At 52.5% G+C, this 56,693-nt stretch carries 56 protein-coding genes and 1 pseudogene (1 of these 57 running past the window's edge); 34 read left to right on the top strand and 23 right to left on the bottom strand.

Annotation, left to right across the window (positions count from 1 at the left end; all coding sequences use genetic code 11):
- Window positions 1-700 carry the 5' portion of an HTH-type transcriptional activator RhaS gene (gene rhaS, locus OGW44_RS00360; RefSeq protein ID WP_016157890.1) on the bottom strand. The gene continues 149 nt to the left of window position 1, outside the view, so the window shows 700 of its 849 coding nt (coding positions 1-700); the start codon lies at window positions 698-700; its stop codon lies off the left edge, out of view.
- A 300-nt stretch (window positions 701-1,000) separates the two neighbouring features.
- Between rhaS and rhaB the strand changes: the two genes are divergently transcribed.
- The 5 genes from rhaB to rhaM all read left to right on the top strand — a co-directional run bounded on the left by rhaB (window position 1,001) and on the right by rhaM (window position 6,283).
- Window positions 1,001-2,470: a rhamnulokinase gene (gene rhaB, locus OGW44_RS00355; protein WP_016155199.1), complete on the top strand. Its 1,470-nt coding sequence runs from the start codon at window positions 1,001-1,003 to the stop codon at window positions 2,468-2,470.
- Window positions 2,467-3,726, top strand: coding sequence for an L-rhamnose isomerase (rhaA, locus tag OGW44_RS00350; protein ID WP_019077926.1), 1,260 nt, complete (start codon window positions 2,467-2,469; stop codon window positions 3,724-3,726). Before rhaB ends, rhaA begins: the two co-directional genes overlap by 4 nt.
- 143 nt (window positions 3,727-3,869) lie before the next feature.
- On the top strand, window positions 3,870-4,697 hold the full coding sequence (rhaD, locus tag OGW44_RS00345; protein WP_103848125.1) for a rhamnulose-1-phosphate aldolase: 828 nt from the start codon (window positions 3,870-3,872) through the stop codon (window positions 4,695-4,697).
- Between the two features lie 126 nt (window positions 4,698-4,823).
- Entirely contained in the window at window positions 4,824-5,972 is a 1,149-nt protein-coding gene (fucO, locus tag OGW44_RS00340; RefSeq protein ID WP_016155196.1) for a lactaldehyde reductase, read from the top strand.
- The gene (rhaM, locus tag OGW44_RS00335; RefSeq protein WP_049269664.1) at window positions 5,969-6,283 is read left to right on the top strand and encodes an L-rhamnose mutarotase; all 315 of its coding nucleotides are present in this window, start codon (window positions 5,969-5,971) and stop codon (window positions 6,281-6,283) included. The genes fucO and rhaM overlap by 4 nt, the downstream gene beginning before the upstream one ends.
- Before the next feature lie 290 nt (window positions 6,284-6,573).
- Here the strand turns inward: rhaM and OGW44_RS00330 are convergent, their stop codons facing one another.
- Window positions 6,574-7,971: a carbohydrate porin gene (locus OGW44_RS00330; protein ID WP_185655071.1), complete on the bottom strand. Its 1,398-nt coding sequence runs from the start codon at window positions 7,969-7,971 to the stop codon at window positions 6,574-6,576.
- A 336-nt stretch (window positions 7,972-8,307) separates the two neighbouring features.
- Window positions 8,308-8,856 (bottom strand): helix-turn-helix domain-containing protein, encoded by a 549-nt coding sequence (locus OGW44_RS00325; protein WP_016155192.1) that lies wholly within the window; start codon window positions 8,854-8,856, stop codon window positions 8,308-8,310.
- 101 nt (window positions 8,857-8,957) lie between these two features.
- Here OGW44_RS00325 and OGW44_RS00320 point away from each other — a divergent pair, with 101 nt between their 5' ends.
- The 6 genes from OGW44_RS00320 (at window position 8,958) to OGW44_RS00295 (ending at window position 14,830) form a co-directional block, all read left to right on the top strand.
- Window positions 8,958-9,617: an AzlC family ABC transporter permease gene (locus tag OGW44_RS00320; protein ID WP_016155191.1), complete on the top strand. Its 660-nt coding sequence runs from the start codon at window positions 8,958-8,960 to the stop codon at window positions 9,615-9,617.
- The gene (locus tag OGW44_RS00315; RefSeq protein ID WP_016155190.1) at window positions 9,617-9,940 is read left to right on the top strand and encodes an AzlD domain-containing protein; all 324 of its coding nucleotides are present in this window, start codon (window positions 9,617-9,619) and stop codon (window positions 9,938-9,940) included. Before OGW44_RS00320 ends, OGW44_RS00315 begins: the two co-directional genes overlap by 1 nt.
- A 182-nt stretch (window positions 9,941-10,122) precedes the next feature.
- Window positions 10,123-10,569 carry a PTS fructose transporter subunit IIA gene (locus OGW44_RS00310; RefSeq protein ID WP_094761756.1) on the top strand — a complete coding sequence of 149 codons (447 nt, stop codon included), beginning with the start codon at window positions 10,123-10,125 and terminating at the stop codon, window positions 10,567-10,569.
- Window positions 10,570-10,579: 10 nt separating this feature from the next.
- On the top strand, window positions 10,580-12,025 hold the full coding sequence (locus OGW44_RS00305; protein ID WP_185655070.1) for a PTS fructose-like transporter subunit IIBC: 1,446 nt from the start codon (window positions 10,580-10,582) through the stop codon (window positions 12,023-12,025).
- Complete coding sequence (locus tag OGW44_RS00300) at window positions 12,015-13,085, top strand: aminopeptidase (protein ID WP_185655069.1); 1,071 nt, start codon at window positions 12,015-12,017, stop codon at window positions 13,083-13,085. The genes OGW44_RS00305 and OGW44_RS00300 overlap by 11 nt, the downstream gene beginning before the upstream one ends.
- Window positions 13,085-14,830 (top strand): putative frv operon regulatory protein, encoded by a 1,746-nt coding sequence (locus tag OGW44_RS00295; protein WP_185655068.1) that lies wholly within the window; start codon window positions 13,085-13,087, stop codon window positions 14,828-14,830. The genes OGW44_RS00300 and OGW44_RS00295 overlap by 1 nt, the downstream gene beginning before the upstream one ends.
- Before the next feature lie 56 nt (window positions 14,831-14,886).
- Here OGW44_RS00295 and OGW44_RS00290 read toward each other — a convergent pair whose 3' ends face one another.
- Window positions 14,887-15,099: a YdgH/BhsA/McbA family protein gene (locus tag OGW44_RS00290; protein WP_003825262.1), complete on the bottom strand. Its 213-nt coding sequence runs from the start codon at window positions 15,097-15,099 to the stop codon at window positions 14,887-14,889.
- 128 nt (window positions 15,100-15,227) lie between these two features.
- Entirely contained in the window at window positions 15,228-16,064 is an 837-nt protein-coding gene (fdhD, locus tag OGW44_RS00285; RefSeq protein ID WP_049269659.1) for a formate dehydrogenase accessory sulfurtransferase FdhD, read from the bottom strand.
- 194 nt (window positions 16,065-16,258) lie between these two features.
- Between fdhD and fdnG the strand changes: the two genes are divergently transcribed.
- The 4 genes from fdnG to fdhE are packed head-to-tail and all read left to right on the top strand — an operon-like array spanning window position 16,259 to window position 21,782.
- On the top strand, window positions 16,259-19,309 hold the full coding sequence (fdnG, locus tag OGW44_RS00280) for a formate dehydrogenase-N subunit alpha (RefSeq protein ID WP_088583081.1): 3,051 nt from the start codon (window positions 16,259-16,261) through the stop codon (window positions 19,307-19,309).
- Window positions 19,310-19,321: 12 nt separating this feature from the next.
- Window positions 19,322-20,224 (top strand): formate dehydrogenase O subunit beta, encoded by a 903-nt coding sequence (gene fdoH / locus OGW44_RS00275; RefSeq protein ID WP_003028691.1) that lies wholly within the window; start codon window positions 19,322-19,324, stop codon window positions 20,222-20,224.
- Window positions 20,221-20,856: a formate dehydrogenase cytochrome b556 subunit gene (fdoI, locus tag OGW44_RS00270; protein ID WP_185655067.1), complete on the top strand. Its 636-nt coding sequence runs from the start codon at window positions 20,221-20,223 to the stop codon at window positions 20,854-20,856. The genes fdoH and fdoI overlap by 4 nt, the downstream gene beginning before the upstream one ends.
- A complete protein-coding gene (fdhE, locus tag OGW44_RS00265; RefSeq protein ID WP_003028685.1) occupies window positions 20,853-21,782 on the top strand; it encodes a formate dehydrogenase accessory protein FdhE in 930 nt (309 codons plus the stop codon). Before fdoI ends, fdhE begins: the two co-directional genes overlap by 4 nt.
- Before the next feature lie 36 nt (window positions 21,783-21,818).
- Here fdhE and OGW44_RS00260 read toward each other — a convergent pair whose 3' ends face one another.
- Window positions 21,819-22,193 carry a type II toxin-antitoxin system VapC family toxin gene (locus OGW44_RS00260; protein WP_016155182.1) on the bottom strand — a complete coding sequence of 125 codons (375 nt, stop codon included), beginning with the start codon at window positions 22,191-22,193 and terminating at the stop codon, window positions 21,819-21,821.
- Complete coding sequence (locus tag OGW44_RS00255; protein WP_016155181.1) at window positions 22,193-22,435, bottom strand: ribbon-helix-helix domain-containing protein; 243 nt, start codon at window positions 22,433-22,435, stop codon at window positions 22,193-22,195. The genes OGW44_RS00260 and OGW44_RS00255 overlap by 1 nt, the downstream gene beginning before the upstream one ends.
- 205 nt (window positions 22,436-22,640) lie before the next feature.
- On the opposite strand from OGW44_RS00255, the gene OGW44_RS00250 reads away from it, so the two are divergent.
- The 3 genes from OGW44_RS00250 to OGW44_RS00240 all read left to right on the top strand — a co-directional run bounded on the left by OGW44_RS00250 (window position 22,641) and on the right by OGW44_RS00240 (window position 24,415).
- Window positions 22,641-23,570 carry an alpha/beta hydrolase gene (locus OGW44_RS00250; protein ID WP_185655066.1) on the top strand — a complete coding sequence of 310 codons (930 nt, stop codon included), beginning with the start codon at window positions 22,641-22,643 and terminating at the stop codon, window positions 23,568-23,570.
- A gap of 84 nt (window positions 23,571-23,654) precedes the next feature.
- Window positions 23,655-23,966: a type II toxin-antitoxin system HigB family toxin gene (locus tag OGW44_RS00245; protein ID WP_019077936.1), complete on the top strand. Its 312-nt coding sequence runs from the start codon at window positions 23,655-23,657 to the stop codon at window positions 23,964-23,966.
- On the top strand, window positions 23,963-24,415 hold the full coding sequence (locus OGW44_RS00240) for a helix-turn-helix domain-containing protein (RefSeq protein ID WP_104651900.1): 453 nt from the start codon (window positions 23,963-23,965) through the stop codon (window positions 24,413-24,415). The genes OGW44_RS00245 and OGW44_RS00240 overlap by 4 nt, the downstream gene beginning before the upstream one ends.
- Window positions 24,416-24,432: 17 nt before the next feature.
- Here OGW44_RS00240 and fabY read toward each other — a convergent pair whose 3' ends face one another.
- The 6 genes from fabY to OGW44_RS00210 all read right to left on the bottom strand — a co-directional run bounded on the left by fabY (window position 24,433) and on the right by OGW44_RS00210 (window position 29,156).
- Complete coding sequence (gene fabY, locus OGW44_RS00235) at window positions 24,433-25,374, bottom strand: fatty acid biosynthesis protein FabY (RefSeq protein WP_185655065.1); 942 nt, start codon at window positions 25,372-25,374, stop codon at window positions 24,433-24,435.
- A gap of 44 nt (window positions 25,375-25,418) precedes the next feature.
- Window positions 25,419-25,856 carry a D-aminoacyl-tRNA deacylase gene (dtd, locus tag OGW44_RS00230; protein WP_016157874.1) on the bottom strand — a complete coding sequence of 146 codons (438 nt, stop codon included), beginning with the start codon at window positions 25,854-25,856 and terminating at the stop codon, window positions 25,419-25,421.
- Entirely contained in the window at window positions 25,853-26,725 is an 873-nt protein-coding gene (locus OGW44_RS00225; protein ID WP_019077938.1) for a virulence factor BrkB family protein, read from the bottom strand. Before OGW44_RS00225 ends, dtd begins: the two co-directional genes overlap by 4 nt.
- Entirely contained in the window at window positions 26,719-27,318 is a 600-nt protein-coding gene (gene yihX, locus OGW44_RS00220; RefSeq protein ID WP_016155174.1) for a glucose-1-phosphatase, read from the bottom strand. Before yihX ends, OGW44_RS00225 begins: the two co-directional genes overlap by 7 nt.
- A 104-nt stretch (window positions 27,319-27,422) precedes the next feature.
- A complete protein-coding gene (locus tag OGW44_RS00215; RefSeq protein ID WP_016155173.1) occupies window positions 27,423-28,226 on the bottom strand; it encodes a DeoR/GlpR family DNA-binding transcription regulator in 804 nt (267 codons plus the stop codon).
- Between the two features lie 33 nt (window positions 28,227-28,259).
- Window positions 28,260-29,156, bottom strand: coding sequence for a sugar kinase (locus OGW44_RS00210; protein WP_019077939.1), 897 nt, complete (start codon window positions 29,154-29,156; stop codon window positions 28,260-28,262).
- A gap of 166 nt (window positions 29,157-29,322) precedes the next feature.
- Here OGW44_RS00210 and yihU point away from each other — a divergent pair, with 166 nt between their 5' ends.
- From yihU to ompL, 8 genes are all read left to right on the top strand, one after another.
- Window positions 29,323-30,213 carry a sulfolactaldehyde 3-reductase gene (gene yihU / locus OGW44_RS00205; RefSeq protein WP_019077940.1) on the top strand — a complete coding sequence of 297 codons (891 nt, stop codon included), beginning with the start codon at window positions 29,323-29,325 and terminating at the stop codon, window positions 30,211-30,213.
- Window positions 30,214-30,232: 19 nt separating this feature from the next.
- Window positions 30,233-31,108, top strand: a complete 876-nt coding sequence (yihT, locus tag OGW44_RS00200; protein ID WP_016155170.1) for a sulfofructosephosphate aldolase — start codon at window positions 30,233-30,235, stop codon at window positions 31,106-31,108.
- 12 nt (window positions 31,109-31,120) lie between these two features.
- A complete protein-coding gene (gene yihS, locus OGW44_RS00195) occupies window positions 31,121-32,362 on the top strand; it encodes a sulfoquinovose isomerase (RefSeq protein ID WP_185655064.1) in 1,242 nt (413 codons plus the stop codon).
- 18 nt (window positions 32,363-32,380) lie between these two features.
- A complete protein-coding gene (locus OGW44_RS00190; RefSeq protein WP_153647198.1) occupies window positions 32,381-33,256 on the top strand; it encodes an aldose-1-epimerase in 876 nt (291 codons plus the stop codon).
- 52 nt (window positions 33,257-33,308) lie between these two features.
- Window positions 33,309-35,345 carry an alpha-glucosidase gene (locus OGW44_RS00185; RefSeq protein ID WP_153647197.1) on the top strand — a complete coding sequence of 679 codons (2,037 nt, stop codon included), beginning with the start codon at window positions 33,309-33,311 and terminating at the stop codon, window positions 35,343-35,345.
- A gap of 45 nt (window positions 35,346-35,390) precedes the next feature.
- A complete protein-coding gene (locus tag OGW44_RS00180; RefSeq protein ID WP_016155166.1) occupies window positions 35,391-36,773 on the top strand; it encodes an MFS transporter in 1,383 nt (460 codons plus the stop codon).
- Between the two features lie 46 nt (window positions 36,774-36,819).
- Window positions 36,820-38,241, top strand: a complete 1,422-nt coding sequence (locus OGW44_RS00175; RefSeq protein WP_046275264.1) for an MFS transporter — start codon at window positions 36,820-36,822, stop codon at window positions 38,239-38,241.
- 66 nt (window positions 38,242-38,307) lie between these two features.
- Window positions 38,308-39,000, top strand: coding sequence for a porin OmpL (ompL, locus tag OGW44_RS00170; protein WP_153647196.1), 693 nt, complete (start codon window positions 38,308-38,310; stop codon window positions 38,998-39,000).
- Window positions 39,001-39,069: 69 nt separating this feature from the next.
- Here ompL and typA read toward each other — a convergent pair whose 3' ends face one another.
- Window positions 39,070-40,893, bottom strand: a complete 1,824-nt coding sequence (gene typA, locus OGW44_RS00165; protein WP_008786988.1) for a ribosome-dependent GTPase TypA — start codon at window positions 40,891-40,893, stop codon at window positions 39,070-39,072.
- A gap of 381 nt (window positions 40,894-41,274) precedes the next feature.
- Between typA and glnA the strand changes: the two genes are divergently transcribed.
- The 4 genes from glnA (at window position 41,275) to OGW44_RS00145 (ending at window position 45,581) form a co-directional block, all read left to right on the top strand.
- Window positions 41,275-42,684 carry a glutamate--ammonia ligase gene (glnA, locus tag OGW44_RS00160; protein WP_003028638.1) on the top strand — a complete coding sequence of 470 codons (1,410 nt, stop codon included), beginning with the start codon at window positions 41,275-41,277 and terminating at the stop codon, window positions 42,682-42,684.
- 203 nt (window positions 42,685-42,887) lie between these two features.
- Entirely contained in the window at window positions 42,888-43,937 is a 1,050-nt protein-coding gene (glnL, locus tag OGW44_RS00155; RefSeq protein WP_016155163.1) for a nitrogen regulation protein NR(II), read from the top strand.
- Window positions 43,938-43,948: 11 nt separating this feature from the next.
- Window positions 43,949-45,358: a nitrogen regulation protein NR(I) gene (glnG, locus tag OGW44_RS00150; protein WP_185655063.1), complete on the top strand. Its 1,410-nt coding sequence runs from the start codon at window positions 43,949-43,951 to the stop codon at window positions 45,356-45,358.
- Window positions 45,359-45,470: 112 nt separating this feature from the next.
- Window positions 45,471-45,581, top strand: coding sequence for a YshB family small membrane protein (locus OGW44_RS00145; protein ID WP_003028631.1), 111 nt, complete (start codon window positions 45,471-45,473; stop codon window positions 45,579-45,581).
- 87 nt (window positions 45,582-45,668) lie between these two features.
- On the opposite strand, the gene hemN is transcribed toward OGW44_RS00145, so the two are convergent.
- The 3 genes and pseudogenes from hemN to OGW44_RS00130 all read right to left on the bottom strand — a co-directional run bounded on the left by hemN (window position 45,669) and on the right by OGW44_RS00130 (window position 48,094).
- Entirely contained in the window at window positions 45,669-47,042 is a 1,374-nt protein-coding gene (gene hemN, locus OGW44_RS00140) for an oxygen-independent coproporphyrinogen III oxidase (protein WP_080861134.1), read from the bottom strand.
- A 188-nt stretch (window positions 47,043-47,230) separates the two neighbouring features.
- Window positions 47,231-47,740, bottom strand: a complete 510-nt coding sequence (gene yihI / locus OGW44_RS00135; RefSeq protein WP_249117601.1) for a Der GTPase-activating protein YihI — start codon at window positions 47,738-47,740, stop codon at window positions 47,231-47,233.
- Window positions 47,741-47,845: 105 nt separating this feature from the next.
- Window positions 47,846-48,094: pseudogene (locus tag OGW44_RS00130) on the bottom strand (hypothetical protein).
- Window positions 48,095-48,303: 209 nt separating this feature from the next.
- Between OGW44_RS00130 and yihA the strand changes: the two are divergent.
- Window positions 48,304-48,936: a ribosome biogenesis GTP-binding protein YihA/YsxC gene (gene yihA / locus OGW44_RS00125; protein WP_005121851.1), complete on the top strand. Its 633-nt coding sequence runs from the start codon at window positions 48,304-48,306 to the stop codon at window positions 48,934-48,936.
- A gap of 119 nt (window positions 48,937-49,055) precedes the next feature.
- Here yihA and spfP read toward each other — a convergent pair whose 3' ends face one another.
- From spfP to OGW44_RS00115, 3 genes are all read right to left on the bottom strand, one after another.
- A complete protein-coding gene (gene spfP / locus OGW44_RS25720; RefSeq protein WP_071892919.1) occupies window positions 49,056-49,103 on the bottom strand; it encodes a small protein SpfP in 48 nt (15 codons plus the stop codon).
- Between the two features lie 166 nt (window positions 49,104-49,269).
- Entirely contained in the window at window positions 49,270-52,056 is a 2,787-nt protein-coding gene (gene polA, locus OGW44_RS00120) for a DNA polymerase I (RefSeq protein WP_181546580.1), read from the bottom strand.
- A gap of 215 nt (window positions 52,057-52,271) precedes the next feature.
- The gene (locus OGW44_RS00115) at window positions 52,272-52,607 is read right to left on the bottom strand and encodes a hypothetical protein (RefSeq protein ID WP_260490301.1); all 336 of its coding nucleotides are present in this window, start codon (window positions 52,605-52,607) and stop codon (window positions 52,272-52,274) included.
- Between OGW44_RS00115 and yihG the strand changes: the two genes are divergently transcribed.
- Window positions 52,492-53,361: a 1-acylglycerol-3-phosphate O-acyltransferase, YihG family gene (gene yihG, locus OGW44_RS00110; RefSeq protein ID WP_260490299.1), complete on the top strand. Its 870-nt coding sequence runs from the start codon at window positions 52,492-52,494 to the stop codon at window positions 53,359-53,361. The genes OGW44_RS00115 and yihG overlap by 116 nt on opposite strands.
- 13 nt (window positions 53,362-53,374) lie before the next feature.
- On the opposite strand, the gene dsbA is transcribed toward yihG, so the two are convergent.
- The 3 genes from dsbA to OGW44_RS00095 form a co-directional block, all read right to left on the bottom strand.
- The gene (dsbA, locus tag OGW44_RS00105; protein ID WP_016155156.1) at window positions 53,375-53,998 is read right to left on the bottom strand and encodes a thiol:disulfide interchange protein DsbA; all 624 of its coding nucleotides are present in this window, start codon (window positions 53,996-53,998) and stop codon (window positions 53,375-53,377) included.
- A 16-nt stretch (window positions 53,999-54,014) separates the two neighbouring features.
- Complete coding sequence (locus tag OGW44_RS00100) at window positions 54,015-55,001, bottom strand: serine/threonine protein kinase (protein WP_016155155.1); 987 nt, start codon at window positions 54,999-55,001, stop codon at window positions 54,015-54,017.
- 76 nt (window positions 55,002-55,077) lie between these two features.
- Entirely contained in the window at window positions 55,078-55,347 is a 270-nt protein-coding gene (locus tag OGW44_RS00095) for a YihD family protein (protein ID WP_003028616.1), read from the bottom strand.
- A 69-nt stretch (window positions 55,348-55,416) separates the two neighbouring features.
- Here OGW44_RS00095 and mobA point away from each other — a divergent pair, with 69 nt between their 5' ends.
- Entirely contained in the window at window positions 55,417-56,001 is a 585-nt protein-coding gene (gene mobA / locus OGW44_RS00090; RefSeq protein WP_016157861.1) for a molybdenum cofactor guanylyltransferase MobA, read from the top strand.
- On the top strand, window positions 55,983-56,501 hold the full coding sequence (gene mobB / locus OGW44_RS00085) for a molybdopterin-guanine dinucleotide biosynthesis protein MobB (RefSeq protein ID WP_029139699.1): 519 nt from the start codon (window positions 55,983-55,985) through the stop codon (window positions 56,499-56,501). The genes mobA and mobB overlap by 19 nt, the downstream gene beginning before the upstream one ends.
- Window positions 56,502-56,693: the final 192 nt, after the last annotated feature.

Below are 56,693 nucleotides of genomic sequence, written 5' to 3'. Positions count from 1 at the left end.
GGCGGAGCAGATGTCTGGCTTTAATCAGTCGCAGACGGTTAAGGTAGCGCTGCGGCGTCAATCCTGTTTGCTGTTTAAGCTGGCGATGCAGAGTGCGTAAAGAGAGCGAAAACTTCTCGGCCAGCGCCTCCCAACACACCTCTTCGGCAAAGTTATCCTCCAGCCATGCCATCAAAAGGTTAAGCCGCGCATCGTTATCGGTCGCCGCTTCCATCAGGCTGCTTTTACGTAGCAGTACCAGCAACTGCATAAACAAGATCTCGCGATTTGCCGCCGTGGGCGTATCCATCTCCTCGCCGAGCGTCTCCATCTGCCCCACCAGGTGACGAACCTGCTGCAGTACGCCCTGGTTTACGCGCCAGTGGGAGGGATACTGCCCATTTTGTTCCTGAGGCAAAAGCTGATTCAGCCCGGCCAGAAATTGAAACGCATCCGGAGAGCGATACAACACATTGGTCAGACACAGATTGTCAGTATGTTCATATAAATGCCTGTCATGATCGCGGACGAAACACACCGTACCGCCGCTGATGGTGTAAGGCTGTCCGTTGAACACATGGATCCCCGTTCCATGTTCGACCACCACAATTTCATGAAAATCATGATGATGTTCAGGAAACGCGGGCTGAGGAAGCCGCGGTTCAATAGCCACAGGCGCTTTACCTGTCGGAAAAAAATCCACGCAATGCAGTACGGTCATGACGGCTCCCCCTGATTAACGAATATGGCTGAATAGTAATTAAGGGTTCCTACCCTCACCTTAATTTTTTGACGCCAAAGTGCGTAAACATGGTTAATTCTTCAAGAAATGGCGGGAAAGATCGGGAAATGCGGAAGGCGTCACATCCGCCAAAATCCGCGCTATTAGTGGAAACTGTGAACAACATCACGTTCACCTTTGCCATGTTGCCAGCCGCTAATTGGGGCTGTCACTGTCAAGAAGGTACGCTTTATTCGGGGTTCTTAGACTGAGTGCAATAAAACTCAGAAGGACCTCGCCATGACTTTTCGCCATTGTGTCGCTGTCGATCTCGGCGCATCCAGTGGGCGCGTAATGCTCGCACGTTACGACAGTAAACACCGCACCCTGACGCTGCGTGAAATCCACCGCTTCGTTAACTGTCTGCAAAAAACGGACGGTTTTGACACCTGGGACATCGACAGCCTGGAAAACGATATTCGCCTTGGCCTGAAAAAAGTCTGTGATGAAGGCATTCGGATAGACAGCATTGGCATTGATACCTGGGGCGTGGATTACGTATTGATCGATAACGCCGGCCAACGTGTTGGTCTGCCGGTCTCTTACCGTGACAGCCGCACGACCGGCATTATGTCACAGGCGATGGCGCAGCCAGGTAAAGGTGAAATCTACCGCCGTAGCGGCATTCAGTTTCTGCCGTTTAACACCTTGTATCAGCTACGTGCGCTGGTTGAACAGCAGCCAGAACTGCTTGCGCAGGTGGCACATGCTCTGCTGATCCCCGACTACTTCAGCTTTCGCCTGACCGGCAAATTGAACTGGGAATACACCAACGCCACCACCACCCAGTTAGTCAATATCAACACCGACGACTGGGATGACACGCTGCTGGCGTGGACCGGGGCAGACAAAGCCTGGTTTGGTCGCCCGACGCATCCGGGGAACGTCATTGGCCACTGGATTTGCCCGCAGAAAAACCAAATTCCGGTTGTGGCCGTCGCCAGTCACGACACCGCCAGCGCGGTCATCGCTTCACCGCTGGCCGATAAAAATAGTGCGTATCTCTCTTCCGGTACCTGGTCGCTGATGGGCTTTGAGAGCAGAACGCCGTATACCAACGATGCGGCGCTGGCGGCGAACATCACCAACGAAGGGGGCGCGGAAGGGCGCTACCGCGTCCTGAAAAACATCATGGGACTGTGGCTGCTCCAGCGCGTTTTAAAAGAGCGCCAGATTACCGACCTGCCAACGCTTATTGCCCAAACGCAAGCGCTGCCGGCCTGCCAATTCCTGATAAACCCGAACGACGATCGCTTTATCAACCCCGACGATATGAGCGCGGAAATTCAGGCGGCCTGCCGTGAATCGGGTCAACCCGTTCCCCAGCAAAACGCCGAACTGGCGCGCTGTATCTTCGACAGCCTGGCATTGCTATACGCTGACATTCTGCAAGAGCTGGCACAACTGCGTGGTGCAGCATTTAGCCAACTGCACATCGTTGGCGGCGGCTGCCAGAACGCCCTACTGAACCAGCTATGCGCGGATGCCTGCGGTATTCGCGTGATGTCCGGGCCGATTGAGGCCTCCACGCTCGGCAATATTGGCATCCAGTTGATGACGCTGGACGAGCTTAACAACGTCGATGATTTCCGTCAGGTGGTGCGTGCCAACTACGACCTGACCACCTTCATTCCAAATCCTGAAAGTGAAATTGCCCGCTACCAGGCGCAGTTTCCATCACTACGACAGACAAAGGAGCTTTGCGCATGACCACTCAACTTGAACAAGCCTGGGAACTGGCAAAACTGCGTTTCGCCGCGGTAGGCATTGATGTCGAGGCGGCCTTACGCCAGCTCGATCGTCTGCCGGTCTCCATGCACTGCTGGCAGGGCGATGATGTCGCCGGTTTCGAGAATCCGGAAGGCTCGCTCACAGGCGGTATTCAGGCCACCGGCAACTATCCGGGCAAAGCGCGTAACGCCACCGAACTGCGCGCCGATCTGGAGCAGGCGCTGAGCCTGATCCCAGGTCCAAAACGTCTGAATTTGCACGCGATCTATCTGGAGTCCGATACGCCGGTTGCCCGCGACCAAATCAAACCTGAACATTTTAAAAACTGGGTCGAGTGGGCGAAAGCAAACCAGTTAGGGCTGGATTTCAACCCCTCCTGCTTCTCTCACCCGCTGAGCGCCGACGGCTTCACGCTGGCCCACGCCGATGACACCATTCGCCAGTTTTGGATTGACCACTGCAAAGCCAGCCGTCGCGTCTCAGCGTATTTTGGCGAGCAGTTGGGTACGCCGTCGGTGATGAATATCTGGATCCCGGATGGCATGAAAGACATCACCGTTGACCGGTTAGCGCCGCGCCAACGTCTGCTTGAAGCACTGGATGAAGTGATCAGCGAAAAACTCGACCCGGCGCACCATATCGACGCCGTCGAGAGCAAGCTGTTTGGCATCGGCGCCGAAAGCTACACCGTGGGCTCCAACGAGTTCTATATGGGTTACGCCACCAGCCGTCAAACCGCGCTGTGCCTGGATGCGGGTCACTTCCATCCGACTGAAGTGATTTCCGACAAAATCTCCGCCGCCATGCTGTACGTACCGCGTCTGCTGCTGCACGTCAGCCGTCCGGTGCGCTGGGACAGCGATCACGTGGTGCTGCTGGATGACGAAACGCAGGCGATTGCCAGCGAGATCGTCCGCCACAACCTGTTTGACCGCGTACACATCGGCCTCGACTTCTTCGACGCCTCTATTAACCGCATCGCCGCGTGGGTTATCGGCACTCGCAATATGAAAAAAGCCCTGCTGCGCGCGCTGTTAGAACCGACCGAACAACTGCGTCAGCTTGAAGCCAGCGGCGACTACACCGCTCGTCTGGCCCTGCTGGAAGAGCAAAAATCGCTGCCGTGGCAGGCCGTCTGGGAGATGTATTGCCAGCGTCACGACACGCCAGCGGGAAGCCAGTGGCTGGACAGCGTGCGCGCCTATGAGAAAGAGATTTTGAGCAAACGTAGCTAACCGTGACACCAGGCTTACAGGCCGGATATGACGCCCCACGTCGCTATCCGGCAATGAATGAAACACGATTGCCGGATGGATCTTCACTTATCCGGCCTACGTAAGACCCGATAATAATCGGGCAATCAACAGGATCACCGAATATGCAAAACATGACTAATTCCTGGTTCGTCCAGGGGATGATCAAAGCCACTTCCGACGCGTGGCTGAAAGGCTGGGACGAACGTAACGGCGGCAACCTGACGCTGCGTCTGGATGAGGCTGACATTGCGCCATTTAGCGCCGATTTCCACGAAAAACCGCGCTATATCGCGCTAAGTCAGCCAATGCCTTTGCTGGCTAACACGCCGTTTATCGTCACCGGTTCCGGTAAATTTTTCCGTAACGTTCAGCTCGATCCCGCGGCAAATTTGGGCGTGGTGAAAGTAGACAGCGACGGCGCGGGCTACCACATCCTCTGGGGCCTGACCCACGAAGCGGTGCCAACCTCCGAGTTGCCGGCTCACTTCCTCTCCCATTGCGAGCGTATTAAAGCGACGAACGGCAAAGACCGCGTGATCATGCACTGCCATGCTACCAACCTGATCGCCCTGACCTACGTGCTGGAAAACAACACCCCGCTGATTACCCGCAAACTGTGGGAAGGCAGCACCGAGTGTCTGGTGGTGTTCCCGGATGGCGTCGGCATTCTGCCGTGGATGGTGCCGGGTACGGATGAAATCGGCCAGGCAACCGCCGCGGAAATGCAGAAACACTCGCTGGTACTGTGGCCGTTCCACGGCGTGTTCGGCAGCGGTCCCTCCCTCGACGAAGCATTTGGCTTGATAGATACCGCAGAAAAATCCGCCGAAGTTTTAGTCAAAATCTATTCGATGGGCGGTATGAAGCAGACCATCACACGTGAAGAGCTGGTAGCACTGGCTAAACGCTTTGGCGTGACTCCGCTGGCCAGCGCCGTAGAGCTGTACTGATACCTGCCAACTCAACGCCGGATGCGGCTTCGCTTTATCCGGCCTACATGACGATGCACGTTTCACCGTCGGCCCGATAAGCGTAATGCCATCGGGCACCAGGGATTTTTTTTAAGGAGAATAGTGATGAGCTTTATGTTGGCACTGCCAAAAATTAGCCTGCATGGCGCCGGCGCGATTGCCGATATGGTGAATCTCGTGGCGAATAAACAATGGGGCAAAGCACTGATCGTCACCGATGGTCAGCTGGTGAAGCTGGGCCTGCTGGATAGCCTGTTTGCCGCACTGGATGAACATCAAATGTCTTACCACCTGTTTGATGAGGTGTTCCCGAATCCGACAGAAGAGCTGGTACAGAAAGGTTTTACGGCATATCAGGGGGCAGAATGTGACTACATTATCGCCTTCGGCGGCGGCAGCCCGATCGATACCGCCAAAGCGGTGAAGATCCTGACCGCCAACCCTGGCCCTTCTACCGCTTACTCCGGCGTGGGCAAAGTGAAAAATGCGGGCGTGCCGCTGGTTGCCATCAATACCACTGCTGGTACAGCAGCAGAGATGACCAGCAACGCGGTCATTATCGACTCTGCCCGCAAGGTCAAAGAGGTGATCATCGACCCGAACATCATCCCGGATATCGCCGTGGATGACGCCAGCGTGATGCTGGAAATCCCAGCCTCCGTTACCGCCGCAACCGGCATGGACGCCCTGACTCACGCGGTGGAAGCCTATGTTTCCGTTGGCGCGCATCCGCTCACCGACGCCAACGCCCTGGAAGCAATTCGCCTGATCAACCTGTGGCTGCCGAAAGCGGTCGACGATGGTCATAACCTCGAGGCCCGTGAGCAAATGGCGTTTGGTCAGTATCTGGCGGGTATGGCATTCAACAGCGCAGGTCTGGGTCTGGTGCATGCGCTGGCACACCAGCCAGGCGCGACCCACAACCTGCCGCACGGCGTCTGCAATGCCATCCTGCTGCCGATCATCGAAAACTTTAACCGCCCGAACGCCGTGGCGCGTTTTGCCCGAGTGGCGCAGGCGATGGGAGTGGACACCCGCGGGATGAGCGACGAAGCGGCAAGCATGGAGGCCATCACCGCGATTCGTGCCCTGAGCAAGCGTGTAGGTATTCCGGCTGGTTTTAGTTCCCTTGGCGTGACGAAAGAGGATATTGAAGGCTGGCTGGATAAAGCGTTGGCCGATCCATGCGCGCCGTGTAACCCGCGCACTGCCAGCCGCGATGAGGTCCGCGAGCTGTATCTGGAGGCGTTATGATCCGCAAGGCCTTTGTGATGCAGGTGAATGCCGACGCGCACGTTGAGTATCAACGTCGGCACAATCCCATCTGGCCAGAACTGGAAGCGGTGCTGAAAGAGCACGGTGCCCATCACTACGCGATTTATCTCGATCAGGAACGCAACCTGCTGTTCGCCACCGTCGAGATTGAGTCAGAAGATCGCTGGAACGCCGTTGCCAGCACCGATGTTTGCCAGCGTTGGTGGAAGCATATGCGTGATGTAATGCCGGCAAACCCGGACAACAGCCCGGTCAGCGCTGAGCTAAAAGAAGTGTTTTATCTGCCTTAACCGCTCTGTTTCCTCCCCTGACGGGGGAGGAAACCTTTTTCTCCCGTCAGCAGCATTGCGTTCGTTTTGTCATCCACGCCTTTTCCTCACAACCCAGCACCTGCTCAGGCATACCGATGCTGAAAGTCTCCGGCGTCACCAAACTGGAAGACGGGACTGCATTTAACTACTCGTGTAGCTACAACCGCGCCGACAAGTTCAAAATCAAAAATAACTTGGTGGGAAAATAAAAGCCTGATGACCAGGCTCTAAGAAAAAGCGCCTGAATCCAGGCGCCTGAGAACGGAAAATCAGAAGAAGTATTTGAAGCGGAGACGCGCGCCGTAACGGTCGTCGTCGTCGGTATAATTCTCCGGATTGCTGTTATCGCTGTTAATCATCGAATAATAAGCGCCGAGATAAATATTAAAGTTCTGCATATCCATCACGTTCGGAATTAAATAAGACGCGTGAATGGTATGAATATCGTAAGTGCCCTCATTGTAGAACCAGTCATTATCATCGTGATCGATCAGACCGTTAAATTCGTCGATCTTGTTATGAGCATAGATATAGCCCAGTTCAAAGCGCTTCCACAGAGCGTTGGCCGCCGCCGTAAAATCTTTTTCGTTATCCGCATCGAGATAAGCGGTATTCAGGTTAAACACCAGGCCATTTTCCGGATCGGCTTTCAGACCGTTCCAGGTCATCGTCATACCGTAACCGTTACGATCGGACTGATCGACAAAGTTGCCCTGAGCATCGGTATATCCATAGGCGTTATTGATAACGTTCGATTCCATGGCCGCAGAAATCGTCAGCGCATCCACCGGTGTCCAGGCGACGACCGGGCGCAGATAAGCCACGTTTTTCTCCTGCGACATTTCACGACCATGATAGCGGCTATCCTGATAAAGCGAGGTACCATCTTCCAGCAGGGTATTTAACTCGAAATACCAGTTATCGAGCTGTTTGCTCATCAGGAAGCTGCCGCCGGAATCTGAACGGCCACGACCTTCTTTCATCATGTAGATATAGCCGCTACCGTCATCATACAAATCGTTGGCGGTATGCCCTGAATGCTCAACAAAGGTATCCTGATTCAGCGGGAACATATCGTAAGCTTCGAAACGACCGACTTTTACTTTCCAGTCATTTTCCTGACCGAAGAAGAAAGCGGCGTCATCAAGATTGACCGAACCCGTCATGTCAGCCAGCGGTTGCGCTGAAAAACCGGCGAAATAGCCGTTATCCAGCTTACGCATACCGTCAAAGCCCAGCAGGATACGTCCGTTCAGATCCCAGCGTTCATTGGTTGGGTCGCCCACATTCGAATTGGTTGCCGCCAGCACGCCTTTGTTGCTTTCCGCATCCATGTTGAATTCCACGTCGCCGTAGATTTTCAGATCGCCATAGCCGGAGAGCACCAGATTAGGGGTAGTGGCGTTCTTTTTGGTCTCTTGTGCGGGCGTAGTGCCGTTGACTGGCGTATTTCCCTGAGCAACTTTAATTTCCTGGATCTCTGCAGCCTGCTGTACCTGCAATTGCTGCACCTGATTTTCCGCTTTTGCCGCGCGGTTTTCCGCAGCTTCCAGCCGAGCCTCCAGTTGTTCGAGCCGCTGTTCCAGAGTCATTTTTTGCGTTTTAGCAAAGCCATTATTTGCCACTAATAATAGACCTATTGCTAAAGCTAATGTCGATTTCTTCATTATTTGCTTTCCTTGAAATAAAGATCGTCCAACGTCTTCCGACCGGAAGACGCGCAACATGCAAATCCAAAAAATATTTTTATAGGTAATACGATACCGATGACTGAAATAAATTCAGAACATTAAAACGTGGCACCAGTGCAGGCTAATATTTATTATCATACTGATTTTATTATGTGTAACGTAGATATAATTAAGAATGTGAGGGATATAACAATAGTGCTGAAATTAACGAAAAATAATAAAAACAATTTTATATGAATAACAATAAAATATAATTAAAAATAATAAAGGCGCGAACGACAATCGCCGCGCCTTTATTTAATAAGCGTTCAATTAACTCTGCTCAGAAACCAGAATCGCCTGAGTGTCAGGCTCCAGTGCTTTAAAGATATGCGCTTGATCGGCAGGGTAACAAATATAATCGCCCTCACCTAACTCCTCCGGCGCTTCCGTCAATCCCACCATCGCCTTACCCTGCGTTACGATAATATGTTCAACCGATCCCGGTGGATGCGGTTGTGAAATACGATCCGCGCCCGGCTGCGTCAGCAGCAGATAGATATCCCGCCGCGCACCCGGTGGGCAGGCTGCCAGTAAAATGGCCTGATAGTGGGCCTGCTCAGCCACGACTTTTGTCCCTTCGCCGCGGCGAATCACCTGCGTTTTTTGCTCCTGCGGTTCCAGCAAGCGCGCAAAGGGAATATCTAACGCCACACACAGCGACCAGAGCGTTTCCAGGCTAGGATTTCCATTGCCCGCTTCCAATTGCGAGAGTGTCGATTTTGCAATCCCCGCGCGACGGGCAATCTCCGCCAGCGACAAACCAGTGCGCTGACGTTCACGCACCAGACTTTTCGCGATCATACTGATGGGCTGGGTCATTCACGACTCCATGTTTTTTATATCGAACGAATTGTTCGACTTGTAAAGCCAATTGGTCGCGTTCATTATAATGGAAACTCGTTCGATATGGCTAAAACGGTATGAAACATTATTTTTCCAGTCTCAAAGGCGACACGATAAAAGCAATATTTTTAGTCTGTCTGGCCGTCGGTGTAGTCGGCATGTCATATGGCTCGCTGGCGATGGCCTACGGCTTCCCGCTGTGGGTACCGTTTGTACTCTCTATTACTGTGCTGGCGGGCGCGTCCGAGTTTATGTTTATCGGCATTATCGCCAGCGGTGGTAATCCACTGGCGGCTGCGGCTGCGGGTTTACTGGTTAACGCCCGACACGTGCCGTTCGGCGTCACCGTGCGCGATCTGGTAGGCACCCGGGCTGCCAGTTTCCTCGGCTGTCATATTATGAACGACGAAAGCGTAGTCTTTGGCCTGTCGCAAAAAACGCCTGAGCAACGTAAAGCCGCCTACTGGCTGTGCGGTCTGGGCGTCGCAATTTTCTGGCCTGTTGGCACCCTGATCGGCGCAGGCGTCGGCAAACTGCTCCCTGCCCCGGAAACCATCGGTCTGGATGCCGTCTTCCCTGCCATTCTGCTGGCTCTGGTCGTCCCGGCATTCAAAAACCGCACTACGCTGATTCGTGCCTGTAGCGGCGCCACGTTGTCGCTTGCCGCCATTCCCTTTGCGCCGGTCGGTTTACCGGTTTTGCTCTCACTCTTTGGCTTACTGACGAGGAAAAAATGATGGGCAACATGACGCTGTTTATCGTCGGTATCGCCATGTTATCTCTGGGAACGTATTTAATGCGTTTAGGGGGAGCTAAGCTTGGAAGCCGTTTAGCGTTCTCAGAACGCTCGCAGGCGCTGCTTTCCGACGCCGCAACGGTATTACTGTTCTCTGTTGCGCTGGCGACCACCTTTTACGAAGGCGAACACTTTGCCGGGATGGCGCGCGTACTCGGCGTGGCTTTTGCGGTATTTCTCGCCTGGCGTAAGATGCCGCTGATCGTGGTGATCGTTGCCGCCGCAGTGGTAACCGCGCTGTTACGAATGGTGGGCATACACTAAGAATATAATTACCCTGGCGAAATATTCATCAGGGTAATCACCTGTAGCGTTATGTGTTTTACCCCACAAAACCAGGCGCTAACTCTGTCTCAAATTGTCACTTCTCGCTGACATATTGCTGCTCATCTCTTCACCATCTCACCGTTAAAATCAAATCAAACAGTTTTTAACGGAGTCCCATCATGACAGCCCTTACAGCTAACTGCATTGACCTGAATATTCAGGGGAATAGCGTTTATGCCATCCTCAAGCAACTGGCGAATATGGCGCTTCAAAATGGCTACGTCTCTGACCGCAGCGCCTTCCTGCAAACGCTGCTGATACGCGAAAAGCTGCATTCCACCGGCTTTGGATCGGGCATTGCCGTCCCACACGGTAAAAGCGCCTGTATCACACGCCCCTTCGTCTTGTTCGCGCGCAAATCAGAAAAAGTGGACTGGAAAGCCAGCGACGGCGAGGACGTTAACTGCTGGATCTGCCTCGGCGTGCCACAAACGGGCGAGGACGATCAGGTCAAAATTATCGGCACCCTGTGCCGCAAAATTATCCATCAAGATTTCATCAACCAACTGAAGCAAGGCGACACCAACCAGGTGCTCGCCCTGCTCAATCAGACCTTAACCTCATAAGGAAGCGGCTATGGAGTCATCCTTGCGTTTAGTGGCGATTACCGACTGTCCGGCGGGTATCGCCCACACTTATATGGTGGCAGAAGCGCTGGAGCAAAAAGCGCGCTCGCTCGGCCATACGATTAAAGTCGAAACCCAGGGCTCAAGCGGCGTCGAAAACCGACTGACCAGTGAAGAAATTGCCGCTGCCGATTACGTTATTCTGGCTACAGGTCGCGGCCTGAGCGGTGAAGACCGGGCGCGTTTCGCCGGGAAAAAAGTCTATGAAATAGCCATTTCCCAGGCGCTGAAAAATATCGACCTGATTTTTACGCAGTTACCGACTCACTCACAACTTTTTGCCACTGATAGCAGCGTAAAGCTGGGAAAACAGGAGGTCCAGCACGGTAGCGTGATGAGCCACCTGATGGCTGGCGTTTCCGCCGCGCTGCCGTTTGTTATTGGCGGCGGTATTCTGGTCGCCATCGCTAATATGCTGGTGCAGTTCGGTTTGCCCTATGCCGATATGTCGAAAGGTGCGCCGTCGTTCACCTGGGTTGTTGAATCCATCGGCTATCTGGGTTTCACCTTTATGATCCCCATTATGGGGGCATACATCGCGTGGTCGATTGCCGATAAGCCCGCTTTTGCCCCGGCGTTTCTGGTGTGTTACCTGGCGAACGATAAAGGCCTACTCGGCACCCAGTCCGGCGCGGGGTTTCTCGGCGCGGTCGTACTCGGGCTGGCAATTGGCTACTTTGTGCTTTGGTTTCGCAAGGTTCGGCTCGGCAAAGCGTTGCAGCCGCTGCTCGGCTCCATGCTGATCCCGTTTGTCACTTTGCTGGTGTTTGGCGTACTGACTTATTACGTCATCGGCCCGGTGATGTCCGACATCATGGGGGGGCTGCTGCACTTCCTGAACACCATTCCACCATCAATGAAAATGGGCGCAGCCTTCCTCGTTGGCGCAATGCTGGCATTTGATATGGGCGGGCCAATCAATAAAACGGCCTGGTTCTTCTGCTTCTCACTGCTGGAAAAACATATCTATGACTGGTACGCCATCGTCGGCGTGGTGGCGCTGATGCCGCCCGTCGCGGCAGGTATCGCTACCTATTTAGCGCCAAAACTGTTTACCCAGCAGGAGAAGGCCGCCGCCAGCAGTGCGATTGTGGTGGGTGCCACCGTCGCCACCGAACCGGCAATCCCCTATGCGCTGGCCGCGCCGCTGCCGATGATTACCGCCAATACGCTCTCCGGTGGTATTACCGGCATGCTGGTCATCGCCTTTGGAATCAAACGTCTCGCGCCGGGTTTAGGTATCTTTGATCCGCTGATTGGCCTGATGTCTCCGGTGGGGTCATTTTACCTGGTGCTGGCTATCGGTCTGGCGCTGAACATTTCGTTAATTATCATCCTGAAAGGATTGTGGCTGAAACGTAAAGCCGCACAGCAGGAGCTTGCCCATGAACATTGAGTTACTTCAGCAGTTATGCGAAGCCAGCGCCGTCAGCGGTGATGAGCAGGAAGTTCGCACTCTTCTCATTAATGCGCTGGATTCCAGCGTCGATGAAATCACTTTTGACGGCCTCGGCAGCTTTGTCGCACGCAAGGGCAACCGTGGGCCGAAGGTTGCCATCGTCGGTCACATGGATGAAGTGGGCTTTATGGTCACGCATATCGACGAAAGCGGCTTTTTGCGCTTCACCACCATTGGCGGTTGGTGGAGCCAGTCGATGCTGAACCACCGGGTCGTCATCCGTACCCGCAAGGGAGTTAAAATCCCTGGCATAATCGGCTCCGTAGCACCACACGCCTTAACGGAAAAGCAGAAACAGCAACCTCTGACATTTGACGAAATGTTCATCGATATTGGTGCCAACAGCCGCGAAGAAGTAGAAAACCGAGGAATTGCGATCGGTGATTTCGTTAGCCCGGAAGCCAATTTCGCTCGCTGGGGCGAAGATAAGATCGTCGGCAAAGCGCTGGATAATCGCGTCGGCTGCGCCCTGATGGCCGAGCTTTTACAAACCGTGAATACCACTGAAATTACCCTGTACGGCGTGGGCAGTGTGGAAGAAGAAGTGGGTCTACGCGGGGCGCAAACCTCAGCGGAGCATATCAAGCCCGATGTGGTTATCGTGCTGGATACTGCGGTTGCGGGCGATGTGCCCGGAATCGACAGCATTAAATACCCACTCAAGCTTGGCGAGGGCCCAGGGTTGATGCTGTTCGATAAGCGCTATTTCCCTAATCAGCAGTTGGTTGCCACATTAAAAGCGTGTGCAGAAAGCAGCGGTGCGTCATTGCAGTTTTGCACCATGAAAACCGGGGCGACGGACGGTGGACGCTATAACGTTATGGGCGGCGGTCGTCCGGTGGCGGCACTATGCCTGCCGACTCGCTATCTCCACGCCAACAGCGGCATGATTTCCGCATCGGATTACGACGCGCTGTTTACGCTGGTGCACGAACTGCTCACCTCGTTGTCGACCGAAAAGGTCCGCGCGTTTACTGACTTTCGCCGGGAGAGTTAATGCTTTCGGAACGCCAGTTAAAATTGGTGAATCTTCTTGAACAGCAGCCGTGTTTGCTGGGCGACCTGGCGCGGCAAACTGGCGTTTCAGGCAGAACCATCCTGCGCGATATTGACTACCTCAATTTTACCCTCAGCGGTAAGGCCCGCATTCAACCCGGCGGCAGTGCGGGCTATCAGTTGGAAATTGTCGACAGACGCGGTTATTTTCAGCTTCTGCAACGCCATGATAATGATGACCGGTTGCTGGCCTTTCTTCTGCTCAATACCTTTACACCGCGTGTACAGCTGGCTTCGGCGCTCAATTTACCTGAAACCTGGGTGGCCGATCGTCTCCCACGGTTGAAGCAGCGCTATGAGCGCGCCTTTTGTCTTGCCAGCCGCCCGGGCGTCGGTCATTTCATTGATGAACCGGAAGAAAAGCGCATTATCCTGTTGGCGAATCTGCTTAAAAAAGATCCCCTCTTAATTCCACTGCCGGGTATTACCCGAGACAACATCGACAGGCTCAATGCAGCATGTGAAAAACTTAATGAATTCCCGCTCATCTCGGGAGAGTACCTGGCAAGTCTGGTGCTGGCCGTCTATGCCCTGCGTAACCAGCTCTCCGGATCATGGCCGGAGTGTCGGTATGTTTCACTGAAAAATGCGGTGGAACAAGGAGGAGTCTACTTGGGCGAGAACGCCTTCAGAACACTGATCGGCCTTCTGGAAATCAGACAACGGCAGGCAATGACAATCTCTGCCGATGCGGTGACCTTGTTGTTAAAAAGCGTTCCCGGCATCGCTGCGTTGAACGTTATCGATACCCAACTGGTTGATAATATTACCGGCCACCTGCTGAGATGCGTCTCTGCCCCGGTTTGGGTACCAGAACATCGCCAGAGCAGTATGCACAACCTGAAGTCGACCTGGCCTGCCGCCTTCGATTTGAGTCTGCGTTTTATTGCCCTGTTGCGTGAAAAACTGGATATCCCACTGTTCGATAGCGACCTCATCGGGCTTTACTTCGCCTGCGCCCTGGAGCGCCATCAAAACGAGCGCCAGCCGGTCATTTTGTTATCCGACCAGAATGCTATCGCCACCATCAACCAACAGGCTATTGAGCGAGATGTTCTGAATTGTCGGGTGATCATTGCGCGAAATACGAGTGAAGTCAGCGCCATCAGTGAAGAAATCACCCCACTGTTAATCATCAACAATAGTCACTATTTACTTGATGAATCTATAAAAAATACCTTAACCATCAAGAACATCATCACCGCTGCGGGTACCGAGCAGATTAAACACTTCCTCGCGACGGCCTTTATCCGCCAGCAGCCCGAACGTTTCTTTTTACAGCCGGGCAGCTTCCATTACGCCAATATGGAGGCCGAAAGCTGGCAGAGTATCATCGGCCGGATCTGCGGCCAGCTTGTGGCACAGAGCCATATCACCGAGGACGAAGCGCTGCGCATTTGCGCCCGGGAGCATGAAGGTGAAAACCTGATCGTGAATCGCCTGGCGATTCCTCATTGCTGGAGCGAACAGGAGCGTCGCTTTCGTGGTTTCTTTATTACCCTCGCACACCCTATTCTGGTGAATAACGAACCGGTCAGCCATGTCCTGATCGCCTGTGCCGCCGCCGAGGCGCGGCATGAGCTAAAAATCTTCAGTTATTTATCCAGCGTGCTGAGCAGCCATCCGGCAGAAACTATTGCGGGATTGAAAGACTATAACGCGTTTATCGGATTGCTCAGGCAGTGAATACCGGAAATGAAAAAAGCGCCTCAAGGGCGCTCTTTCGACAGTACTGAGGTATTTTATTTCAGCAGTTCAGCGGTCATGTGCACGCGGTTGCCGGTGTATGCCTGAGTGATTTTATAATCGCTGGCACCTGCACGTTCAGCCTGAGCGGCAATTTTTGCTTCAGCGCTTTCCAGTGTAGAACCAGTTGCGGTAACTGTCTGAGCAGCGAAAGAACCGAAAGAAGTAGCCAGAGCGATAACTGCGACAAAAGTTTTGATGCTTTTCATGATATAAACCCTTTAACTTAGTTGTTTGATTAAGGCACCGTGCCTTGATGTGATAAATAATAGCCATCTCATCGCACAACTAAAAGCGGAAGGATTTGCCAGTCTTATTCAAATTAATTGAACGCTGGTTACTCAGTTATCAGACGCTCGGGATGTGTATAAATCGTCGCCCGGCCCGGTTTGCAAAAACCCACCAGCGTCAGGTTACAGCGTTCGGCAACTTCAACAGCGAGCGTTGTCGCCGCAGAAACAGCAAACAGGATTTCCACGCCGCACATTGCCGACTTCTGCACCATCTCGTAGCTGGCGCGGCTGGAGACTAATACCGCGCCCTGCAGCCAGGTTTCCCCTTCGATCGCACGTCGTCCCAGCAGTTTATCCAGCGCAACATGACGTCCAACATCTTCATGCCCGCCCGCCAGATGACCTGACGGCTGTACCCAGGCAGCCGCGTGCGTGCAGCCTGTCAGTTGCCCAACAGGCTGGAAATCAGGGAGATGCCTTAAGGCGTTATCGAGATGCGCCAGATTGAATGTCTGGGTAAACGGCAGCGGCTGAACCGGTTTGCCAATATCATTAAGTTGCTCCACGCCACAAACACCGCAGCCAGTCCGACCGGCCAGTGCGCGACGACGCTCTTTCAGCCCCATAAAGCGCCGGCTGGACAGCTCAACCTGCACTTCTAATCCGTTGCAGGAAGGCACCACGTCCATCCCGTAAATATCTTGCGAGGACTCAATAATGCCTTCAGAAAGTGAAAAACCCATCGCGAAGTGCTCAAGATCTTTCGGTGATGCCATCATCACCACGTGTGAAATCCCGTTGTATACCAGCGCCACAGGCACTTCCTCAGCTACCTCATCTGGCTGAGGATGTTGCAAGTCCTCGCGCTTCCAGAGGGTCAACTGACGAGATCCTGTCGGAGATGTCACATTCTTGATGTTTTCTTGAATAATCTTATTCACTTTCTTTTAACCGTATTGGAACACGCATACCAACATTGTGGTATTCTTTACAAACCCCTCCTGGACGGAGGGAAATTCACCCAATTCTGGACCTTTGCGGTCCCGTCCGCAAAGAAAAATAACAACCACTTCCCTCGCGTTCGCGTTATAGGAAAACGAAGGGAACGTGACAATGTCGAAACAAGGAGCGAACCATGCAGGTCAGCAGAAGGCAGTTCTTTAAGATCTGCGCTGGCGGTATGGCAGGCACCACGGCAGCGGCACTGGGCTTTGCACCCGGCGTAGCGCTAGCGGAAACACGGCAGTATAAATTGCTGCGCACCCGCGAAACCCGTAACACCTGCACTTACTGTTCCGTTGGCTGTGGACTGTTAATGTACAGTCTCGGTGACGGAGCAAAAAACGCCAAAGCATCCATCTTCCATATCGAAGGGGACCCGGATCACCCGGTGAACCGTGGCGCACTGTGCCCGAAAGGGGCAGGACTTGTGGACTTCATCCACTCTGAAAGCCGCCTGAAATTCCCGGAATACCGCGCACCTGGCTCTGATAAGTGGCAACAGATTAGCTGGGATGAGGCATTTGACCGCATCGCTAAGCTGATGAAAGAAGATCGCGACGCTAACTACGTTGCACAAAACGCCGAAGGCGTAACCGTTAACCGCTGGCTTTCCACCGGGATGCTGTGTGCTTCCGCTTCCAGTAACGAAACCGGCTATTTAACACAAAAATTCTCCCGCGCGCTTGGTATGCTCGCGGTCGACAACCAGGCACGCGTCTGACACGGACCAACGGTAGCAAGTCTTGCTCCAACATTTGGTCGCGGTGCGATGACCAACCACTGGGTCGACATTAAAAACGCCAACCTCGTTGTGGTGATGGGCGGTAACGCCGCTGAAGCTCACCCGGTCGGGTTCCGCTGGGCGATGGAAGCCAAAATTCACAACGGCGCGAAGCTGATTGTTATCGATCCGCGCTTTACGCGAACCGCGGCGGTGGCTGATTTCTATGCTCCGATTCGTTCCGGTACTGACATTGCTTTCCTGTCAGGCGTTTTGCTGTACCTGCTGAACAACGAAAAATTCAACCGCGAATACACTGAAGCCTATACCAACGCCAGCCTGATCGTGCGTGAGGATTACGGTTTCGAAGATGGCCTGTTTACCGGCTACGACGCGGACAAACGCAAGTATGACAAAACCAGTTGGAACTACGAACTGGATGAAAAAGGCTTCGCCAAACGCGATGTCACCCTGCAACACCCGCGCTGCGTATGGAACCTGCTGAAACAGCACGTCTCCCGCTACACGCCGGACGTCGTAGAAAATATCTGCGGTACGCCAAAGGCCGACTTCCTGAAGGTCTGTGAGTACATCGCAGAAACAAGCCGCCCAGATAAAACCGCGTCGTTCCTGTACGCACTGGGCTGGACGCAACACTCCGTTGGTGCGCAGAACATCCGTACCATGGCGATGATCCAGTTGCTGCTGGGCAATATGGGGATGGCAGGCGGCGGCGTTAACGCTCTGCGCGGACACTCTAACATTCAGGGTCTGACCGACTTAGGTCTGCTGTCACAAAGCCTGCCGGGCTACATGACGCTGCCAAGCGAGAAGCAAACTGACCTGCAAACTTACCTTGCCGCCAACACGCCAAAACCGTTGCTGGAAGGCCAGGTGAACTACTGGGGCAACTACCCGAAATTCTTCGTTTCGATGATGAAAGCCTTCTTTGGCGATAAAGCGACAGCGGAAAACAGCTGGGGCTTCGACTGGCTGCCGAAGTGGGATAAAGGGTACGACGTCCTGCAGTACTTCGAGATGATGAACCAGGGCAAAGTGAATGGCTATATCTGCCAGGGCTTTAACCCGGTCGCATCATTCCCGAATAAAAACAAGGTTGTGGCTTCACTGTCCAAACTGAAGTTCCTGGTCACCATCGACCCGCTCAACACAGAGACCTCCACCTTCTGGCAGAACCACGGTGAGTCGAACGATGTTGACCCGTCGAAAATCCAGACTGAAGTATTCCGTCTGCCGTCCACCTGCTTCGCCGAAGAGAACGGTTCTATCGTCAACTCCGGTCGCTGGCTGCAGTGGCACTGGAAAGGTGCGGATGCCCCGGGGATTGCCGTTACCGATGGTGAAATCCTCGCCGGTATCTTCCTGCGTCTGCGCAAGATGTATGCCGAGCAGGGTGGCGCGAACCCGGAACAGGTACTGAGCATGACCTGGAACTACTCCACCCCACACGAACCGGCTTCGGAAGAAGTGGCGATGGAGAGCAACGGAAAAGCCCTGGCCGACATTATCGACCCGGCCACCGGTGCCGTTATCGTCAAGAAAGGCCAACAGCTTAGCTCGTTCGCCCAACTGCGTGACGACGGTACCACCTCCAGCGGCTGCTGGATTTTTGCCGGTAGCTGGACGCCGGAAGGCAACCAAATGGCACGTCGCGATAACGCCGATCCGTCAGGCCTTGGCAATACGCTGGGCTGGGCATGGGCGTGGCCGCTCAACCGCCGCATTCTGTATAACCGCGCCTCCGCTGACCCGCAGGGGAATCCGTGGGATCCAAAACGTCAGATCCTGAAATGGGACGGGGCGAAATGGAGCGGGATGGATATTCCAGACTACAGTGCCGCCGCGCCGGGCAGCAACGTTGGGCCGTTCATCATGCAGCCGGAAGGGATGGGACGCCTGTTTGCTATCGATAAGATGGCAGAAGGTCCGTTCCCGGAACACTACGAGCCGTTTGAAACGCCGCTGGGGACTAACCCGCTGCACCCGAACGTTATCTCTAACCCTGCCGCACGTATCTTTAAAGGTGACGCGGAAGCACTGGGTAAAGCGGATAAGTTCCCGTACGTCGGTACGACCTACCGTCTGACCGAGCACTTCCACTACTGGACTAAGCATGCGCTGCTTAACGCTATCGCCCAGCCGGAGCAGTTTGTGGAAATTGGCGAGAAGCTGGCGAATAAGCTCGGTATCTCTCATGGCGATACCGTCAAAGTCTCCTCTAACCGTGGCTACATTAAAGCCAAAGCGGTGGTGACTAAACGTATTCGCACGTTGAAGGCCAACGGTCAGGATATCGACACTATCGGAATCCCGATTCACTGGGGCTACGAAGGTGTGGCGAAAAAAGGCTTTATCGCTAACACGTTAACGCCATTCGTCGGTGATGCAAACACGCAGACGCCGGAATTTAAGTCCTTCCTCGTGAACGTGGAAAAGGTGTAACGGAGACGACCTATGGCTTATCAATCGCAAGACATCATTCGTCGTTCCGCCACTAACGGTTTCACCCCCGCGCCTCAGGCGCGGGACCATCAGGAAGAGGTGGCGAAGCTTATCGACGTCACCACCTGTATCGGCTGTAAAGCGTGTCAGGTGGCGTGTTCAGAATGGAACGACATCCGTGATGAAGTGGGCAACAACGTTGGGGTGTACGACAACCCGGCTGATTTGACCGCTAAATCCTGGACGGTAATGCGCTTCTCGGAAGTGGAACAAAACGACAAACTGGAGTGGCTAATCCGCAAGGATGGCTGTATGCACTGCGCCGATCCGGGCTGCCTGAAGGCGTGTCCGGCCGAAGGAGCAATCATTCAGTATGCCAACGGTATCGTCGACTTCCAGTCCGAGCAGTGCATCGGCTGTGGCTACTGTATCGCGGGCTGCCCGTTCGACGTGCCGCGCCTCAACCCGGAAGACAACCGCGTTTACAAATGTACGCTGTGCGTTGACCGTGTAGTGGTCGGACAAGAACCAGCCTGCGTGAAAACGTGTCCAACCGGCGCTATTCATTTCGGCACTAAAGAGTCGATGAAAACGCTGGCCGGTGAGCGCGTGGCGGAGCTGAAAACGCGTGGTTACGAAAACGCGGGTCTGTACGATCCGGCAGGCGTTGGCGGTACGCACGTGATGTACGTATTGCACCATGCGGACAAGCCGAATCTGTACCACGGTCTGCCGGAGAACCCGGAAATCAGCGCCACCGTGAAGTTCTGGAAAGGCATCTGGAAACCTCTCGCAGCCGTCGGCTTTGCAGCGACATTTGCGGCCAGTATCTTCCACTACGTCGGCGTAGGCCCGAACCGTGCGGAAGAGGAAGAAGACAATCTGCATGAAGAAAAAGACGAGGTGCGCAAATGAAACGACGTGACACCATCGTGCGCTACACGGCGCCGGAACGCATCAACCACTGGATCACCGCCTTCTGCTTCATTCTGGCGGCAGTGAGCGGGATGGGTTTTCTCTTCCCGTCGTTTAACTGGCTGATGCACATCATGGGCACGCCGCAACTGGCGCGAATTGTGCACCCGTTTGTCGGCGTGATCATGTTTGCCTCGTTTATCATCATGTTTTTCCGTTACTGGCACTACAATCTAATCAATCGGGATGATATCTTTTGGGCGAAGAATATTCGTAAGATTGTCGTCAACGAGGAAGTAGGTGACACTGGACGTTATAACTTCGGCCAGAAATGCGTATTCTGGGCGGCGATTATCTTCCTGGTCCTGTTGCTGGTGAGCGGAGTGGTCATCTGGCGTCCGTATTTTGCGCCTGCTTTCTCAATCCCGGTGATCCGATTCGCGTTAATGCTGCATTCATTTGCCGCAGTAGCGTTAATTGTGGTTATCATGGTGCACATTTACGCCGCCCTTTGGGTGAAAGGCACCATTACCGCGATGGTGGAAGGATGGGTTACCAGCTCATGGGCGAAGAAACATCACCCGCGCTGGTACCGTGAAGTCCGCCAGAAACAGGAAAAGTCATCTGAATGAGTATTCGCATAATCCCGCAAGATGAGCTGGAGAAGAGCGAGAAACGCACGGCGGATATGATTCCGCCGTTATTATTCCCCAGACTCAAAAATTTGTATAACCGCCGCGCTGAACGTCTGCGCGAGCTGGCCGAGAACAACCCACTGGGTGATTACCTGCGTTTTGCCGCGCTGATCGCTCACGCGCAGGAAGTGGTGTTGTACGACCATCCGCTGCAGATGGATCTGACCGCTCGCATCAAAGAAGCGAACGATCAGGGCAAACCGCCACTGGATATCCACGTTCTGCCACGCGACAAGCACTGGCAAAAACTGCTGCAATCGCTAATTGCTGAGCTGAAGCCGGAAATGAGCGGCCCTGCGCTGGCCGTGATCGAGAATCTGGAAAAAGCCTCGGAGCAGGAGCTGGAACTGATGGCCAGCGCGCTGTTTGCCTCCGATTTCGCCTCCGTCAGCAGCGACAAAGCACCGTTCATTTGGGCTGCCCTGTCGCTCTACTGGGCGCAGATGGCGAGCCTGATTCCCGGCAAAGCCCGTGCGGAATACGGCGAACAGCGTCAGTACTGCCCGGTGTGTGGTTCAATGCCGGTCTCCAGCATGGTGCAAATCGGTACCACTCAGGGGCTGCGCTATTTGCACTGCAACCTGTGCGAAACCGAGTGGCACGTGGTGCGCGTGAAGTGCAGCAACTGCGAGCAGAGCCGTGATTTGAACTACTGGTCGTTAGATAACGAACAGGCGGCCATTAAAGCTGAAAGCTGCGGCGATTGCGGGACTTACCTGAAGATTCTCTATCAGGAAAAAGACCCGAAAGTCGAGGCCGTAGCCGACGATCTCGCTTCACTGATGCTGGACGCACACATGGAGCAAGAGGGCTTTGCCCGCAGCTCCATCAACCCGTTCCTGTTCCCGGGTGAAGGGGAGTAAGTTCTTCGCACTACCGGGCGGCGCAGGTCGCCCGGGTTATAACGTATACGGTGTGACCACGCCGGATATGCCTGCAAAATCCCTGGTATTACGCGTAACCAGTGTAAGACGATGAATCTGCGCAGTGGCCAAAATGATGGCATCCGGCAATTTCATCCCATATTCCTGCCTGATACTCACGCTTCGTTCAGCAATATCCTGTGAAACACCGATCACATTAAAAGCGCCTAGCGCAACGCGTGTGCGAGATTCCTGATGATATTTTTTTGCGCCCACCATCAACTCCATCCATGTAATGAGGCTGATTGCGTTCTGCGGCGGCCATGTTTCTATCGCTAGTTTTGCTTCACTTCGCCCGCTAAACAGGTCGATGAGGATGTTGGTATCAAAAAGCGCAGATCCTGTGACCATTACCATTCCTCACGGAGTTTACGCTGATAATCAACGCCATCTTCCTCACAACCTTGCCATAGCCCAAGAGCACGTGAAATTGTCGTTTCAGCTTGATCCTGCCTCTCAAGATACTGTTCAACAGCCTCCCGCAAAAGCTCGGCCCGCGGCAGATTACGCTGCACCTTGAGATCATCAAGACGTTTGATCACTTCGTCTGATAAATCGAGTAAAATTCTGCCCATATCCATCCCAGCCATCATACTCACATATACCTCCAGTATATCATTGGCGATTAATTTCCACACAACATACACCCGAGAAAAGCGAGAAAATAGCCTTCACGCGAACGATTTTTACTTTTGCGAGCCGCTTTCCAGAATCGTACACCCCGCCACTTTTCCCATTCTCATTCGTGGTTATCCAGGTTATAAAACTGTATATCCATACAGATAAGGAAAATAATAAATGGCACTGGAAAGCGGGATTGCACAGCTGGTTGAGGCATTTATCGCGGCGGGACGCCCTTCTTCGCGCGAGCAAAATATTGATGACCGGAGAGCATGCTACATTGCCAGCACGGTACTGGCAGGAGAAACTGAAACCCGCGTACAGGTTGAAGATATTGAACTCGATGCAATGACATTTCGTGTTGTTTCGCCGCGGGACGCCACGGGAAATCTCCCCTGCGTTATCTATTATCACGGTGGCTGCTTTGTCAGTGGCGGATTCGCGACGCATGATAACCAGCTAAGGCAGCTCGCCTGGTACAGCGGCTGTCGAGTCATTGCGGTGCATTATCGCCTCGCACCAGAGCATACTTTCCCGGCTGCACATAACGACGCTGAAACGGGAGCCAATATTATCTGGAAGTATGCCCAGAAACTGGGTGTCGACCGCGGCAGGATTACGCTTGCTGGCGACAGTGCGGGCGGGCATCTGGCGCTGGTCACTGCACTTCGCCTAAAAGCTGCCAATCAATGGCAACCTGCGCAGCTAATGCTGATTTACCCAATGCTGGACGCAACCGCCAGGTTTGAGAGCTACGACCGAAATGGGCAGGATTACATTATCACACGTGACACGTTGCTTTCGGGCTACGAGATGTATTTGCCGCAAACCGACCTGCGGCATCCCGAAGCCAGCCCTGTCTGGCGTGAAGACTTCAACGGTCTGCCGCCCACGCACATCATTACAGCCGAATTCGACCCACTGCGCGATGAGGGTGAGGCCCTGTATCAACGGTTCCAGGAACAGGGCGTGGAGTGTACCTGCCAACGCTATCTTGGCGTTATCCACGGATTTTTCCAGTTGGCAGGAGTGAGCCAGGCGGCACGAAATGTTATGCGAGATGTGGCCTGGCGCGTCGTTAATCCTATAGCAGGAAGACATGCTTGATTAATCTTTTGTTTTCATCTTGAAAACTTAATTGCCTTGCGTTATTTTGTTTTCAGGTTGAAAACCTTGTAATGGAACTACACCATGCATGTTATCAGCCGAAAACCTTTCAACGAGGCAATACTCCGTTTTCCAAACCACATGGCAGCACTCGTTGATTTGCTGAATATTTTAGAGAAAAAAATGTTCCACACTCCTGAAGAGATGAAGCAGTACATACCTTCACTGGATAATTTTAAATACAGAAATAAATGGTGGGTGATTAATGTTTCAGGTAACTGCTTGAGACTTATTGCCTATATTGATTTCAAACTGCAAAAGGTATTTGTGAAGCATATCGTTCACCATGCCGAGTATGACAGACTAACCACATACTATCGGGGTCACAAAGAATGAGAACGCATGAAAGCCATCAGATAGACACAGCCAGTGTAAAATTGATGATCGATACCTTTACCGATGCAGTGAAAAAAATCCCCCTGTTAGGCAAAGAACAAAATGAGACAGAGTACCGAAAAGCACTCGCTTTGGTGGAGTTTCTGGTTGATCGTGACGACCTGGAAAACCCGTTGTTTGAGCTGCTTTCAGCTCGGATCCGCGACTACGAAAAACATGCGCCTGAGTTCAGTGCCCTCAACCAACAACTGGAACATACTCCTCATGGCGTTACGTTACTGCGTACGCTCATGGATCAATATGGTCTCAAAGCAGCAGATCTTGCCAACGAACTTGGTTCAAAATCCAATGTCAGCAACATCTTGAATGGTCGCAGAGCACTGACTGTAAGTCATATTAAAATGCTCGCAGAACGCTTTAACCTTCCGGCAGACGCATTCATCGAGTAAAGAGGATCCCCTCTGACCTACTCTTCCTCATTCCCGCCCTCTTCATATGCGCCAAACGGTTTCGCGGGTAGCACAATGTAGGTACCTTCAAACACGACGCCCGGCGTGTCATCGCCAAACACCCCGACCTGCATCTGAACGCGCGCCTTACGGCCTCTTGCCAGACGGTCCAGGTCACCGCTCAGCGAGCCCAGATCGGCAATAGCGGTAGGTTTCCCGGTAATTGGCCTGCTATATCGGATATGCGCGTCGGCGAGGATTATCGTCCCCCCCAGATGACGCTCGCGCAGCATCAGCCAGATAAGCCCCCAGCCCGTTAACGTCGCCAGTGAAAACAGGCTTCCGGCAAACAGCGTATGGTGCGGGTTCTGATTGCCTGTCTCTGGCATCGTCGTAATAAATTTCTGCCCGGTGTACTGCTGAATGCGCACGCCCATTTTCTCACTCAATGGAATATGTTCGTACCAGGCTTGCTGTAGCTGTCCGCACCAGTCCCCGCGATGGAGAATGTCGTCCAGCGTTGCGATGGGTTTAATCATCAAAAAATGGCGCACCGGCGTGGTTTGCGGCGTGGTAATTTCGCCCTGACTCACAAACCCCAGTTTGGCGAAAAATTCAACCGCATCTTCACGGGCGCTACAGGTTACGCGTTTTACCCCTTCCTGACGCGCCACAGACTCCAGGGTCATCGCCATCAGCGTGCCCAACCCTTTCTCCTGCACAGAGGGGTCAACGGCCATAAAACGTATGGAGGCTTCGTTATCCGCATTGATATACAAACGCCCAACCGCGACCAGATTTCCCTCTTCGTCCACCACCATCTGGTGATGCGCCATCGCGTCCCAGGCATCCCGTTCGGAGCCTTTGGGCTGGTGCAACGGTTTACGCAACATCTCCCAGCGAAACTGGTAGTAACGGTCCAACTCTTCTTCTGTTTGCGGTACTCGAAGGTGATACATAGTCGTATTCTCTCTTGTTGCCCGCGGCCACACCGGTAGCTGGTTCATACTTGTAACCAGAACGTCACGGGGCCATCATTAACCAGTGAAACCTGCATATCCGCAGCGAATCGACCGGTTTGCGTATTCATTTCCTGTTGGCGGCAACGCTCAACAAAGTATTCATACAGCGCTTCTGCCCGCTCGGGCGAAGCGCCTTTCGAAAACCCCGGGCGCATACCACGTTCGGTATCTGCCGCCAGCGTGAACTGTGAAACCACCAGCACACTGCCACCTGATTGCTGCACGTTGAGGTTCATTTTTCCTTCGGCATCGCTAAAGATTCGATAGCCGAGTACGCGCTCGCACAGACGGTTCGCTTTCTGTTCGTCATCATCCCTTTCGACACCTAACAAGACCAAAAGTCCTGGGCCAATTTCACCCGTCACCTCGCCCTCCACGGTGACGCTGGCACGGGTTACGCGCTGAATTAATGCAATCATGGTTGATCTGCTTCTTCTTGTTCTGCGGCTTGTTTAAGTTTGCGGTATTCCCCGAGAGTGACAGTTATTTCTGCACCAAGCAAGACGATACACCACGTCCAGTATACCCAGACAAATAAAATGGGGATCACCGCCAGGACACCGTAAATGAGCTGATACGACGGGAACATCGTGATGTAGAGTGCAAATCCTTTCTTTCCGGCCTCGAACAACACGGCGGCCACAAAGGCGCCAATAACAGCATCACGATTGGGCACACGCGTAGTTGGCACAATGCTGTAAAGCAGCCAGAACGAGAGCCAGGAAAGCACCAGAGGGAAAATACGCAAGACGTCATCAATCACCGAGTTGAGATCGCTGGCCCAGCGCAATGACAACAAATAAGAGCTGATCGCCAGACTGGCCCCCGCCAGCAGCGGCCCCAGCGTTAAAATCATCCAGTAAACGGCGAAAGAGTAAACTTTGGGACGAGTGCGCTTACTGCGCCAGATAGTATTCAGAGCGTTATCAATGGCATACATCAGCAATAACGCCGTGACAATCAGCCCACATGCCCCAACGGCCGTCATTTTGTTCGAGTTGGCGACAAACTGTTCGATATAACGCTGGATGACGTCTCCCGTCGCCGGGATAAAGTTTGCAAAAATAAAATGACGTAGCTGGGCACTGACGTCGGAAAACATCGGAAATGCGGCGAAAAGAGCAAACACAACGGCAATAAGCGGCACTAATGAGAGCAGTGAAACGTAGGCAAGATTCCCTGCCAGCGTCGTCATGTTGTCCTCATCAATCCGCTGCCATAGTAGCTTCAGCCAGGCCCGTACAGGACGCGTATGGTGCCTGGCTTGTTGCTGAACATTTTTTAACATAACAACTTCGCGAAATAGTCAGGAATGGTCGTTTTATCGACGACCTGGATACTGGTAATCCCTAACCGGTTAGCTCCTTCAATATTATCGGCGTTGTCGTCAAAAAAGACCGCATCTTCCGCAGAAAAACCTTCAGACTGCAGGACATGCTGGTAAATCCGCGCTTCCGGTTTTCGCATGCCCAGATCCTGGGAAAGATAAATATGGTCAGCAGCCTGACGAATTTCAGGATATTCATCCGGCCAAAATGTTGTGTGCAGACGGTTAGTATTCGACAAGACGACCACCCGATGCCCCTGCTCACGCAGCTTATGCATGATGTCGATGACTTCAGGGCGCAATGCCACAAAAACGGCCTGCCAGCCGTGAGAGAACTGCTCGTAACTTAGCGGCAGCGCCATGTCATGACATAGCGCCTCGGCAAAGGCTTCATCCGTTATTTCACCTCGCTCGTGCTGGTGAAAAGCCTCCCCCATGGTGAAACTTTGCTTCAGCGAGGCCAGCGGTACACGGCTCAGATCGCTCCATGTGCCCAACACGCGGTTGAAGTCGATATCGACAATCACATTACCTAAATCAAAGATATAGAGCATGCCCTTCTCCTTATTCGCCGTGGATGAATAACTGTAGCGGGAAAGGAGAAGTTTGACTATGTGAGAGTGATGGCTTCGAACTTATCGAGCCATCATCTGAGGAATTACACGGCCAAAGCATCATCTTGTGAAGGACTCACCTGCACAATTTCAACCTGTTGTGACTGGAGTAAATTATGCAATGCGGGACCCGGGTATTCATCGGTAAACAGCGCGGTCACCTGAGAGACGTTACCAATTTCTACCGCGGCAGAAGCCGTATATTTCGTATGATCCGCTGCCAGCAGAATGTGTCTTGAGTGCGACATCATCGTTTTCACTACGCTGGCTTCATTGACATCAAACTCCAGCAGCGCGCCATCACTTTCGATCGCGCCAACGCTGGTTACCAGGTAGTCGGCCCTAAAATCAGCGACAAATGCCGAGGCAGAAGGACCAATGATGCCACTGTTGTGCGGGCGTAACGTTCCCCCCGGCACCATGACTTCAAAACGTGGATTGTTATAAAGAATGTGCGCCACGCGCAGACTGTTGGTGATAATGCGCAAATGATTATGGTTTAACAGCGAGCGGGCCACCTGCTCAACGGTGGTGCCAATGGTAATAAACACCGTTGACCCATCGGGAATGTAGTCCGCCACCGCTTCCGCGATGGCTTTTTTCTCCTCCGTCCAGGAGACTTCACGCTGCTCAAACGCCGTATTCACCACGCTGGAGGCTCTACCCGCGCCACCATGATGACGCGTAATTAATCCCTGCTCGCTGAGTTTACGAATATCACGACGCACGGTCTGCGTGGACACGTCCAGCAGGCTGGCCAGCTCGTCGATATTCATATAACCGCGCTCGCTAATCAGCATAAGCAGTTGATCGTGTCGCGGGTTACCGGTCAGTTCGGTAAGACTCATGAAATTTCCTCGAAAAACCATTGCCCTGGCATTTTATACAAAAAGTGACAGAAAAGATCGGGTTTGATCACAGTCAGGGATTCCGGCCCTTCCTCCCGGACGCGTACATTTTAGCGCAGCAACCCCGCTGGCGAACCTGACGGCCTCTTCCGGGAGGTCGCCACCGGCCAGGCTAAACGCGAGCGCACCATGGAAAACATCCCCCGCCCCCGTAGTGTCAACAACGTCGACTTTAAATCCAGATTGATGCTGCAACGTATTATTTTTTATCCAGTCGCAGCCTGCACTGCCCCGCGTTACATACACGTGACCATTTGTGAGCGTTTGTGCTTGTTTCAGTCCGGCTTCAGGATCGTTTATCCCGGTTAAACGCGCCAGACCGGGTTCAGAAAACGCAGCATGATCGCTTAACGCCACCAGCTCGCGGATATCTTGTGGCGTTACGTCACCATCCAGTACCGTCATCACTCCCGCCCGACGTGCCAATGTGAACGCCTGCCTGGCCCCTTCGTGCCAGCGAACATCCGCCAACACCACATCCCACTGGGTAAAATCGATCTCATTGAGCCAGTCAGCATCATGCAGTAAATCCGGGCTGGGATAGTTAACGATAATCCGTTCCCCTTGCGCATCAACCATAATTGCCGATTGTGAAGACTTCGCCCCCGCGTAGCGCCGGGAATAGCGGGTATTTACCCCCAGGGACTCCAGCTCCGCCAGCAAGCTATTTCCGGTGTCGTCATCGCCCACACGGCCAATAAAGTCCACCTTAGCGCCCAGCTTCGCTGCAGCCACTGCGGCCGTTGCAGCAGGCCCGCCGCCCACTTCCGTATAACGCTTCGCCACATACTTACCTCCTTCAGTCGGTAAACCTTCCACGTAATAGATGCGATCCATCACGGCAATACCTACACAAGCAATACGAATCATGGTCGTTCCTTAGGCGTTTCAAGATGGGATCATTTTAATTTCACAAAATGTTTAAAAAGTGACGGCTGTCAATTTTTTGACCATAAATTACAAATACGATCAAAAACAGACAGAAACAAACGACCTTAAATGACAAAAAATGACATCCACGTCTCAGGAGAACGTTATGGCAGTTATAGCATTTATCGGATTAGGTCAGATGGGTTCACCCATGGCGAGCAACTTGCTGAAGCAGGGTCATCAACTCAGCGTCTTTGACGTTAACCCGGATGCCGTTCAGCGCCTGGTGGAAAAAGGAGCACAGCCTGCCAGTAGCCCGGCTCAGGCAGCAAAAGGTGCAGAATTTGTCATCACCATGCTGCCAAACGGCGATCTGGTGCGCAGCGTATTGTTCGGCGAGCAGGGTATTTGCGAAAGCCTCTCACAGCAGGCGTTAGTAATTGATATGTCGACTATTCACCCACTGCAAACCGATAAACTCATCGCCGATATGCGTGCCAAAGGCTTCGATATGATGGATTGCCCGGTTGGACGCACCTCCGATCACGCCATAGCGGGAACGCTGTTGCTGCTGGCAGGTGGAACGGCAGAGCAGGTAGAACGCGCCACACCGTTTCTGATGGCGATGGGTAATGAATTGATCAATGCAGGTGGTCCCGGCATGGGGATCCGCGTGAAGCTCATCAACAACTACATGAGTATCGCGCTAAACGCCCTCTCTGCCGAAGCCGCCGTGTTGTGCGAGGCACTTGGTCTCTCCTTCGATGTGGCTTTGCAAGTCATGAGCGGCACCCCCGCCGGAAAAGGCCACTTTACTACCTCCTGGCCGAACAAAGTGCTGAAAGGCGATCTTTCCCCGGCTTTCATGATCGATTTAGCTCACAAGGATCTTGGCATCGCCCTGGACGTTGCCAACCAATTGCACGTGCCGATGCCGCTCGGCGCCGCTTCCCGCGAAGTCTATAACCAGGCACGCGCCGCTGGCCGTGGCCGGGAAGACTGGACCGCAATACTCGAGCAGGTTCGGGCATCTGCCGGACTGAATTCCCAACTTTGATAAGTAAAAGGACTGAACAATGACCAAGTACACCCTGAAAGATATCACCCGAGCTTCCGGCGGGTTTGCCATGCTGGCGGTCGATCAGCGCGAAGCCATGCGCTTAATGTTTGCCGCCGCGGGTGCAAAATCCCCGGTCAATGACAGCGTGCTGACCGATTTCAAAGTCAATGCGGCGAAGATCCTTTCCCCCTATGCCTCCGCCATTCTGGTCGATCAGCAGTTCTGCTACCGCCAGGTTGTAGAGCAAAACGCGGTCGCCAAAAACTGCGCCATGATTGTGGCCGCTGATGAGTTCATTCCGGGTAACGGTATTCCGGTCGATAGCGTGGTGATTGATAAAAAAATCGACCCGCAGACCGTGAAGCAAGATGGTGCCAAGGCCCTCAAACTGCTGGTGCTGTGGCGTAGCGATGAAGATGCCCAACAACGTCTTGATATGGTGGGAGAATTCAATGAACTGTGCCATTCCAATGGCCTGCTGAGCATCATCGAGCCGGTTGTTCGCCCACCACGTCGTGGCGATAAGTTCGATCGTGAACAGGCCATTATCGATGCCGCGAAAGAACTGGGTGATAGCGGTGCCGATCTCTACAAGGTCGAAATGCCTCTGTACGGCAAAGGAACCCAACAAGAGCTGCTTAGCGCCTCTCAGCGCCTGAATGAAAACATCAACATGCCGTGGGTCATTCTCTCCTCCGGTGTGGATGAAAAACTGTTCCCACGCGCGGTCAGCGTAGCAATGACCGCTGGCGCATCCGGCTTCCTGGCCGGACGTGCGGTCTGGTCATCCGTGGTTGGCCTGCCGGATACCGAACTGATGCTGCGTGATGTTTCCGCACCTAAGTTGCAGCGTCTGGGCGATATCGTCGATGAAATGATGGCCCGGCGCTAAGAGGATCTCAGAATGAAATGGTTTAACACCCTAAGCCACAACCGCTGGCTGGAGCAGGAAACAGATCGCATCTTTAACTTTGGTAAGAACGCTGCGGTACCTACCGGATTTGGCTGGCTGGGAAACAGTGGTCAGGTCAGAGCAGATATGGGGACACATCTGTGGATCACCGCCCGCATGCTGCACGTCTACTCCGTTGCCGCGTCGATGGGTCGGCCTGGCGCATACCAACTCGTCGATCACGGCATTAAAGCGCTGAACGGTGCGCTACGCGACACACGCTTCGGCGGTTGGTACGCCTGCGTAAATGACGAAGGCGTGATGGACGCCTCCAAGCAGGGTTATCAGCATTTCTTCGTCTTGCTCGGCGCGGCAAGCGCGGTCACTACCGGTCATCCACAGGCCAGACAATTGCTGGATGACGCCATCGAGGTGATTGAAAAGTACTTCTGGAGCGAAGACGAGCAGATGTGCCTGGAGTCCTGGGACGAAGCCTTCAGCCAGACGGAAGATTACCGTGGCGGTAACGCCAACATGCACGCGGTCGAGGCTTTCCTGATCGTTTATGACGTTACCCATGACCGTAAATGGCTCGATCGCGCACTGCGAATTGCTTCGGTGATTATTCACGACGTGGCCCGCAGCGGGGAGTATCGCGTCAACGAGCACTTCGATTCACAGTGGAACCCAATCCGCGATTACAACAAGGATAACCCTGCTCACCGTTTCCGCGCATACGGCGGCACGCCGGGCCACTGGATCGAATGGGGCCGTCTGATGCTGCATCTGCATGCCGCGTTGGAAGCCCGCCTCGAAACGCCTCCCGCCTGGCTGCTGGAAGATGCCAAAGGCTTGTTCCACGCCACCATCCGTGATGCCTGGGCACCGGACGGTGCGGATGGTTTTGTCTATTCGGTGGACTGGGACGGTAAACCAATCGTTCGCGAAAGAGTGCGTTGGCCGATAGTCGAAGCCATGGGTACCGCCTATGCCTTGTATACCCTCACCGGCGACAGCCAGTACGAAGCCTGGTACCAGAAGTGGTGGGATTACTGCATCACCTATCTGATGGACTACGAGACCGGTTCATGGTGGCAGGAGTTGGACACCGATAACAAAGTGACCACCAAAGTCTGGGACGGTAAGCAGGACATTTATCACCTGCTGCACTGCCTGGTAATCCCGCGTCTACCGCTGGCTCCGGGCCTTGCTCCGGCGGTTGCTGCCGGTCTTCTGGATATCAACGCCAAATAAGTCACAAGGATAGCAGCCATGCATAGTGGTGGAAAAACCATTCATCTTCAGGCCGGACACTACGAGGCGAAAATCGTCACGGTTGGCGCTGGGCTGGCAGAATTGATGCATCGTGGGCGTCACATCGTTATTCCACATAAGCCGGAAGAGATGCCGCAGGCGCATTTAGGAAAAGTGTTAGTCCCATGGCCAAACCGCGTTGCAGACGGCAGCTATCAACATAACGGCAAGACCTTCCAGCTTGCCGTTAACGACCCTATTTCGCATACCGCCATTCACGGGCTGTTGGCCTGGCGGGACTGGCAGATTAACCAGCAGTCGGCATCGGAAGTGTCGCTGATGATTTTTCTGCCGCCCTCTTATGGTTATCCCTTTTCATTACTGGTTGAAACAACATATCGCCTTGATGCAATAAGCGGTCTGCACATTTTTATTACTGCGCTGAATATTGGTGATGAATCAGCGCCTTATGGTTCTGGCGCTCATCCCTATTTGACCTGTGGTCTTGAGAAGATAGATAGCTGTACGCTCACTCTTCCGACAGATGAGGTCTTTGACATTGATACCCTGGGAACGCATCGCGTTGAGAATACCGCGCTGAATTTCACCACGCCGCGCCCTGTCGCTGCAACGCAGATCGATCACACCTTTAAAACCCCTGTGTCCGGGCGTGAATGGGAAGTCAGCATGTTCAGTGCAACGAAAAATATGACGACGTACTTACGTTGCGACCAGCCGTGGCTACAGATTTACAGCGGCGAGAAATTACACCGTCTGGGGCTTGCCGTAGAACCCATGACCTGCCCGCCAGATGCCTTTAATTCAGGCATCAGTCTTATCTCTCTGGCACCCGGCGAGATGCATCGGATGCATTTTTTAATCGGTGCCGAATAACCTTATCCCAAAACAAAAATTACCGAATTACCCTATTTTTACGGAGACGATAATGAATTCGCTACAACAACGGTCAACCGCTTTAGAACTAACGACGTTACAGAATGGCTTTACGCTGACATACCACCAGCGCCTGATTTTACGTCACAGCACAGAAACCCCCTGCCTGTGGATCGGCGCTGGCGTTGCCGATATTGATATGTTCCGCGGCAACTTCAGCATTAAAGACAAACTCAATGAGAAGATTGCCCTGACCGACGCCACGGTCAGCGAGTCGCCTGACGGCTGGCAGGTGCATTTCAGTCGCGGTAACACCATCAACGCCACGCTGCACATCTCCACCGATGAACAGGGTCGCCTGAAGCTGGATCTGCACAACGACGACCTCAGCCATAACCGCATCTGGCTGCGTCTGGCTGCCAACCCGGACGATCATATTTACGGCTGCGGTGAACAGTTCTCTTATTTCGACTTACGCGGTAAACCGTTCCCACTGTGGACCAGCGAACAGGGCGTGGGCCGTAACAAAAATAGCTATGTCACCTGGCAGGCAGACTGCAAAGAAAATGCCGGTGGTGACTACTACTGGACCTTTTTCCCGCAGCCGACCTTCGTCAGCACGCAGAAGTACTACTGCCACGTTGATAACAGCTGCTATATGAATTTCGACTTCAGCGTGCCGGAGTATCACGAACTGGCATTGTGGGAGGACAAAACCACCCTACGATTTGAATGCGCTGACACCTACATCTCTTTACTGGAAAAACTGACCGCGCTGTTAGGACGCCAGCCGGAGCTGCCGGACTGGATCTACGATGGCGTCACGCTCGGTATTCAAGGCGGTACTGAGGTTTGCCAGAACAAACTGGACACCATGCGTAACGCAGGCGTGAAAGTAAACGGCATCTGGGCGCAGGACTGGTCCGGGATCCGCATGACCTCCTTTGGCAAACGCGTGATGTGGAACTGGAAGTGGAACAGCGACAACTATCCTCAGTTGGATAGCCGTATTAAGCAGTGGAAAGAAGAAGGCGTGCAATTCCTCTCCTACATCAACCCGTACGTCGCCAGCGATAAAGATCTCTGCGCTGAAGCGGCTGCGCACGGTTATCTGGCGAAAGATGCCTCTGGCGCTGACTATCTGGTTGAGTTTGGCGAGTTTTACGGCGGCGTGGTGGACCTGACCAACCCTGAAGCCTACGCCTGGTTCAAAGAAGTCATCAAAAAGAACATGATTGAGCTGGGATGCGGCGGTTGGATGGCCGACTTTGGCGAATACCTGCCAACCGACACTTACCTGCACAATGGTATTAGCGCTGAAATTATGCATAACGCCTGGCCTGCGCTGTGGGCGAAATGTAACTACGAAGCGTTACAGGAGACTGGCAAGCTCGGCGAGATCCTGTTCTTTATGCGTGCGGGTTACACCGGCAGCCAGAAATACTCCACCATGATGTGGGCAGGCGATCAGAACGTTGACTGGAGCCTTGACGACGGTCTAGCTTCCGTCGTTCCTGCAGCGCTGTCACTGGCGATGAGCGGCCACGGTCTGCACCACAGCGATATCGGCGGCTACACCACCCTATTTGAAATGAAACGCAGCAAAGAGCTGCTGCTGCGCTGGTGTGACTTTAGCGCCTTCACGCCGATGATGCGCACCCACGAAGGTAACCGCCCTGGCGATAACTGGCAGTTTGATGGTGATGCTGAAACCATCGCCCACTTTGCTCGTATGACCACCGTCTTTACCACCCTTAAACCGTATCTGAAACAGGCGGTCGCGCAAAACAGCGCCACCGGTCTGCCGGTGATGCGTCCGCTATTCCTACATTACGAAGACGATGCGCGGACCTACACCCTGAAATATCAGTACCTGCTGGGACAGGATGTGCTGGTTGCGCCGGTTCACGAACAAGGCCAGCAAAACTGGACTCTGTATCTGCCGGAGGATAGCTGGGTCAACATCTGGACCGGGGAAACTTACCAGGGCGGTGAAATTACCGTGGATGCGCCTATTGGCAAGCCTCCAGTGTTTTATCGCGCGAAGAGTGAATGGGCGTCACTGTTTGCCACTTTACGCAACATCTAATGCGGCTCGCCCGCGGGGAAACTCGCGGGCACATGGAGAATAATAATGAGTCAAACTTCCTCTAATCCGGCAACCCTACGCTTGCCGTTCAAAGAAAAACTCGCCTATGGGATGGGTGATTTAGGCTCCAATATCCTGCTGGATATTGGTACGCTCTATTTACTCAAGTTTTATACCGATGTCCTTGGTTTACCAGGAACTTATGGCGGTATCATTTTCCTCATCGCCAAGTTTTTTACCGCGTTTACCGATATGGGCACCGGGATTATGCTTGATTCCCGCCGCAAAATCGGCCCGAAGGGAAAATTCCGTCCGTTCGTTCTTTATGCCGCATTTCCGGTTACCTTGCTGGCGATTGCAAACTTTGTCGGTACACCGTTTGAAGTAACCGGTAAAACGGTCATGGCAACGGTGCTGTTTATGCTGTACGGATTGTTTTTCAGCATGATGAACTGCTCTTATGGTGCGATGGTTCCCGCGATTACGAAAAATCCTGACGAACGCGCGTCGCTTGCCGCCTGGCGGCAAGGTGGCGCAACCCTTGGTCTGTTGCTGTGTACCGTCGGTTTTGTTCCCGTAATGAACCTGATCGAAGGCAACTCGCAGCTGGGTTATATCTTCGCCGCCACGTTGTTTTCTCTGTTTGGCCTGCTGTTTATGTGGCTCTGCTATGCCGGGGTAAAAGAACGTTACGTGGAAGTGAAACCCGTTGATGCCGCGCAAAAACCGGGATTGCTGCAATCCTTTCGCGCCATCGCCGGTAACCGCCCGCTGTTTATTCTGTGCATTGCCAACCTTTGCACGCTTGGCGCGTTTAACGTCAAGCTGGCAATACAGGTCTACTACACCCAGTACGTTCTTAATGACCCGATCCTCCTTTCCTGGATGGGCTTTTTTAGCATGGGCTGTATCTTCATCGGCGTCTTCCTGATGCCTGGCATGGTCAGACGTTTCGGCAAGAAAAAAGTCTACATCGGCGGTTTGCTGATTTGGGTGGCGGGCGATCTGCTTAACTACTTCTTTGGCGGCGGCTCCGTCAGCTTTGTCGCGTTCTCTTGTCTGGCGTTCTTCGGCTCAGCATTCGTCAACAGCCTGAACTGGGCGCTGGTATCGGACACGGTGGAGTACGGCGAGTGGCGCACCGGTGTGCGATCGGAAGGGACTGTCTACACCGGATTCACCTTCTTCCGTAAAGTGTCACAAGCGCTGGCAGGATTCTTCCCGGGATGGATGCTGACGCAAATCGGCTACGTCCCCAATGTGGTGCAATCTGCAAGTACGGTCGAAGGATTGCGTCAGTTGATCTTTATTTATCCCTGCGCCTTGGCGGTGATCACCATTGTAGCTATGGGCTGTTTCTACAACCTTAACGAGAAGATGTATGTCCGCATCGTTGAAGAGATAGAAGCGCGTAAACAACCCGTTTGATAATAATAATGAATAGCGCTCTACGGGGCGCTATTGAGGAGCGATTATGTCTTTTCATGATCCGCTAACGCTAAAACTGAGCCTGCGTGAAAAATTCTCCTACGGAGTGGGTGACTTCGGCTCAAATTTGATGCTGTGTATCGGTACGCTGTATCTGCTTAAATTTTATACCGATGAACTAGGGATGCCGGCGTATTACGGTGGGATTATCTTTTTGGTGGCGAAGTTCTTCACCGCTTTCACTGATATGTTGACCGGTGTGTTGCTGGACTCAAGGCGTAATATTGGCGCAAAAGGGAAATTCAGGCCCTTTATTTTGTATGCATCATTTCCTGTTGCTGTCGTTGCCAGCGCGCAGTTTTTAGCGACAGATTTTACGCTAACGGTGAAAACCGGGCTGGCGACAGTGTTGTTTATGCTGTTCGGGCTGTTCTATAGCCTGATGAACTGCTCTTACGGCGCGATGGTGCCCGCGATCACGAAAAACCCGCATGAACGAGCTCAGCTCGCCGCCTGGCGTCAGGGTGGAGCTACCGTAGGCCTGTTACTGTGTACTGTTGGCTTTATGCCTATTCAGGCGCTATTTGTTAGTTCACCTTCGCTGGGTTATCTGATTGCCGCACTGATCTTCTCCGTTTGCGGACTGTTCAGCATGTGGTGGTGTTTTAGCGGTGTGAAGGAACGCTATATCGAGATCGTGCCGGATCACCATAAGCCCAGCATTCTCAAGTCGTTCTGCGCCATTTTCCGTAACCCTCCACTGCTGGTGCTGTGTGTCGCCAATCTGTGCACGTTGGCGGCATTCAACATCAAGCTGGCGATCCAGGTGTATTACACCCAGTACGTGCTCAACGATATTCATCTGCTGTCGTGGATGGGTTTCTTCAGCATGGGATGCATTCTGGTTGGGGTACTGCTGGTTCCCACAGCTGTAAAACGCTTCGGTAAAAAGCAGGTTTACCTCGGTGGCCTGGCGCTATGGGCTATCGGTGATGTGCTGAACTTTTTCTGGGGCAGTACGTCATTTTTATTCGTCACGTTCTCTTGCATGGCCTTCTTCGGAACCGCTTTTGTTAACAGTCTAAACTGGGCACTGGTTCCGGATACGGTCGATTATGGCGAATGGAAAACGGGGATCCGTGCGGAAGGTTCGGTGTATACGGGTTATACCTTTTCTCGCAAAATTTCTGCTGCGCTCGCAGGCTTCCTGCCGGGCATCATGCTGACGCAAATCGGTTATATCCCCAATATAGTCCAGAGCGATGCCACACTGCTCGGTTTGCGTCAGCTTATTTTCCTCTGGCCTTGCGGACTTGCAATTATTGCAGCACTCACGATGGGCTTCTTTTATAAGCTCAACGAAACTCGTTTTGCTTTTATTATTGAGGAAATCAGCCAACGGAAGAAAAACAACATCCAACCGGACCCTATTACTAATAAAAAGAACACCTCTGCTGTAAACGTATAAAAATAATTGCCGCCTATTCCATCCCAATGGATGGCGGCCTCCCTACGCGTAAAAAATGGATTTATCATGAAAAAATTAACGACAATAATTCTCTTAACCTCTGTAGTATCAACCTCTGCTTTCGCTGGAGTCTATGTAGAAAACCGCGAAGCATATAACCTGGCATCCGATCAAATGGAGGTCATGCTGCGCGTTGGCTATAACTCCGATATGGGCGCAGGTATCATGCTCACGAATACCTACACTATGCAACGCAAGGATGAGTTAAAACACGGCTATAACGAAATAGAGGGTTGGTATCCGTTATTTAAACCAACAGATAAATTAACAATCCAGCCTGGAGGGTTAATAAACGATAAGAGTATTGGCTCAGGCGGTGCTTTTTATCTGGATGTTAACTATAAATTTACTCCGTGGTTTAATCTTACCGTGCGTAATCGATATAACCATAATAACTACAGTTCAACCGACCTAAACGGTGAGCTGGATAATAATGATACCTATGAAATAGGCAACTACTGGAACTTTACCATTACCGATAAATTTTCCTATACCTTTGAACCGCACTATTTTATGCGAGTCAATGACTTCAATAGCAGCAATGGAAAAGATCATCACTGGGAAATTACCAATACCTTTAAGTATCGTATCAATGAACACTGGTTACCCTACCTTGAATTACGCTGGTTAGATCGCAATGTTGAACCCTATCATCGCGAACAAAACCAGATTCGTGTTGGGGCAAAGTATTTCTTCTAATTCTCCTGATGATAAAAAAAGCCGCTGAAATCAGCGGCTTTTTTATGCTTACCTGAGAAAGAGCGTTAATTACTCTTCTTTCGCGCCACGCATTGCACGGCGACGATCGTTTTCAGTCAGGTGACGCTTACGGATACGGATAGAGGTTGGGGTAACTTCTACCAGTTCGTCGTCATCGATGAATTCCAGAGCCTGCTCCAGAGTCATCTTAACCGGCGGAACCAGAACCGTTGCTTCGTCAGTACCGGACGCACGCATGTTGGTCAGTTTCTTACCGGTCAGGCAGTTTACAGTCAGGTCGTTAGAGCGGCTGTGAATACCGATGATCTGGCCTTCGTAAACTTCAGCACCGTGCCCCAGGAACAGCTTACCGCGGTCCTGCAGGCTGAACAGTGCGAACGCAACTGCTTTACCCTGGCCATTGGAGATCAGTACGCCGTTCTGACGCTGACCCACATCACCCGCACGAACATCGTCGTAGTGGCTGAAGGTGGAGTACAGCAGACCGGTACCGGAAGTCATGGTCATGAATTCTGAACGGAAGCCGATCAGACCACGGCTTGGGATCACGTAGTCAAGACGTACGCGGCCTTTGCCATCTGGATTCATGTTTTTCAGGTCGCCTTTACGCTCACCCAGAGCCTGCATGACAGAACCCTGATGTTGCTCTTCGACGTCCAGCGTTACGTTTTCGAACGGCTCTTGTTTACGGCCGTCGATTTCGCGGAAGATTACTTTCGGACGGGAAACCGCCATTTCGAAACCTTCACGACGCATGTTCTCGATCAGAACAGACAGGTGCAGCTCACCACGACCGGATACACGGAACGCATCCGCATCTTCGGTTTCTTCGACGCGCAGCGCAACGTTGTGCACCAGCTCTTTGTTCAGGCGGTCAAGGATCTGACGAGAGGTAACATATTTACCTTCTTTACCACAGAACGGGGAGGTGTTTACGCAGAAGAACATGGTTACGGTCGGTTCATCAACGGACAGAGCCGGCAGCGCTTCGACGTTCTGCGGGTCGCAGATGGTGTCGGAGATGTTCAGTTCGCCCAAACCGGTGATCGCGATGATATCGCCCGCTTCGGCAATATCACTCTCGATACGTTCCAGACCCAGATGGGTCAGAACTTTACCGACTTTACCGTTACGGGTTTTGCCTTCGCTATCAATGATAGTGATCTGCTGGTTCGGTTTAACTTTACCGCGTTTGATACGGCCGATGCCGATTACGCCAACGTAGTTGTTGTAGTCCAGCTGAGAGATTTGCATCTGCAGCGGGCCATCAAGGTCTACGCTTGGAGCCGGAACACGATCAACGATGGTCTGATACAGCGGAGTCATGTCTTCAGCCATATCTTCGTGATCCAGACCTGCGATACCGTTCAGCGCGGAAGCATAAACGATCGGGAAGTCCAGCTGCTCGTCGGTAGCGTCGAGGTTAACGAACAGGTCAAATACCTGATCAACAACCCAGTCAGGACGCGCGCCAGGGCGGTCAACTTTGTTGATAACAACAATTGGCTTCAGGCCATGGGCAAAGGCTTTTTTGGTCACGAAGCGCGTCTGCGGCATCGGACCATCCATTGCATCCACCACCAGCAGCACGGAGTCGACCATGGACATTACACGTTCAACTTCACCACCGAAGTCGGCGTGCCCTGGGGTATCAACGATGTTGATACGGTAGTCATTCCATTTGATAGCGGTGTTTTTAGCGAGGATGGTAATCCCACGCTCTTTCTCCAAATCGTTGGAGTCCATCACGCGCTCTTGGGTTTCAGCACGTGCATCGAACGTACCGGATTGTTGGAGCAGCTTGTCTACCAGGGTCGTTTTACCATGGTCTACGTGCGCGATGATGGCGATGTTACGCAAATTTTCGATCACAACTTTGCCTCAGGCATTTTAGAAATAGCGCGTTATTGTACACGGATTAATCGCAGTACAAAACAGGATCACAAACATCCTCCGCAAACAAGTATTGCAGAGTTTCTTTGTGATCACATTCACGGAGCGTTAAAAGGGGGTAATCTGACATGCTTTGCACCAATATGGTGCTTAATGTTCACATTAAAGCACTATAATGGTGCAATACAACCTTCATGGTGCAGCCCCTTTGCACGATAGTGCGCATGATAACGCCTTTTAGGGGCAATTTAAAAGTTGGCACAGATTTCGCTTTATATTTTTTACGGCGACACGGCCAATTTTTTGCAGAATTGAAGACTTCGTTACCACGACGACCATGACCAATCCGGGAGAGTAAGTATGTCCGCTGAACACGTTTTGACGATGCTGAACGAACACGAAGTGAAGTTTGTTGATTTACGCTTCACTGATACCAAAGGTAAAGAACAGCACGTCACTATTCCTGCTCATCAGGTAAATGCCGAATTCTTTGAAGAAGGCAAAATGTTTGACGGCTCCTCAATCGGTGGCTGGAAAGGCATTAACGAATCAGACATGGTTCTGATGCCAGATGCGTCTACTGCACTTATCGACCCGTTCTATGAAGAGTCCACCCTGATCATCCGTTGCGATATCCTGGAACCAGGTACGCTGCAGGGCTACGACCGCGACCCGCGCTCCATCGCTAAACGCGCTGAAGAGTATCTGCGTTCTACCGGCATTGCAGACACCGTTCTGTTCGGGCCTGAGCCAGAGTTCTTCCTGTTTGACGACATCCGTTTCGGCGCGTCCATTTCCGGTTCCCACGTGGCTATCGATGACATCGAAGGCGCATGGAACTCCTCCACCAAATACGAAGGTGGTAACAAAGGTCACCGTCCTGGCGTGAAAGGCGGTTACTTCCCAGTTCCTCCGGTAGATTCTTCTCAGGACATCCGTTCTACCATGTGTCTGATCATGGAAGAAATGGGCCTGGTTGTTGAAGCGCATCACCACGAAGTGGCGACCGCAGGTCAGAACGAAATCGCGACCCGCTTTAACACCATGACCAAAAAAGCGGACGAAATTCAGATCTACAAATATGTGGTTCACAACGTCGCTCACCGTTTCGGTAAAACCGCGACCTTTATGCCAAAACCTATGTTTGGCGATAACGGTTCCGGTATGCACTGCCACATGTCCCTGTCCAAGAACGGCGTAAACCTGTTCTCTGGCGACAAATATGCGGGTCTGTCTGAGCAGGCGCTGTTCTACATCGGCGGCGTAATCAAACACGCTAAAGCGATCAACGCGCTGGCTAACCCAACCACCAACTCTTACAAGCGTCTGGTCCCAGGCTACGAAGCGCCGGTAATGCTGGCTTACTCTGCCCGTAACCGTTCTGCTTCTATCCGTATTCCGGTAGTGGCTTCTCCGAAAGCGCGTCGTATCGAAGTGCGTTTCCCGGACCCGGCTGCTAACCCGTACCTGTGCTTCGCAGCACTGCTGATGGCGGGTCTTGACGGTATTAAGAACAAGATCCACCCAGGCGAAGCCATGGACAAAAACCTGTACGACCTGCCGCCGGAAGAAGCGAAAGAGATCCCACAGGTTGCTGGTTCTCTGGAAGAAGCACTGAAAGAACTGGATCTGGACCGTGAGTTCCTGACTGCAGGCGGCGTGTTCACCAATGAAGCGATCGATGCGTACATTACGCTGCGTCGCGAAGAAGATGACCGCGTGCGTATGACTCCGCACCCGGTAGAGTTTGAGCTGTACTACAGCGTTTAATTAGTACCAATACTCCGTAGATTTCTTGTTGCGACCCACGCGGCTGTAGCAAGAAAAATATAGAGTCTTTAAGTTGCCGTGGAACTTTTAGCCCATCCCAGGATGGGCTTTTTTCTCCACTAACAACCTGCTTCCTCGCGCTTTTTTGATGTAAAAAGCTATAATGCACTAAATTGGTGCAACACTTTTCAGGAGACTGCTGAATGGCAACCGGCACGCTGCCCGATGCTGGGCAGATCCTCAATTCTTTAATCAACAGCATCTTACTCGTCGACGATGAGCTGGCGGTACATTACGCCAACCCGGCGGCACAACAGCTGCTCGCCCAAAGCTCCCGCAAACTGTTTGGTACCCCACTTCCCGATCTGTTGAGTTATTTCTCCTTAAACATCGGGCTGATGCGAGAGAGCCTGGAAGCAGGCCAGGGCTTTACGGATAACGAAGTGACGCTGGTGATAGATAGCCACTCACATATCCTCTCTGTGACCGCTCAGAGGCTGCCTGATGGCCTTATCCTGCTGGAGATGGCGCCAATGGATAACCAGCGCCGTCTGAGCCAGGAACAGCTCCAGCACGCCCAGCAGATTGCTGCCCGCGATCTGGTGCGCGGCCTGGCGCACGAAATTAAAAACCCGCTGGGTGGATTACGCGGCGCGGCGCAACTACTCAGTAAAGCGCTTCCGGACCCGGCGCTGACCGAATATACCAAAGTCATTATTGAGCAGGCCGACCGCCTGCGTAATCTGGTCGACCGTCTGCTGGGACCACAACAGCCGGGAATGCACGTCACGGAAAGTATTCACAAAGTGGCGGAGCGCGTGGTGGCGCTGGTCTCGATGGAGCTGCCGGAAAACGTCACGCTGATTCGTGATTACGACCCGAGTCTGCCTGAATTACTGCACGACCCGGACCAGATCGAGCAGGTTTTGCTGAACATCGTGCGCAATGCTTTGCAGGCGCTGGGACCGGAAGGCGGCGAGATTATTCTGCGTACCCGCACCGCGTTTCAGCTCACGCTGCACGGTATGCGTTATCGTCTGGCGGCGCGGATTGATGTTGAGGATAACGGCCCGGGAATTCCCTCGCATTTGCAGGACACGCTGTTCTACCCAATGGTCAGCGGTCGCGAAGGCGGTACCGGCCTTGGATTATCCATCGCCCGTAATTTGATTGATCAACATTCCGGCAAAATTGAATTTACCAGTTGGCCGGGTCATACCGAGTTCTCGGTTTACCTGCCTATCAGGAAATAAAGGTGACGTTTATGCAACGAGGAATAGTCTGGGTAGTTGATGACGATAGTTCCATCCGTTGGGTGCTTGAACGTGCGCTCGCAGGGGCAGGACTAAGCTGCACTACATTTGAGAGTGGTAAAGAGGTACTGGACGCGCTGGCCAGCAAAACGCCGGACGTACTGCTGTCGGATATCCGTATGCCGGGCATGGACGGCCTGACGCTGTTAAAGCAGATCAAACAGCGGCATCCGATGCTTCCGGTCATCATAATGACCGCACACTCCGATCTGGATGCTGCCGTCAGCGCCTACCAGCAAGGGGCGTTTGATTATCTGCCCAAACCTTTTGATATTGATGAAGCCGTGGCGCTGGTCGAACGCGCCATCAGCCATTATCAGGAACAGCAGCAGCCGCGTAATATTCAAATCAACGGCCCAACAACCGACATCATCGGCGAAGCACCGGCAATGCAAGACGTCTTTCGCATTATTGGTCGCCTGTCCCGTTCTTCAATCAGCGTATTGATTAACGGAGAGTCCGGGACCGGTAAAGAGCTGGTCGCCCATGCGTTGCACCGTCATAGTCCGCGCGTCAAAGCACCGTTTATCGCGCTGAACATGGCTGCTATTCCGAAAGATTTGATCGAGTCTGAGCTGTTTGGCCATGAAAAAGGGGCGTTTACCGGGGCAAATACGATTCGTCAGGGGCGCTTTGAACAGGCAGACGGCGGCACGCTGTTCCTCGATGAAATTGGCGATATGCCGCTGGACGTGCAGACACGCTTATTGCGCGTATTAGCCGATGGACAGTTTTACCGCGTTGGCGGTTATGCGCCTGTGAAGGTGGACGTACGTATTATCGCCGCCACGCACCAGAACCTGGAACTGCGGGTGCAGGAAGGCAAATTCCGTGAGGACTTATTCCATCGCCTGAACGTCATCCGGGTGCATCTGCCGCCACTGCGCGAACGTCGGGAAGATATCCCACGCCTGGCGCGTCATTTCCTGCAGGAGGCCGCCCGCGAACTGGGAGTAGAAGCCAAGCAATTACACACTGAAACCGAGGCGGCGCTCACCCGTCTGTCATGGCCGGGAAACGTGCGTCAGCTTGAGAATACCTGTCGCTGGTTAACCGTAATGGCCGCCGGACAGGAAGTACTCATTCAGGACTTACCGAGCGAACTGTTTGAAACCACCGTGCCTGACGCACCGTCCCATATGCAGCCAGACAGTTGGGCAACCCTGTTGGCACAGTGGGCGGATCGGGCATTACGTTCCGGTCATCAAAACCTGCTTTCAGAGGCCCAACCGGAGATGGAGCGCACGCTGCTGACCACCGCGCTACGTCATACCCAGGGGCATAAACAGGAAGCGGCACGGCTGCTCGGTTGGGGCCGTAATACCTTGACGCGAAAGTTAAAAGAACTCGGAATGGAGTGACGATCGGTCACTGTGTAAAGATTGATAATTGAGCGCAAATTGCTGCTATTTTGCGCTTTACTGTTCCGATGAGTTAAGTATGATCGTGCCCGGCAAACGGGGGGAAGTCATCATGCTGGAATCAATGATAAATCTGCTATCGAGCGGTGCGGTTGAAAGCCATACGCCACAAACTGCGGTTGCCGCCGTGCTGTGTGCGGCGCTGGTTGGGCTGTTCAGCTAGCGGGTTTGTCGGGTGGCGCTTCGCTTACCCGACCTACGTATTGAGATTTCGTAGGCCCGGTAAGCGAAGCGCCACCGGGCAACCCGGCTAAATAACGCGCGAGAACTGCTGCAAACGCGCTTTTTGGCGCAGATATGCATCGAAGCACATGCAAATATTACGAATCAGCAGACGCCCCTTCGACGTAACCTGAATCCCCTTCTCATCCACATCCACCAGCCCATCTTTCGCCAGCGGCGCCAGCAGTTTCAGGTCTTCGGCAAAATAGTCAGCGAAGTTCAGACCCCATTGCTGTTCCACGGCGGCATAGTCGAGGCGGAAATTGCAGATCAGGAGCTTAATAACATCCCGACGAATGCAGTCGTCGCGGGTCAGGGCAATTCCGCGCCACAGCGCATTCCCCTGCTCGTCTACCTGCTGGTAATAGTGCTTCAGCTCTTTCTGATTCTGCGCGTAGTTGTCGCCAATCATACTGATGGCCGATACGCCCATCCCCAGCAGATCGGTATCCCCCTGGGTGGTATAGCCCTGGAAATTGCGATGCAAAACGCCCTCGCGTTGAGCAATGGCCAGTTCGTCATCCGGGCGGGCAAAGTGATCCATGCCAATGAACTGATAGCCAGTTTCGGTCAGTGAAGAGATGGTCTCCTGCAGGATATCCAGCTTCTGCTGCGCGCTGGGCAGGTCGGCATCTTTAATCTTGCGCTGGGCAGCAAACAGCGTCGGCAGGTGCGCGTAGTTAAAGACGCTCAGACGGTCTGGATTCAGCTCAGCCACGCGTTTCAGGGTAAAGGCGAAGCTCTCTGGCGTCTGTTTTGGCAGGCCATAAATCAGATCGATATTCGTTGAGGTAAAGCCAATCTCCCGCGCATGATTCAGCAGCGCAAAGATAAACTCCTCATCCTGCTCACGGTTCACCAGGCGCTGGACTTCTTTGTTGAAGTCCTGCACTCCCATGCTCAAACGGTTAAAACCTTCAGCGCGTAAATGATCAAGGACATCCAGCTCGATTTCACGCGGATCCACTTCGATCGAGATTTCGGCATCGTCGTTAAAGTTGAAATTGCCACGCAGCAGTGACATCAAACGGCTGATTTGCGCTTTATTCAGATACGTTGGCGTGCCGCCGCCCCAGTGCAGCTGGCTGACATGGCGTCCGGCGAACAGCGGTGCGCGATGGATAATTTCTTGTTCCAGGGCATCGAGATATTGATCTGCTTTATGCTGCTGGCGAGTCACAATCTTGTTGCAGCCACAGAAGTAGCACAGTTTGTGGCAGAACGGGATGTGAACGTACAGCGAGAGCGGACGCTCAGGATAACGCGCCACGGCCTTTAGAAATGCTTCTGTGCCGTAGTCTTCAGAAAACTCCAGCGCGGTCGGGTACGAGGTATATCGTGGCCCGGAATAGTTATATTTCTGGATCAGGGCCAGGTCCCAGTCTATTAACTGCTCTGACATACTCACTCCTTCCGATGGCGTCTCTGGCGGGTACGGCGTACCGGCTTAACCCCAGTGCGGGTAATAAACCGGTTGCGCAGCCACTTCTGTCGCCGCGACAACCGCTGTAGTTTAACGAATAACCACACCAGATAACATATAACCGGAAGGGTTATAAGCAGGACGGGAAGACCCACGGTGTAAAACCGTTAGTTGCCGCCTTTCAGCAGACGCATCATGTCTTCCTGCTTTTCTTCCTCTTCCTCTTCTTCCTCGTCATCGTAAGAAAGACCCAGCTTTTGCATCAGCTCATCGATGCGGTCCAGCTTGGCATCAACCCAGGTCTGATCTTCCGCGCTCAGGGTTTCTCCTGCTTCAAGACGCTCCAGCAGCGCATCCAGGCGCTCATCCGTTTCCAGTAAATCCAACTCAGCCTGTGGTGAAAGCATAGGTTTCTCACTCTTCGGTTTGTGCTGTTTGGTGACTTTTTCGGTCACGCCCAATGGAATGGGGTTTTTGCTGCCAATACGAGGATCTTTTTGCTTATTTTGGTTTCCGCCACCAGATGCGCCTTCGCTACCGGACGCACGGCTACCCGCCGCATGACCACGGTGTTTTTTCTGGCGCTTACGGTCGCGAGCTTCCTGATTAATTTCTTCGCGTGTTTTACGACGCGTTTTTGCAGGACCTTTACCGCGTGGTGTAGAAGTTGGTTTCATCATGATTCGTCTTTGGCTGTTTTATTCAGTATATAATTGCGCCGGAATCTAGCAGAAATAAAGAAAAAAGGCGACAGAGTAATCTGTCGCCTTTTTTCCTGACTCTCAACCCTTACGGGCTCTACAATCCTTGTTGGCTATCAACACACCCTGTTTTTCCCTTAGCCTGAAACATTCCGTGTTGTTTCCATTTCCTTTTACTAACGTCTCCGGACGTTTGTCTCCCTGACAATCCTGTGTCTTCGCCTCCTGGCGCTCCTGACCCTCATCCTGAGTCGACTATCCTGTCAGCTTCCTCGCTATGGGCGCTACTTTACCGCTTTGGTTTAAACGTACAAGTAACCTGGGTAACAATTTCGGACTTTAAGAATAGTGCCTTATCTTAACTATATGATTTATTTTAGTTACGTCATTTTTTACTCTGTCATCTCGTATAGAAACTATCGGCAATGTCTCACAAAGTGCGAGGTTTTTACTTACATAGCCTACGCGTCGAAAAACCAGCCTTTTGCTGGGGTTCAGGTATAATCGCTGCAAAGCCCTGATTGATGGAGAGGACTGCTTTGACTAACTTGAATTATCAACAGACGCACTTTGTGATGAGTGCGCCTGATATTCGCCACTTACCTTCCGATACCGGTATCGAAGTGGCTTTTGCTGGCCGTTCCAACGCAGGCAAATCCAGTGCGCTAAATACCCTGACGAATCAAAAGAGTCTGGCGCGTACATCTAAAACGCCGGGTCGTACTCAGCTCATCAACTTGTTTGAAGTCGTTGACGGCAAACGCCTGGTCGATTTGCCAGGATACGGTTATGCCGAAGTTCCGGAAGAGATGAAGCGCAAATGGCAGCGCGCGCTGGCTGAATATCTGGAAAAACGTCAGAGCCTGCAAGGTCTGGTGGTATTGATGGATATTCGTCACCCGCTAAAAGACCTCGACCAGCAGATGATCCTGTGGGCGGTTGAGAGCAACGTTCAGGTTCTGGTACTGCTGACTAAAGCAGACAAGCTGGCCAGCGGTGCGCGCAAAGCCCAGTTGAATATGGTACGTGAAGCCGTACTGGCATTTAACGGTGATGTACAGGTAGAAGCATTTTCATCACTGAAAAAACTGGGCGTGGACAAACTTCGGCAGAAGCTGGATAGCTGGTTTAGTGAACTGGCGCCGATTGAAGAGATGCAGGACGGGGAGTAACCCACCGATATGCCGGATAGCGCCGCTGCGCGTCTTATCCGGCCTACAGCCTGTACGAAACTTTTCTTTCGCACAATAAAAAACGCCCCAGTCATTACTGACTGGGGCGGCTAAAATATTCAGCCAAATCCGATTACGTGAAGTAAAAGGTCTGAAAGATAGAACATCTTACCTCTGTACCCTACGTGAATAACTTTACTCTTTTTTGAGCAGCTCAGAAAGCACTTTTTGTAATTTTTTTTCATTCCTTACATAGGGAATTCTAATGGACATCACAAAAAGTTCTATCTTATGTTGCTTAGTTACGAAAAAGGGGCGTTATTCAGTAAACCCTTAGTGCGCCTGATCCCAGTTTTCGCCACTACCGACTTCCACCAGCAACGGCACATCAATCTGGGTCTCGTTTTCCATCAGTTGATGGATCTTTTTAGAGACGCTTTCGAGATCATCTTTATGCACTTCAAACACCAGTTCATCGTGTACCTGCATGATCATGCGCACACGTGGTTGCTCGGTTTGCAGCCACCCGTCCACCGCAATCATGGCTCGTTTGATAATGTCTGCGGCAGTACCCTGCATCGGGGCGTTAATTGCCGCGCGCTCTGCACCAGCGCGACGAGCGCCATTACTGGATTTAATATCCGGTAAATAGAGACGACGCCCTTCCAGCGTTTCGACATAACCTTGCTCTTTTGCCTGTGCACGGGTGCGTTCCATATATTCCAGCACGCCAGGGTAGCGTTCGAAGTAGAGGTCCATGTACTTCTGTGCTTCTTTACGTGGAATATTCAACTGGCGCGCCAAACCAAAGGCACTCATCCCGTAGATCAGACCGAAGTTGATGGCTTTCGCGCTGCGGCGTTGTTCACCAGTCACGGAATCCAGCGGTAAGCCAAAGACTTCCGCCGCCGTTGCGCGGTGAATATCTTTCCCTTCGGCAAATGCGGTAAGCAGACCTTTATCACGCGAGAGATGCGCCATGATACGCAGTTCAATCTGTGAGTAGTCTGCAGAGACAATCACGTAGTCTTCTGGCGCAATAAACGCCTGACGAATACGACGACCTTCGTCATTACGTACCGGGATGTTCTGCAGGTTTGGATCCGTGGATGACAAGCGCCCGGTAGCGGTCACCGCCTGGTGATAGGAGGTGTGAACGCGCCCGGTTTTCTTGTTAATCATCAACGGAAGCTTATCCGTATAGGTCGACTTCAGTTTTGCTAAGCCGCGATATTCCAGGATCACTTTCGGCAATGGGTAATCGAGCGCGAGCTCTTCCAGTACCTCTTCCGACGTTGATGGCGCGCCGCCAGGGGTTTTCTTCAGCGGCTTAATACCCTGCTTTTCAAACAGGATAGTTTGCAGTTGCTTGGTGGAAGAGAGGTTAAACGCTTCTCCGGCGATCTCGTGCGCTTTTTGCTCCAGCTCGTTCAAACGCAGCGTCAGCTCTTCTGAATGTTTGTGCAGAACAGCCGGATCGATTTTCACACCGTTGCGCTCAACGCGAGACAAAACAGGAACCAGCGGCATATCGATATTTTCAAAGACGTTCAGCGGTCCTTTATGCTGCTGCAATTCTGGCCACATTTTGAGATGGAGCTGTAGCGTAACGTCGGCGTCTTCCGCAGCGTAACGTCCGGCTTCTTCCAGCGCTATCTGGTTAAAGGTCAGCTGGTTTTTGCCCTTTCCGGCGATCTCTTCAAAGGTAATGGTTTTATGTTTCAGCCAGCGGTCCGACAGGCTGTCCATATCGTGTCGGCCAGCGACGCTGTTAAGAATGTAGGATTCGAGCATGGTGTCATAGGTGATGCCACGCAGTTCAATGCCATAGTTCGCCAGGATACCGCGATCGTACTTCAGGTTTTGCCCGACTTTATGCGCGTTCTCATCTTCCAGCAGCGGCTTCAGCAATGCCAGCGCGCGGTCGCGAGCGATCTGATCGGGGGCGTCCAGGTAATCGTGGGCAACAGGAACATATGCAGCCACACCCGGTTCAATGGCAAAAGACAGGCCAACCAGATTCGCAGAGATGTTGTCCAGGCTGTCAGTTTCAGTATCGAAGGCAAAGACAGGCGCTTTTTTCAGCTTCGCAATCCACTCTTCCAGCGTCGCTTCATCCAGAATTGTCACATAGTTATCATACGAGAGAACCGTGGCCGGCCCCTCAGGCGTTTCATCGACGGCGATAGTTTCCTGTGGTTTTGCCGCCGGCTTCGTTCCTTTCGCCTGTAGCCATTTACCCGCTTCAACGTCAGTAACCCAACGCTTGAATTCGTACTGTTTAAACAGGCCAAGCAGTTCATCCGCTGCCGGCTGACGTACTTCCAACTGCTCGCAGGTCAACTCCAGTTCAACATCCGTTTTAATGGTAGCTAATTGATAAGAGAGGTACGCTACCTCTTTATTCTGCTCAAGCTTGCCCGCCATAGTTTTCGCACCACGGAAAGTCAGCCCCGCGATTTTGTCTGATTCAGCATAGAGGGTATCCAGCCCCCCCAACCCCTGCAGCAGAGCCTGCGCGGTTTTTTCACCTACGCCAGGAACGCCTGGGATGTTATCTGAGGAATCCCCCATCAGCGCCAGGAAATCGATGATCAGTTCTGGTGGAACACCATATTTATTCACCACTTCATCCGGGCCGAGGATCGTATTGGTCATGGTGTTGATCAGGGTGATATTCGGCGTCACCAACTGAGCCATATCTTTATCACCGGTACTAATCAACACCGGACGACCCGCCTTCTCTGCTTCTCGCGCCAGCGTACCGATGACATCGTCTGCTTCCACGCCCGAAACGGCCAGCAGTGGCAACCCCATCGCTTTTACCATCGCATGCAGAGGCTCAATCTGCGCACGCAGATCGTCCGGCATGGGTGGGCGGTGTGACTTGTAGTGTTCGAATAACTCATCACGGAAGGTTTTACCCTTAGCGTCGAATACCACCGCAGCATGGGTCGGCTGATATTGCAGAATCAAGCTACGCAGCATGTTGAGGACACCATACATCGCGCCAGTAGGTTCTCCTGCACTGTTAGTCAGCGGCGGGAACGCATGGTATGCGCGATACAGGTAAGAGGAGCCATCTACAAGGATAAGTGGGTTTTCTGGGATCTGAACCATAATGTCCGTGCCTGTTTATCAGATTATGGGTAAAGGATGCCACAGACAGGATGAAAACATGAGTTTTTCGCCGCATTTGTCGAAAAACTTTTGTAGATCTTCTGCTTTGCTCGCAAAGAAGACTGTGGATAACTTTGTGAATAAATAATTTTCAGCTCTTTAAATATAGCAATGAAATTAACACGTCATTTTATTTATATATATATTTCAGAAACTTAAATAAATGCGTAGCATTTTATTCCATTTATACAGCTTATATCCTGATGTGGATAGATCTTCCCTTTTTTTCTATTCAGGGAAGATCCATCATTTGGTTCGTTTTCTGATAAAATCAGCCCCTTGCGCCTCTTTAGCGCACTATCTATGGCTAACCTTTTGAATAATTTAATTATGACGAGAATACTCGCTGCGATAACGCTGTTGCTGAGTATCGTATTGACCATATTGGTCACGATTTTTTGTTCTGTGCCGATCATCCTTGCCGGGGTTGTAAAACTCCTTTTGCCCGTTCCCGTTGTCTGGCGCAAGGTTTCTGTCTTCTGTAATTTCATGATGTACTGCTGGTGTGAAGGTCTGGCGCTACTGCTACACCTCAATCCGCGACTGAAGTGGGATGTCGAGGGACTGGAAGGTCTTAGCAAGAAAAACTGGTATCTGCTCATTTGTAACCATTACAGCTGGGCTGACATCGTTGTGCTTTGCGTGCTGTTCCGTAAGCACATCCCCATGAATAAATATTTCCTCAAGCAACAACTGGCCTGGGTGCCCTTTATTGGCTTGGCCTGCTGGGCGCTGGATATGCCGTTTATGAAACGCTATTCGCGTGGCTACCTGCTCCGTCATCCAGAACGGCGCGGTAAAGATGTCGAAACAACGCGTCGTTCCTGCGAGAAGTTTCGCGTACACCCGACAACTATTGTGAATTTTGTCGAAGGTTCACGCTTTACCAAAGAGAAACGTGAGCAAACCCGCTCTCCTTATCAAAACTTGCTCCCTCCAAAGGCGGCCGGTATTGCGATGGCATTGAACGTACTGGGGTCACAGTTCGATAAAATGTTGAACGTCACGTTGTGCTATCCGGAAAATAGCAGCCGACCGTTCTACGATATGCTGAGCGGTAAGCTAACGCGTATTGTCGTGCGGATAAATCTGGAGCCAATTCATGAAGGGTTGCACGGTGATTACGTGAACGATAAGGGATTCAAGCGTCGGTTTCAGCTATGGCTTAATACGCTGTGGAGTGAGAAAGACGCGCAGCTCGACGCGATTAAAGCCTCAAATGAAAAAGCCGGTCAGCACAAGTGACCGGCTTTTGCTTTTACTTCTGACCAACCAGATACTTCACGGTATCCGCATACTGTTGTACAAAGATATCCATGCTGCTGGTATCCATGCCCTGCGGATTTACCTGATATTTGCCATTCACGAACATTGCCGGAACGCCCTGCAGCTGTAAATCAGCCGCCGCTTTTTCCTGCTGCGCCACGAGTGATTTCACCACGAAGCTGTTCCATGCCGCATCATAGTCTTCACCTTTAATACCCGCGTCGACAAACACTTTACGGATATCAGCTACAGACTGAACGGTCTGGGTTTTCTGAACACCTTCAAACAACGGAACGGTTACTTGATCTTCAACGCCCAGCGCCATAGCAACGGCCCAAGCTTGCGTCAGATCTTTGCCCAACGGCCCCAGAAACTCGACGTGGTACTTAGTCATCTTGGTGCCTTCCGGCAGTTTTTTCTTCACGTTATCAGAGACGTGAAGAACTTCTTCAAACTGATAGCAGTGCGGGCAGTAGAAGGAGAAGAACTCCAACACTTGCGGTTCACCCGCAACAGGCTTTTCCAGAGTGATGTATTGTTTGCCATCCTGGAACTGCGCTGCAGATGCGCTAAAAGCTAAAACCATACCAGCCAGCGCCAGCCATAATTTTTTCATGTTCAAATTTCTCCGATTAATACATTGGCGTTAATTGTAAGGGGGGCTCTTGCAGAATTTTTGCCTGCTCAATAAAGGTCGCGGTCTGACGATGCCAGTAATCTTCCCCGGTTAACCACGGGAAGTTTTTTGGAAACGCAGGGTCAGCCCAACGTCGAATTAGCCAGGCAAGATAATAAACTAAACGCATAGCGCGTAAAGGTTCTATCAGTCCGATTTCAGAGGTGTCGAACTCACTAAACTCTTCATAAGCCTCGATAATGGTTTCAAGCTGCATGCGTTGTTCAGCTTTATCGCCATTGAGGAGCATCCATAAATCCTGAACAGCCGGGCCATTGCGGGCATCATCTAAATCGACAAACATCGGACCATCGCGCCACAGAATATTACCGGCATGACAATCACCGTGCAGACGTAACGTGGTAAAACGTGCATGCCAGCGTTCGGTAACGACCGCGATAAGCGCATCCGTTGCCTTCAGGAAAGCCGCTTTTTGCCCTGATGGGATCAACTGTGCGTGTTCAAAAAGCTTACGCGGCTCAGTCAGGTATTCTTCAAGGCCAATCGTCGGGCGAAAGGCAAAAGTACGCTTGCATCCGGTCTGATGCATACGCCCCAGATAGCGCCCCACCGCCTCCATCTGATCGATATTGTCGGCCTCAAACTGCCGTCCGCCGACACTGGGGAAGATCGCATAATGGAAACCCTGATGGCTTAACAGCGTTTGGCCGCTTAGTACCAGCGGTGCAGCTACCGGGACTTCATCGCTTACCAGTTCCAGAGCAAACTGGTGCTCTTCCTGGATCTGCTCGACAGACCAACGTTCAGGGCGATAAAACTTAACGACAAAGCGTCGACGGTCTTCGTCCTGGAATTGATAGACACGGTTTTCATAGCTGTTAAGCGGGGTAAGCCCGGAGTCCACCCGGATCCCCTGCTCAAACAGTGCATCCATGATGGTATCCGGGTGTAGCGTCTGGAAATTAAAAGCGTTGTCGTTCATCCCATCATCCGGAAAATACTACGAATGATTCAGGATATCATTTCGCAGCGCTTTCGGTGGTGGCGATTACAAGCTTTTACTCTTTAATTACGCCACGTGCGCGGAGTAGTGCGGTTTTAAAATCTTCTTCATAATCTTTCTGAATACCTGGGATGACGGCGTCTTTCGCCGAGTCACGCATTTTCAGGTGATAGATCAGAATGTCATCAGTTAAATCCGCCAGTTCGCCGTCAAAACCTGACTCTTGCGCCAGTTTCTGTAAAAATTGCATCAGGTTAAGATCGGGTTCCTTCTGCCAGGCCGGCTGGAGGAGTTCAATAACTTCATTCAGACGTTTACATTTCATGGTTGTGCTCCTTAGGCTCAATACAGATACGTTAGCAGGGTCAATCCCACATTAAAAGAGGCGATATCAGTGATTCTGGATAGTGCAATAACAGGGGTTGTGCTGGCAGGCGGTAAGGCCAGACGGATGGGCGGAACCGATAAAGGTCTGCTTGAGCTGGATGGTAAACCTCTTTGGCGGCATGTGGCCGATACCCTCGCTTTACAGGTCGAAACCGTGGTGGTTAATGCCAATCGCCACCGGGATATTTACCAACAAAGCGGCCTGAAAGTTATCCCTGATTCATTGGCCGATTTCCCTGGCCCACTGGCCGGGATGCTATCGGTATTCCTGCAGCAAGCGGGGGAGTGGTTTCTGTTCTGCCCGTGCGATATGCCCTATATTCCTCACGATCTGGTCAAACGTTTGAAGGAACAGCGCAAAGCTGCACCGGTTGTCTGGGTGCATGATGGCGAAAGAGATCATCCGACCATTGCGCTAATGCACCGCACCATGCAACCCTTGCTACAGGATTATCTTCAGTCCGGTGAAAGACGCGTTATGGTCTTTATGCGCCAGGCTGGCGGTCATGCTGTCGATTTCAGCGATCATAAAGATGCGTTCGTGAACGTGAACACCCCTGAAGAACTTGCAAAATGGCAGGACAAATCATGATCCCATTACTCGCTATAGCAGCATGGAGCGGAACGGGAAAAACTACGCTGCTTAAAAAATTGATCCCGGAGCTACGTGCCAGAGGCATTCGTCCCGGATTGATTAAGCATACTCATCACAATATGGATGTTGATAAGCCCGGCAAAGATAGCTATGAGCTACGCAAAGCCGGTGCAGCACAAACCCTGGTCGCCAGCCAGCAGCGCTGGGCATTAATGGTAGAGACCCCGGAAGAGCCCGAACTGGATTTAGCGTACCTGGTAAGCAGGATGGATGCTTCTACACTGGATATGGTGTTGGTTGAAGGCTTTAAGCATGAACCTGTTGCTAAGATCGTTCTTTTTCGCGACGGTTGCGGGCACAGTCCAGAGGACCTGGCGTTAGACAACTATGTTATCGCGGTTGCCAGTGATATTCCGCTTGCGGTGGATGTTCCATTGTTAGATATCAACGATATACAGCAAGTTGCCGATTTTGTTACGCAATGGATAAGAAGATAGCTGCTGTGTCGTGATACGCTTTTGTAGGCCGGATCAGGCGGGAGGTCACATCCGGCAGTTTTCATTCCCTGCAGACGCAAAAAAGCCCATCCGGCAGGATGGGCTTCTTCACTTATTTGATGCCTGGCAGTTCCCTACTCTCGCATGGGGAGACCCCACACTACCATCGGCGCTACGGCGTTTCACTTCTGA

Origin of the sequence: Citrobacter sp. Cb023 (assembly GCF_030336805.1) — a bacterium.
Lineage (GTDB): Bacteria > Pseudomonadota > Gammaproteobacteria > Enterobacterales > Enterobacteriaceae > Citrobacter > Citrobacter braakii.
Note: the sequence above shows the minus strand (reverse complement) of the source record. Positions and strands in the feature narration are given on the sequence as shown.

What these genes read in the sequence shown, in the direction of transcription:
- OGW44_RS00290 (WP_003825262.1), bottom strand. Translation starts at nt 15,099, where the DNA reads ATGAAAAGCATCAAAACTTTTGTCGCAGTTATCGCTCTGGCTACTTCT.
- hemN (WP_080861134.1), bottom strand. Translation starts at nt 47,042, where the DNA reads ATGTCAGAGCAGTTAATAGACTGGGACCTGGCCCTGATCCAGAAATAT.
- OGW44_RS00320 (WP_016155191.1), top strand. Translation starts at nt 8,958, where the DNA reads ATGAAACATTATTTTTCCAGTCTCAAAGGCGACACGATAAAAGCAATA.
- OGW44_RS00215 (WP_016155173.1), bottom strand. Translation starts at nt 28,226, where the DNA reads ATGAGTCTTACCGAACTGACCGGTAACCCGCGACACGATCAACTGCTT.
- OGW44_RS00210 (WP_019077939.1), bottom strand. Translation starts at nt 29,156, where the DNA reads ATGATTCGTATTGCTTGTGTAGGTATTGCCGTGATGGATCGCATCTAT.
- yihS (WP_185655064.1), top strand. Translation starts at nt 31,121, where the DNA reads ATGAAATGGTTTAACACCCTAAGCCACAACCGCTGGCTGGAGCAGGAA.
- OGW44_RS00315 (WP_016155190.1), top strand. Translation starts at nt 9,617, where the DNA reads ATGGGCAACATGACGCTGTTTATCGTCGGTATCGCCATGTTATCTCTG.
- fabY (WP_185655065.1), bottom strand. Translation starts at nt 25,374, where the DNA reads ATGTATCACCTTCGAGTACCGCAAACAGAAGAAGAGTTGGACCGTTAC.
- fdhE (WP_003028685.1), top strand. Translation starts at nt 20,853, where the DNA reads ATGAGTATTCGCATAATCCCGCAAGATGAGCTGGAGAAGAGCGAGAAA.
- rhaB (WP_016155199.1), top strand. Translation starts at nt 1,001, where the DNA reads ATGACTTTTCGCCATTGTGTCGCTGTCGATCTCGGCGCATCCAGTGGG.
- OGW44_RS00250 (WP_185655066.1), top strand. Translation starts at nt 22,641, where the DNA reads ATGGCACTGGAAAGCGGGATTGCACAGCTGGTTGAGGCATTTATCGCG.
- OGW44_RS00180 (WP_016155166.1), top strand. Translation starts at nt 35,391, where the DNA reads ATGAGTCAAACTTCCTCTAATCCGGCAACCCTACGCTTGCCGTTCAAA.
- dtd (WP_016157874.1), bottom strand. Translation starts at nt 25,856, where the DNA reads ATGATTGCATTAATTCAGCGCGTAACCCGTGCCAGCGTCACCGTGGAG.
- OGW44_RS00260 (WP_016155182.1), bottom strand. Translation starts at nt 22,193, where the DNA reads ATGGTCACAGGATCTGCGCTTTTTGATACCAACATCCTCATCGACCTG.
- yihI (WP_249117601.1), bottom strand. Translation starts at nt 47,740, where the DNA reads ATGAAACCAACTTCTACACCACGCGGTAAAGGTCCTGCAAAAACGCGT.
- mobB (WP_029139699.1), top strand. Translation starts at nt 55,983, where the DNA reads ATGGCAGGACAAATCATGATCCCATTACTCGCTATAGCAGCATGGAGC.
- glnG (WP_185655063.1), top strand. Translation starts at nt 43,949, where the DNA reads ATGCAACGAGGAATAGTCTGGGTAGTTGATGACGATAGTTCCATCCGT.
- OGW44_RS00295 (WP_185655068.1), top strand. Translation starts at nt 13,085, where the DNA reads ATGCTTTCGGAACGCCAGTTAAAATTGGTGAATCTTCTTGAACAGCAG.
- OGW44_RS00310 (WP_094761756.1), top strand. Translation starts at nt 10,123, where the DNA reads ATGACAGCCCTTACAGCTAACTGCATTGACCTGAATATTCAGGGGAAT.
- OGW44_RS00325 (WP_016155192.1), bottom strand. Translation starts at nt 8,856, where the DNA reads ATGACCCAGCCCATCAGTATGATCGCGAAAAGTCTGGTGCGTGAACGT.
- yihU (WP_019077940.1), top strand. Translation starts at nt 29,323, where the DNA reads ATGGCAGTTATAGCATTTATCGGATTAGGTCAGATGGGTTCACCCATG.
- rhaM (WP_049269664.1), top strand. Translation starts at nt 5,969, where the DNA reads ATGATCCGCAAGGCCTTTGTGATGCAGGTGAATGCCGACGCGCACGTT.
- OGW44_RS00185 (WP_153647197.1), top strand. Translation starts at nt 33,309, where the DNA reads ATGAATTCGCTACAACAACGGTCAACCGCTTTAGAACTAACGACGTTA.
- OGW44_RS00240 (WP_104651900.1), top strand. Translation starts at nt 23,963, where the DNA reads ATGAGAACGCATGAAAGCCATCAGATAGACACAGCCAGTGTAAAATTG.
- OGW44_RS00245 (WP_019077936.1), top strand. Translation starts at nt 23,655, where the DNA reads ATGCATGTTATCAGCCGAAAACCTTTCAACGAGGCAATACTCCGTTTT.
- dsbA (WP_016155156.1), bottom strand. Translation starts at nt 53,998, where the DNA reads ATGAAAAAATTATGGCTGGCGCTGGCTGGTATGGTTTTAGCTTTTAGC.
- polA (WP_181546580.1), bottom strand. Translation starts at nt 52,056, where the DNA reads ATGGTTCAGATCCCAGAAAACCCACTTATCCTTGTAGATGGCTCCTCT.
- OGW44_RS00190 (WP_153647198.1), top strand. Translation starts at nt 32,381, where the DNA reads ATGCATAGTGGTGGAAAAACCATTCATCTTCAGGCCGGACACTACGAG.
- glnL (WP_016155163.1), top strand. Translation starts at nt 42,888, where the DNA reads ATGGCAACCGGCACGCTGCCCGATGCTGGGCAGATCCTCAATTCTTTA.
- fdoH (WP_003028691.1), top strand. Translation starts at nt 19,322, where the DNA reads ATGGCTTATCAATCGCAAGACATCATTCGTCGTTCCGCCACTAACGGT.
- OGW44_RS00300 (WP_185655069.1), top strand. Translation starts at nt 12,015, where the DNA reads ATGAACATTGAGTTACTTCAGCAGTTATGCGAAGCCAGCGCCGTCAGC.
- OGW44_RS00095 (WP_003028616.1), bottom strand. Translation starts at nt 55,347, where the DNA reads ATGAAATGTAAACGTCTGAATGAAGTTATTGAACTCCTCCAGCCGGCC.
- OGW44_RS00225 (WP_019077938.1), bottom strand. Translation starts at nt 26,725, where the DNA reads ATGTTAAAAAATGTTCAGCAACAAGCCAGGCACCATACGCGTCCTGTA.
- OGW44_RS00255 (WP_016155181.1), bottom strand. Translation starts at nt 22,435, where the DNA reads ATGATGGCTGGGATGGATATGGGCAGAATTTTACTCGATTTATCAGAC.
- glnA (WP_003028638.1), top strand. Translation starts at nt 41,275, where the DNA reads ATGTCCGCTGAACACGTTTTGACGATGCTGAACGAACACGAAGTGAAG.
- fdoI (WP_185655067.1), top strand. Translation starts at nt 20,221, where the DNA reads ATGAAACGACGTGACACCATCGTGCGCTACACGGCGCCGGAACGCATC.
- OGW44_RS00145 (WP_003028631.1), top strand. Translation starts at nt 45,471, where the DNA reads ATGCTGGAATCAATGATAAATCTGCTATCGAGCGGTGCGGTTGAAAGC.
- yihX (WP_016155174.1), bottom strand. Translation starts at nt 27,318, where the DNA reads ATGCTCTATATCTTTGATTTAGGTAATGTGATTGTCGATATCGACTTC.
- OGW44_RS00330 (WP_185655071.1), bottom strand. Translation starts at nt 7,971, where the DNA reads ATGAAGAAATCGACATTAGCTTTAGCAATAGGTCTATTATTAGTGGCA.
- ompL (WP_153647196.1), top strand. Translation starts at nt 38,308, where the DNA reads ATGAAAAAATTAACGACAATAATTCTCTTAACCTCTGTAGTATCAACC.
- OGW44_RS00100 (WP_016155155.1), bottom strand. Translation starts at nt 55,001, where the DNA reads ATGAACGACAACGCTTTTAATTTCCAGACGCTACACCCGGATACCATC.
- rhaD (WP_103848125.1), top strand. Translation starts at nt 3,870, where the DNA reads ATGCAAAACATGACTAATTCCTGGTTCGTCCAGGGGATGATCAAAGCC.
- yihT (WP_016155170.1), top strand. Translation starts at nt 30,233, where the DNA reads ATGACCAAGTACACCCTGAAAGATATCACCCGAGCTTCCGGCGGGTTT.
- OGW44_RS00175 (WP_046275264.1), top strand. Translation starts at nt 36,820, where the DNA reads ATGTCTTTTCATGATCCGCTAACGCTAAAACTGAGCCTGCGTGAAAAA.
- OGW44_RS00115 (WP_260490301.1), bottom strand. Translation starts at nt 52,607, where the DNA reads ATGAAATTACAGAAGACAGAAACCTTGCGCCAGACAACGGGAACGGGC.
- OGW44_RS00305 (WP_185655070.1), top strand. Translation starts at nt 10,580, where the DNA reads ATGGAGTCATCCTTGCGTTTAGTGGCGATTACCGACTGTCCGGCGGGT.
- fucO (WP_016155196.1), top strand. Translation starts at nt 4,824, where the DNA reads ATGAGCTTTATGTTGGCACTGCCAAAAATTAGCCTGCATGGCGCCGGC.
- rhaA (WP_019077926.1), top strand. Translation starts at nt 2,467, where the DNA reads ATGACCACTCAACTTGAACAAGCCTGGGAACTGGCAAAACTGCGTTTC.